Source organism: Frigoribacterium sp. PvP054 (genome assembly GCF_040547465.1).
Classification (GTDB): domain Bacteria; phylum Actinomycetota; class Actinomycetes; order Actinomycetales; family Microbacteriaceae; genus Frigoribacterium.
Genome location: NZ_JBEPPU010000002.1, coordinates 282,621 through 339,440, shown reverse-complemented (window position 1 = coordinate 339,440; position 56,820 = coordinate 282,621). Strand labels below are relative to the sequence as shown.

Below are 56,820 nucleotides of genomic sequence, written 5' to 3'. Positions count from 1 at the left end.
GCCGTTGGGGCGGACGACGACGAGCACGAGGAAGAGCACGATGCCGAGGGAGGCGACGATCGACAGGGTCAGGTTGATCGCGGTCTGGTTGGCGTAGTGCTTGCGGGTGTTCTCGGCCTTGCGGGCCGCGGTCTCTTCGAGTGTCTCGGGCCGCCCGAGTTCGGCGACGACCCGGGGTTCGCGGGGGCGTCGCGCCCCGCGGGGACCGCCGTCGGAGGGTTCGGAGGGGGTGGTCATTCGGCCGGCACCTGACGGCGTGCCGCCTCGAGCCGTTCGCGCGCGCCCATCAGCCACTCTTCACAGCGGCGGGCGAGGGCCTCGCCGCGTTCCCACAGCGCGAGCGATCGTTCGAGGGTCGACGCGCCCTGCTCGAGCTCGGACACGACGGAGACCAGCTCGTCGCGGGCCTGCTCGTAGCTGAGCGAGGCGACGTCGGGCGGGGTGCTGGTCGAGGTGCTGTCCACGGGTCGATCCTAACGAGGGGTGCTGACAGGGGTCGCGGCGGGGCTCGCGGCCGGGGGCGGGTCGGACGGGGCGGAGCCTGGGGAGGAGGCGCCGGTGCTGACGGCGCCCACCGCGCCTCCGTCGGTGGTCACGAGCAGGCGCGTCTCGGCCGGCGCCTCGTCGGGGGAGCGCAGCACGCTGCCGGACGGCAGCTGCACGATCGCGTAGCCCCGGCGCAACGTGCCCTGTGGCGACAGGGCGCGGAGCTGGGCCGTCAGCTCGGACACCCGCGTGTGCGCCCGTTCGACGGCTCGCCCGACGAGTTCTTCGCCACGCGCGACGGCCCGGACGACCTCGTCCGCCCGGACGTCGACCAGCGACTGGGGGGACGCGAGCACGGGGCGGCTGCGGATCTGTTCGAGTCGGTCGATCTCGGTCGCGACCAGCGACGTCAGGCGGACGCCGATGCGCGTGCGGGCCTGCTGGACCCGCGACAGTTCTTCGGTGACGTCGGGGACGACCCGTTTGGCGGCGTCGGTCGGCGTCGACGCGCGGAGGTCGGCGACGTCGTCGAGCAGGGGCCGGTCGGCCTCGTGCCCGATGGCACTGACCACCGGGGTGGTGCAGGCCGCGACGGCGCGGACGAGGCCCTCGTCGCTGAAGCCGAGCAGGTTCTGGAAGTCCCCGCCGCCCCGGGCGACGATGATGACGTCGACCTCGTCGTCGGCGTCGAGTCGCTGGATCGCCGCCGTGACCTCGCCCACCATGCGGTCGCCCTGCACCGCCGCGTGCACGACCCGGAACGAGACGGACGGCCACCGCAGCTGCGCGTTGCGCAGCACGTCTTTCTCGGCGTCGCTGTCCTTGCCGGTGACGAGGCCGATGCACCCGGGCAGGAACGGCAGGGCCCGTTTTCGGTCGGGCGAGAAGAGCCCCTCGGACGTCAGTTGCCGACGGAGCCGTTCGAGCCGCTCGAGCAGGTCGCCGAGGCCCACGTGGCGCATGTCGAACACCTGCATCGTGAGGCTGCCGCCCTTGACCCAGTAGTTGGGCTTGACGGCGGCGATGACCCGGTCGCCCTGCTTCAGGTCGGCCGGGACGCGCGACTTCACGCTCGACCAGATGGAGAACGAGACGGTGGCGTCCTGCTCGAGGTCGCGGAGCTTGCCGTAGACGTTGCCGCCCGAGACGTTCCACTGCGTGATCTCGCCCTCGACCCAGGCCGTGCCGAGCCGGTCGATCCAGTCGCGCACCTTGCTGGCGAGCAGTCCGACCGGCCACGGGGCCTCGGCGGTGGGCGGTGGGGGAACGATCGTCATGGGGCTCCGTTCGTGGTGGGCGTCGGCTCGACGGTCGGCTCGCCGGGCCGGCGTGGTCCCCGGCCCTCGCGGCGGCTCTCAGTACGCGACCAGTCCGTCGCACCTAGACTCGTCGGGTGAGCCACATCACCAACGGCGCCCTCGCCATCGACCTGCCGACACCGCGTGTTCCTGCGGTGCGGAACAGGCTAAAGGATACCCCCGTCACCGGACGCAAGCGGGTGCTGCTCGCGGCACCCCGCGGTTACTGCGCGGGCGTCGACCGCGCCGTGATCGCCGTCGAGAAGGCGCTCGAGCACTACGGCGCGCCCGTCTACGTGCGCAAGCAGATCGTGCACAACGTCCACGTCGTGGCGACGCTCGAGAGCCAGGGGGCGATCTTCGTCGACGAGGTCGACGAGGTCCCCGAGGGCTCGCACATCGTCTTCAGCGCGCACGGCGTCTCGCCGGCGGTCGTGAAGGGTGCGGCCGACCGCGAGCTGCAAGCCATCGACGCGACCTGCCCCCTCGTCACGAAGGTGCACCGCGAGGCCGTGCGCTTCGGCGCCCAGGGTCGTCACATCATCCTGATCGGCCACGCCGGGCACGAAGAGGTCGAGGGCACCATGGGTCACGCGCTCGACCGGACCACCCTCGTCCAGAACCCGGGTGAGGTCGACGACCTCGTGATCGACGACCCCGAGAACCTCGTCTGGCTGTCGCAGACGACCCTCAGCGTCGACGAGACGATGGAGACCGTGCGCCGCCTGCGCGAACGCTTCCCGAGCATCCAGAACCCGCCGAGCGACGACATCTGCTACGCGACGCAGAACCGCCAGGTGGCCATCAAGAAGGTCGCCCAGGGTGCCGACCTCGTGATCGTCGTCGGGTCGGCGAACAGCTCGAACAGCGTCCGCCTGGTCGAGGTCGCCCTCGAACACGGCGCCAAGGCCGCCTACCGGGTCGACTACACGAACGAGATCCGCCAGGAGTGGCTCGACGGCGTCGAGACGGTCGGCGTCACCTCGGGTGCCTCCGTGCCCGAGGTCCTCGTCGACGAGGTGCTGGCCGACCTGTCCGACGCCGGGTACGTCGACGTCGAAGAGGTCGTCACGGCTGAGGAAGACCTGATGTTCTCGCTGCCGAAAGAGCTGCGCAAGGACGCCACGGGCCAGGTCGACGCGCGTGGCCTCGGCGGCCGCACCCGATGAGCGACGACCGGCCCAGGCCTCGCTACGGCGAGTACGCGCCCGAGGGGTGGGTCAACCCCGTCGCCATGGACGACGCCGCCCAGGAGGCGCGGGTCGCCGAACAGGACGCGCGGCCCACGACCACGGCCGACGGGCGCTCCGGTGACGGCACCCTCACCGCGCCTCCCGCCCTCACCACCGGGCGCCGCGTCGACCGGGTGGCGACGTTCGCCCTCATCGGGCTCGGAGCCTTCGGAGCGATCCAGGCCGTCGCCCGGGCGCCTCGCTACGCCGAGGACCAGCTCGCGCAGTTCGCGCAGTTCGACGCCGACCTGTCGGGGTTCTCGTCGACGGGCGCCTTGCAGACCTTCGGCGTCGTGATGGCCGTCTTCGCCGTCGCGCTCTTCGCCTTCTCGACCTGGTGGACGCTCCGGCGCCTCCGGGCGGGTCGGCTCGGCTTCGTCGTGCCCCTCGTCGCGGGCGTGGTCTTCAGCCTCGTGCAGGGGTTCGGCGCCGCCGCGGTGTTGATGTCCGACCCGGCGTTCGCCGCGTCCATGCAGAAGATCACCGACAGCTTCTTCTCGTAGCAGGCTCCGGCAGGGGGCACGCCACGACGTACGAGACCCCCGGGCCGTCGCCCGGGGGTCTCGTCGTACCTGCAGGAGGCGCGGGTCAGCTGGCCGACTGACCGTACGACCCGAGCTGCTTCGTCGCCTCGACGACGCGCGCGGCCATGGCCGTCTCGGCGACCTTGCCCCAGGCGCGGGGGTCGTACTGCTTCTTGTTGCCGACCTCGCCGTCGACCTTGAGGAACCCGTCGTAGTTCTTCAGCACGGTGTCGGCGATGGACCGGCTGAAGGCGTACTGCGTGTCGGTGTCGAGGTTCATCTTGACCACGCCGTTCGAGACCGCCTCGGCGATCTCGGCGTCGGACGACCCCGAGCCGCCGTGGAAGACGAGTTCGAGGGGCTTCTCGGCGGTGCCGAACTTCTCGCGGATGCCCTGCTGGATCTCGCCGAGCAGTTCCGGGCGCAGCTTGACGTTGCCGGGCTTGTAGACGCCGTGCACGTTGCCGAAGGTCAGGGCGGCGATGTAGCGGCCGTGCTCGCCGAGTCCGAGAGCCTCGACGACGCGGGTGACGTCTCCGACCGTGGTGTACAGCGCGTCGTTGGTGCCCTCGTGCTGGACCCCGTCCTCTTCGCCTCCGACGACTCCGATCTCGACCTCGAGGATGGCGTTGATGGCCTTGGTGCGCTTCAGCATGTCCTGCGCGATCGAGATGTTCTCGTCGAGGGGGACGGCCGAGCCGTCCCACATGTGGGACTGGAACAAGGGGTTGCGACCGGCACGGACCTCTTCTTCGGAGGCGGCGATCAGCGGCAGGACGAACCCGTCGAGGGCGTCCTTCGGGCAGTGGTCGGTGTGGAGGGCGACCGTGACGGGGTAGTTCTTGGCGACCTCGGTCGCGAACTTGGCGAACGCGATGGCGCCGGCGGCTCGGTTCTTGACGGTGTGGCCCGCGAAGTAGTCGGCACCGCCGGTGGTCACCTGGATGATGCCGTCGCTGCCCGCTTCGGTGAGGCCCTGCAGGACGGAGTTGATCGTCTGCGACGACGACACGTTGACGGCGGGGTAGGCGAAGCCCTTGGTCTTCGCCTTGTCGAGCATCTCTGCGTACTGCTCGGGGGTTGCGACGGGCATGGCATCTCCTTCGATCACGACTGCGGTCTGCTCCGATCAGCCTAGTCAGGGCTCGACGGGCGCGTGCCGAGAGGACGGGGCCGTCCACGGACGGCCCCGTCCCCTCGTCAGTCGGTGCCGGGATCGCCCGGGTGCGGAGACCCGGGGGCAGGGACGACGGTGCCGTCGAGCCGGCGTCGCCGCCGCACCAGCACGATGCCGAGGGTGAGCGCGGCGAGGGCGGCAGCCACGGCGGCGGCCGGGGCCGCGCCGGTGAAGGCGAGACGCGGGCGACCGTCGGAGGTGCTCGCCGCAGGGTCGGTGCCCTGGTCACCGCCCGGCGTCGAGGCGTCGTCGACCGGCGGATCGACCGTCTCGACGGGCGGGTCGACGACCTCGGGGGCCGGCAAGGCGCCCGCGTCGACGTCGTCGAGGTCGGAGACGCCCACGAGAGCCCCTGCGGCGTCCGTGACGCGCGTCACCTCGACCTCGGCATCACCGCCGGCGTCGGCATCGGAGTCGCGCGTCGGGTCGTCGCCGACGTGCGGAGTCGTCCACCCGCCCGCCACGCTGCCGAAGTGGACGACGTAGTCGCCCGGTCGGAGCGAATCGAACCGGTACCTGCCGTCGGCGTCGGTGTCGGTCTCCGCCTCGACCGTCGCTCCACGATCGTCCGTGCCGGACAGGCGCACGGCGTGGTCGGACAGGCCGGCCTCGTCGTCCTGGCGCAGCCCGTCGGAGTTCGCGTCCTGCCAGACGATCCGCCCGATGCTCCCCCCGGCGGCCGTCGTCCGCGCGACGGGGGAGTGCGCGGTCCAGTCGATGTTCGCCGCCCGGAGGCCGAAGGAGGACGCCCAGACGTCGCCGGCCTGATCGCCGTCGCCTGCCGAGAGTGCGAGCTCGTGGCTCACCGTCGTACCGGACGAGACGGGTGAGGTGCGGTCGACGCGGACACCGGTCACCTCGCCGAGGTCGGCGGGGCAGCCTGCCGTGCCGAAGTCGGCCTGCGCGCACCACCGGGTCGAACCGCCCGGCTCGTTCGTGACGTCAACGGGGTCGTCGACGAGGGAAGCCGGGGCGACGTTCGTGTACCGGACCGTCTCGGAGGCGTCGGCCGCCGCGACCGGTTCGGTCAACACCGGTCGGGTCGCCGCCTCGGTGCCTCGGTCGTCGCCGTCGTGAGGCAGGGACGTCACGAGCGAGGTGTCGGCCAGCGACTCGGACCCGTTGTTGGTGTAGATCAATCGGAACACCGACTGGTCACCCACGACGCGCACGTCGTGGTCGACCTGTTCGTCGACGTCGAAACCGCTGCCGGCCAGGACGTGCACCGCGCGGTCGGTCACGCGCCTGTCGGGAGAGGACACGTCGCGCAGCGACTCGATGGTCGCCGAGTTCGTGGCGTCGGTGCCGGGTGACGCCGAGGTGAACCGGGCCGCGAACGTGATCGGGGCCAGTGCGTCGTTGACCTGGACGGGGTCGAGGACCCACGTCAGGCGCTGGTGCGTCGCACCGTCGACCTCGATCTCGTCGACCGCGGGCTCGGCCGAGGCAGAGCCCGCGACGTAGACGGCACCGAGAGGCAGGACGTCGCGGATCGTCAACTTCTCGGGGAGGTCGTCGTCCGACGCGTTGGTGAGGGTCGGGTAGAGGGCATAGGTCAGGGACCCGCCCGCCGTGACGTAGGCCGTCTCGTCGGGGGTGTCGGAGGCGTCGTGCCCCGGGTCGACGACGGCACTGGTGACGCGGGCCGCGTTGCTCGTCACGCTCAGGAAGTCGGACCAGGTTCCGTTCGCCGCGACCGGGTCGCCGGGAGAGTGGGTCCACGCGCTCGTCGCGTCTCGACGGATGCTCGTGAAGGTCCGGAGGCGCGTGTGGTTGGCGAGGCGGTCGACGGCGGTGAGATGGACGGTGAACGAGATGCTCGTGTTGCCCGGGTGATCGTAGTTCCAGCGGACCGCACCGACCGCCGAGGGCCCACCGGGGACGTCGCGAGGGTCGTCGTGCCACCCGAGATCGTCGTCACAGGTCGCGTCACGCGCGTCCTCGGGGTCGGAGGCGTCGAAAGCCGCGTACTGCGGGCGTCCCGTGTCGGCGACCCGGTTCGAGGACGCCCACGAACCCGGTGCGTTCTCTCGCAGGGTCTGGGTCGTGTTGTCGAACACGGCGCAGACGGTCGAGCCCGACCACGAGGTGGTGCCGCGGTTGGCGAGGCTCGTGCTGCTGACCAGCGTCTGGGCCGGCGTGACGTACGGGTCGTCGTACTTGCCGGACAGCGGGAACGACGTCTTGGTCTCGTCGTTCCAGCCCGCGTAGCGGGTCGCGCCGGTCACGCCGGCCGAGTAGAGGATGTTGCGATCCGCCGAATTGTCGTCCAGGGGTTCGGACGCCCCTGCGTAGTTGGCCTGCCCGCTGATCGACGTGGCGACGAGGTCACGATAGGTGTTGCGGGTCAGGAGGGACTCGCCGAACGGAGGGTTCGGAACCCACAGGCTGACGTAGGCCGAGACGACGTAGGGCGACACGCCGCCGGCGATCTGCCCGCCCGTGACGCTGCGACTCGGGATCGACGTCAGGCTCGTGTCGGCCCCCGAGATGGTGATGCTGACAGGCTCGCCCGGAGCCGTCTGCGAGCAGGTGATCGTTCCTGAGTCGACGACGTTGCGCTCGCCGCCCCCGACACCACCGGGCGCCCCCGGGATCTGGCCGGTGTTGACCCCGCACGCGTCGTCGGTGTCGGTGGGCAGCAGGACGGCAGGGCTCGGCTTGCCGCCGAACATGGCCGAGACGTCGTCGACCAGCGAGATGTCGCCGCTCAAGCCCTCGTAGCCGAGGAGTCCGTCACCCGCCACGAGGGACTGCCAGTCGATCTGCAACGGGTAGACGATGCGGAAGCCCGGCGTCGAGCCGTCCGGCCCGACGGTGGCGGCGAACGACGTGACCGTGCGGTTCATGGAGACGTTGAAGCGTGGCACGGCCGAGACCCGGACGTCGGGCACGGGGGCGGTGACGGGTGCCCGCTCGGGCGCGTGGAGCTCGACCGAGGGCTGCAGGGAGCTGCCGGCGTGGACGTCACGGTCGACGGTCGCGACGATGCTGAGGGTGCGGACGCCGGTCGAGAGGGGGGCCAGCAGACAACGAAGGGTGTCGCCCGACACGCTCGAGCCGGTGAGGCACTCGTCGGGCAGGGTCGACCAGGTCAACCCGTCGGGAGCCGAGGCGACGATCTCGCCGCCCGACGCGTCGCCGGTGGTCGTGCCGACGGTGATGCCGTAGACCACGGAGTCGTTCGTCCGGACGATGCCGTTCTGTGGACCGCTGTCGCCGCCGGGCGCGTCGTCCGGGGTGAACGGGCCGACGCCGTCGGAGGCCAGTCGCACCGACAGGCTGAGGGCGTCGGGCGCGGGGGCGTCGGGTGCGGCGTGGGCGGCGTCGACGGCCAGGGTGGAGAGGCTCGCGCCGAGTGCCAGGGCGACAGCCACGGGGCGGCGCAGACGTGTGGTTGGTTTCATGAGCACCTTTCTCCGTGCATATATGCACTGTGATCAATGAAACATATCGCATGACATCCGTCTGGACAACCCCGGGGACTAAGCTCGTGGACATGGCCGATTCGTCTTCTGGAACCCTGTACGCGCACCCCGACCGCAACCTCGGCATGGAGCTGGTGAGGGCCACCGAAGCCGCGGCCATCCGGTCGGCGCCCTTCATCGGCAAGGGCGACAAGAACGCCGCCGACAAGGCCGCGGTCGACGCCATGCGGAAGTTCCTCGGGACGGTCGCCTTCGACGGGGTCGTCGTGATCGGCGAGGGCGAGAAGGACGAAGCCCCGATGCTGTTCAACGGCGAACACGTCGGCAACGGTTTCGGCCCGGCCTGCGACATCGCCGTCGACCCCATCGACGGCACGAGCCTCACCGCGGCCGGCCGCATGAACGCGCTCTCGGTCATCGCGGTCAGCGACCGGGGCAGCATGTACGACCCCAGCGCCGTCTTCTACATGGACAAGATCGTCACGGGCCCCGAGGGCAAGGGGGTCGTCGACCTCGACCGTCCGATCGGCGAGAACATCACCGCCCTGGCGGCCGCCAAGGGCATCGCCGTCGAGGACATGCAGATCGCGGTGCTCGACCGCCCGCGTCACGCCGACCTGATCGCCGAGATCCGGGCCGTGGGCGCCTCGACCCGTCTCTTGCTCGACGGCGACGTCGCCGGCGGCATCAACGCGGCCCGCCCCGACTCGCGCATCGACATGTGCGTCGGCGTCGGCGGCACCCCCGAGGGCATCATCACCGCCTGCGCGGTCAAGGCCCTCGACGGCCTCATCCTCGCCCGTCTGGCACCCAAGGACGACGCCGAGCGCCAGAAGGCGGTCGACGCCGGCCACGACCTCGACCGCGTGCTCGACCAGGACGACCTCGTCACGGGTGACAACGCCTACTTCGTCGCCACCGGCGTCACCGACGGTGCTCTCGTCGCCGGCGTCACGCGCAAGCAGGGCATGATCCGCACCTCGAGCATCGTGTTGCGCTCGCACTCGGGCACCATCCGCCGGGTCGAAGCCGACCACCTCGTCTCGAAGTGGTACGGCGAACAGGCCTGATCCGCAGGTGACGACGAATGCCCGGCCCTGGCCGGGCATTCGTCGTCATGCGAGCTCGCCGAGGGTCTCGGCGCGTCAGCCGACCCGGCCCTCGCCGTCGGTCAACGCAGCGGTGAGTTCGGGCGCGGTGATGTCACGGGGGGTCTCGTCGACCGTCGTGGGACTCGACAGGACCTTGGAGTCGTCGAGCATGCTCAGGCGTCGGGCGGAGGGCAGGACCGTCCGCTCGAGTGAGCCGACGAACCGGTTGTAGTCGGTCACGCCGGCCCGGAGCGACCGGCCGAGCTTGTCGACATGGCCGGCCATGGTCGACAGGCGGCCGTACAACTCGCGGCTGAGGTCGAAGAGTTCTTTGGCCTCGGCGGTGACGACGTCCTGTTGCCAGCTGAAGGCGACGGTCTTCAACACCGACCACAGGGTCACGGGCGAGGCGAGGGCGACTCGTTTCTGGAAGGCGTAGTCCATCAGGGACGGGTCGGCCTCGAGCGCCGACGAGACGAGCGACTCGCTCGGGATGAACGCGATGACCAGCTCGGGGGACGAGTCGAGCCCTGCCCAGTACGTCTTGCCGGCCAGGGCGTCGACGTGCGCCCGAAGGGCCTTGACGTGCTGACGGACGAGCAGGTCGCGTCGAGCCCCTTCGTCGCCCGTGGCCGACGCGGGGATGGCGCTGGCCTCGAGGTAGGCGGAGAAGGGCACCTTGGCGTCGACCGCGATGTTCTTGCCGCCCGGCAGGTGGACGACCATGTCGGGCCGGCCCGAGCCGGCGTCGGACGAGATCGACGTCTGGACGTCGAAGTCGACCCGCTCGACCAGGCCGGCGGCCTGCACCACGTTGCGGAGCTGGGTCTCGCCCCAGACCCCTCGCGTGCTGTTCGACTTCAGGGCAGAGGCCAGCATCTCGGCCGTGCCCCGCAGGCGTTCTCCCGACTCGGCCGTGTGTCGCAACTGTTCGCTGATCGCCCCGTACTGGCGGGTGCGTTCTGCCTCGAGTTCGGCCACCTTCTGCTGGACCGCCTGGAGGCTCTCGGCGACGGGACTCAGGGCGACGAGCACCTGGCCGTCGCCCCGCGCACGTTCGGCCTCGGCGATGCGGACGTCGCGCAGCCGGTCTTGGAACTCGCGGAGGCGGTCTTCTTGCTGGGCGATCTGCCGGCGGTACTGGTCGTCCTGGCCGTCCAGGCGCTCGCGGGCCGCATCGGCCACGGCTCGGGCGGCGGCGAGCTCGGCGGTCAGGTGCGAGGACGCCTCGGTCGCACGCGAGCGGGCGAGCAGCCCGCCGACGACGGCTCCGACGACGAGGCCGAGCAGGAGGGCGAGGAACAGGGCCACGGGTGACGACATGGGGCGAGTGTGGCAGCGACCACCGACAGCCCCGGCCTCGACGAGCCGACGTCGTGCGTCAGCGTCAGCGTCAGCGTCAGCGTCAGCGTCAGCCGAGGGCCATGGGTCGGCGGTCGACCCGCGGCGAGTCGTGTGCGGTCGAGGCCCTCGCGGGCTGCAGCACCTTGACCTTGACCGACGCGATCGTCGCGAGTTCGGCGACGTCGGCCGCGCCGTGGAAGAGGGCCGCGTGGGCGACGATGGCCGCGCACGCCTCGGCGTCGGCGAGGGCGTCGTGGTGCGAGAAGGAGTCGAAGCCGGCGGCCGTCGCGGCGACGGGCAGCCGGTACGAGTCGAGCGAGTAGGTCTTGCGGGCCACCTGCAGGCTGCACAGGTACGACCACGGGGGAGGGGTGAGCCCCGTCGCCGCGCAGGCGGCCTTGATGACGCCCATGTCGAAGCCCGCGTTGTGCGCGACGAAGACGTCGTCGCCGGCGAAGTCGGCGAGCAGTTCGAACTGCTCGGCCCAGCCGAAGGCCCCGACGACGTCGCTCGCGACGATGCCGTGGATGCGGGTGTTCCACTCGGAGAACTCGTCGTGCCCGGCCGGGGGAGAGATCAACCAGCCGACCTTGTCGACGACGACGCCGTCGCGGACCTTGACGAGGCCGACGGAGCAGGCGCTGGCACTGCTCGAGTTCGCGGTCTCGAAGTCGATCGCGGTGAAGTCGATGGGCATTGACTCATGCTCTCACGCGCCTCCGACACCGCCTCCACAGGCCCGGCCGGGCACCCGTCCGTCCCCAGGCGACCCGGCCCCGACGGTGCGACTCGACAGGCCCGGTACGCTTGACTCTCGTGGCTCTCACTATCGCGATCGTCGGACTGCCCAACGTCGGCAAGTCCACCCTGTTCAACGCCCTGACCAAGAACCAGGTGCTGGCGGCGAACTATCCGTTCGCGACCATCGAACCCAACGTGGGCATCGTCAACCTGCCCGACCCGCGCCTCCAGGTCCTGGCGGGCCTGTTCGGCAGCGAGAAGACGCTGCCGGCGCCGGTGTCGTTCGTCGACATCGCCGGCATCGTCAAGGGCGCGAGCGAGGGCGAGGGGCTCGGCAACAAGTTCTTGGCGAACATCCGCGAGGCCGACGCCATCGCCGAGGTCGTCCGCGGCTTCGACGACCCCGACGTCGTGCACGTCGACGGCAAGGTCGACCCCGAGAGCGACATGGGCACGATCAACACCGAGCTCATCCTCGCCGACCTCGAGACCGTCGAGAAGGCGCTCGTCCGCTACGAGAAAGAGCTGCGTCTCAAGCGCGTCGAGCCGATCGTGCACGAGACGGCAGTGGCCGCCAAGGAGGCGCTCGAACGAGGCGAGGCGCTCTCGGCCACGAGCATCGACCTCGAGCCGATCCGCGAACTCGGGCTGCTCACCGCGAAGCCCTTCATCTACGTCTTCAACGTCGACGAGGCCGTGCTGACCGACGAGGCGCGCAAGGCCGAGCTGCAGGCGCTGGTCTCGCCGGCCGAGGCGATCTTCCTCGACGCGCAGGTCGAGTCCGAGCTGATCGGCCTCGACGACGACGACGCCGCCGAACTGCTCGCCTCGCTCGGGCAGGACGAGTCGGGCCTCGACCAGCTCGCCCGCATCGGCTTCGAGACGCTCGGCCTGCAGACCTACCTGACGGCCGGCCCGAAAGAGACCCGCGCCTGGACGATCGGCAAGGGCTGGAAGGCCCCGCAGGCCGCCGGGGTCATCCACACCGACTTCGAGAAGGGCTTCATCAAGGCCGAGGTCATCTCGTACGACGACCTGGTCGAGACCGGCTCCATCGCCGAGGCGCGCTCGGCCGGCAAGGCCCGCATCGAGGGCAAGGAGTACGTCATGCAAGACGGCGACGTGGTGGAGTTCCGCTTCAACAACTAGGCGTTCTTCGCGGCGTGGACGAAGGCTCTCAGGGCACCTGTGAACTTCTAGTCCGCGGTGCTTCACTGGGTCATGGCCGTCTCACCGATGTTCCCGCTGGGATCAGTGCTGTTCCCATTCGTGCCCATCCAGCTGCGCATCTTCGAGCCCCGGTACCTCACGTTGGTCGGCCGCTTGCTCGACGAGGATGAACCCGAGTTCGGCGTCGTCCTCATCGAGCGCGGATCAGAAGCCGGGGGTGGCGACCAGCGCGCCTCGGTCGGGACCATGGCGCGTCTCGTGAGCGCCGCCGCGGGCGCCGACGACCTGTTCATCGTCGGCCTGGGGACCCGGCGGTTCACGGTCGAACGTTGGGTCGACGAGGATCCGTTCCCGCGGGCCGAGCTTTCGATCCTGCCGGATCTCGAGTGGTCCGAGAAGCTCGCACCCCTTCGGGACCAGGCCGAAGCAGCTGTCCGCCGCTTGATCGTTCGCGCCGCGGGGCCCCAGTCGGATGACGACATCGAGCTGTCGGACGATCCAGTCGCGGCCGTCTGGCAACTGGCGGCGATCGCCCCGCTGGGTGATTACGACAGTTACACCCTGTTGAGGTCGACGACCTTGGAGGGTCTCCTGCGTCAACTGATCGATCTGGTCCTCGAGGCCGAGGAGCTCTGGTCCGCCGAGTGAGGCTTCTCACCACCGTTCACCACCTCTGGGTTCCGCGGCAACTCATGCTGGTCGGCCCAGGTGTCCATGCTTCGCAAGGACATTCAAAGGTCATGCTTCGGATGGTCGGAACTCGGTGGAGTTCCGCTTCGAGGACTGGTGGGGGCCGCTGGCTGACTTCTCGGGCTTCGTCATGAAACGACCGGGTGGCGCTCAGCCGATCCGATAGACCAGGCCGTTGCCCGCTTCCGCCTGGCGTGCCGTGAACTCTTGTGCCGTCGCAAGGTAGTGCCCGACGTAGTTCACGTCGCTCCTGAGTCTCTCGTCGGTGCGGCCGCCGGCGATGTAGAGAGCCAGGACGTCGGCCTTGTCGAATCGCGCTATCTGTCTCGCCACGACGTCGACCCGGTTCGGATCGAGCACCTGGTAGTGGCATTCGTACCCGTGCATCATGCCCCTCGGATGATGAACGTCTCCTCTCACGAGGTCGAGACCCATCTCGGCCGGTGACTGGTTCGGCATGACGAAGAGTCGCTGCAGATCACGCCACGACTTGTCGAGGTCGAGCCAGGAACGGGTCCACGACGGGTCGTCCCACGGTGCGTCGGGACCGTGTTCGTTCATGTACGCGAGAGGAGCGGCGCGAGCGAGTTCGAGATCCGCGGGTGCTACCGGACAGGCGCTGTATCTGATTCCCATGAAGACGATCCTCGCGACACGACACCGCGGTTCGTCCCGCGGAACCCGAGGCTGGGGAGAACGGCACCGACCCGCAACGTGGGGAGAACACTTCCGACGGTCACCACCGGCATCGCCCTCGTCCTCGCGATCTCGACGTCAGCAGTTCCGTGGCTCGGCGGCACCGCTCAGGCGCCGCCGCCGAGCCTCACGAGGAGTCCGGCCGCGAGGGCGGTTCGTTCGACCATGCCGTCGATCGAGATCCATTCGTGGCGTGCGTGGGCTCCGTCGCCGACGGCCCCCAGGCCGTCCAGGACGGGCAGCCCCAGGGCTGCGGCGAAGTTGCCGTCGCTGGCGCCTCCGACCGAGGTCTCGGCGACGGTGAACCCCTGCTCGGCGGCGACCTCCCGGGCGACGGCGAAGAGCGCGGCCGTACCGGGTCCGCGCGACATGACGGGCCGGTTCCAGCCCCCGTCGACCTTGATCCCCGCGGCCTCGCGGCGAGGTGTCAGAGCCGCGAAGGTGGCGTCCATCCGGCGCATCTCGTCGACGTCGGTGACGCGGACGTCGACCAGCGCCCTGGCGTGGCCCGCCGTCACGTTCGCCCGGGAGCCGCCCGACATGGTGCCGACGTTGACGCTCGTCCCGGCGGCCAGGTCCGCCGAGTCGTGCAGCGCGACGATCACCCGGGCCATCTCGTCGACGGCGCTCACGCCGTTCTCGGGATCGAGCCCGGCGTGCCCCTCGACGCCCTCGGTGGTGACCGTGAAGAGACCGACGCCCTTCCGCGCGGTCTTGAGCGCGCCTCCTGCGCTCGCCTCGAAGACGAGGACGGCGTCGCGGCCGGCGACCGACGCCTCGATGACGGGACGTGACGCGGGTGAGCCGATCTCTTCGTCGCCGTTGAGGACGAAGCGCACGGCCGGCAGGGGCAGACCTCGCTCGCGGGCGACGGCGAGGGCGTGCACCACCTGCACGAGGCCCGCCTTCATGTCGAAGGCACCCGGTCCGGTCAACCGGTCGCCGTCGACGGAGACCGGCCAGTCGGCCAGGGTGCCGAGGGGCCAGACCGTGTCGTAGTGGCAGAGCACGGCGACGGCTCCGGTCCCGCCGTTGACCGCGGCCCAGTCCAGCACCGCGACGTCGCCGTACGGGTCACCGTCGACGGTGGACGCGGTCTCGGGCGCGCCCAGGTGCGTGTCGAGGTAGCCGCGCACCCAGGCCAACCCCGCGGCGAGGGCCGAACGGTCGTCGGACGGCGTCTCGAGCTGCACGTAGGTGGTCAGGTCGTCGACCAGTGCACGGCGGCGAGCCTCGGCCGCCTCGACCAGGCGGTTCACGCGGCTGCCCGGCGGTCGAGCTCGACGAGGTGGTCCTCGCTCATGCCGATCCGCCCTGTCTCGAGTTCGACGATCGACTCGACCAGCCACCGGGTCAGGGGTGCGGGCAGGTCGTGACGCTCGGCTGCGGCGAGCACCGGGGCGTACTGGGTCGGCACCTCGGTGCGACGCCCGCGGACGGCGACGTCACGCCAGATGCCCGACCGCTTCTTCGTCTGACGACCGAGCCACGCGACGAGTCCGTCGGTGGCCGCGTGGGCGGCGTCGGCCGCGTCGGCGGCGTCGGCCCCGTCGGCGGCGTCGGCCCCGTCCGGCGTCGCAGGCAGGTAGGCGTTCGGCGTGAAGGCGTCGAAGCCCTCTAGGGCGACGCCTTCGGCGCGGGCGACCGTGAGCACCTCGCGGACCAGTGCGTGCATCCCCACCCGGTGTCGATGGATCAGGTCGCCCATGTCGTCGTCGGCCAGGGCGGACGCGACGAGCATCGCGCCGAAACCGAGCTTCGACCAGAGGAAGCCCTGGACGTTGTCGGAGACCACCGGGCGGCCCCAGTGCCGGAGGTCGTCGGCGAGCGTGCGCACGCGCTCGCTGCTGCCGCCGGCGTACTCGCCGAGGGCGATGTCGCCGAAGCCGCCGTCCTTGACGACGCCCGGGGCGACGACGTCGGCGAACAGGTCGACGAAGGCCGCGACGGTGCGTCCGTCGCCGACGTGACGGGCGATGGTGGCCTCGTTCAGGCCGTTCTGCATCGAGGCGACCCAGCCGTCGTCGGTCAACCGCCCCGCGATCCAGGCGGCGGCGTCCTCGGTCGCCTGCGCCTTGACGGCGAGCAGGACGCCTCCCAGCCGCTCGGGAGCCTCGTCGGGGGTCGAGATCGGCACTCTCGCGACGAGGTCGCCTGCCGGCTGCTCGATCCGCAGGCCCGCCTCGCGGACGGCCGCGACGTGCTCGGGGTCGGTGTCGACCAGGTGGACGTCGGCCCCGCCGAGGTGGAGGTGGGCGGCGAGGGTGCCGCCGATCGCTCCGGCGCCGACGACGGTGTAGGTCGGGATCATGGGGTGCTCCATTCGTCAGGTGGCGGGGCGGTCGACGTCGGTCGAGGCGCTCCAGTGGAGGGGCAGGTTCCAGGCTCCCGTGGACGAGCCGCCGTCCACGCGCAGCACCTCGCCCGTGATCCACCCGGCGTCGTCGCCGGCGATCCAGGCGACGGCGCGGGCGATGTCCGCCGGGCTGCCGCGACGGCCCAGGGGGTTGTCGCCGACCGCGTCCGCGTACTCGTCGGTGACCGGGTTGACGCTCGAGTCGACCGTCACGAAACCGGGCGCGACGGCGTTGACGCGGATGCCGTGGCGGCCGAGTTCGAGCGCGGAGGCGCGGGTCGCGGCCTCGAGGGCGGCCTTCGACGTCGAGTAGGGGGCCGCGCCCGGGCGGGCTCGGAGCGCGGCACCGGACGAGATGTTGACGACGCTCGCCCCTCGACCCGCCGCGACGGCGCGGCGGGCGAGGGCGACGGTGAGCAGCACGGGCGCCCTCGTGTTGACGTCGAGGACGAGGTCCCAGGTCGTGGCGTCGAGGTCGAGGAAGGGCGTCGCCGGGTAGACGCCGGCGCTCGACACCAGGACGTCGACGGGGGCGGTCGCCCAGGCGGCCGCCACGAGGGTCTCGTGCGCGTCGTCCCGCCGGAGGTCGATCGTCACCGTGTCGCAGCTGGCGGCGCCGGCCGACCGGGCGAGGGAGGCCGTCTGCTCGAGCGGGTCGGCGTGGAGGTCGGCGAGGGTGAGCGCGTCGCCGGCAAGGGCGAAGGTGAGCGCGACCTCCCGGCCGATGCCGGACCCGGCGCCCGTCACGAGCACGTGCCGCATCAGTCGAGCACCTTGCCCTTGGTCTCGGGCATCGTCAGGTAGACGACGAGGCCGACGGCGGCGGCCGCCGCGGCGTAGGCCCAGACCCACCCGCCGAGGCCGCTGGTGTTCATCCAGGTCGTGATGTACGGCGCGGTGCCGCCGAAGAGGGCGACCGCCAGGGCGTAGGGCAGGCCGATCCCGGTGGCGCGCACCTCGGGCGGGAACTGCTCGGCCATGATGACGGCGCAGTTCGCCGAGTAACCCACCAGCAGGACGATGCCGACGAGCTCGATGGCGAGCAGCGTCCAGAAGTTGCCGTTCAGCAGGGTGAAGGCCGGCCAGGCGAAGAGGAGGAACCCGCCGGCGAAGGCCGCCATGGTCGGCTTGCGGCCGATCGTGTCCGAGAGGATGCCGCCGAAGGGCAGCAGGCAGATGAAGACCACCATCGCGATGACGTTCGCCAGCAGGGCGAGGTTCAGCGGGATGCCCGTCGTCACCGCCGCGTAGGTGGGCATGAAGTTGACCCACAGGTAGTACAGCAACGTGCCGGCGATCGTGATGCCGAAGACCCGGAGGGTCGCCCGCGGGTGGTCCTTGACCATGCGGACGAACGCGTTGCGGCGGGCGGCAAGGTCGGAGCCCTCGACGCGGTCCTTGCCGGTGGCGAACGACGTCGTCTCCTCGACCGAGCGTCGGAGCCACAAGCCGACGAAGCCGAGCGAGGCGGCGAAGACGAAGGCCAGTCGCCAACCCCAGCTGTCCACGGCGTCGTCGGGCAGGGCCGTCGTGATGACGAACCCGAGCGCCGAGGCGATGAGGACGCCGGCGGCGACCGACACCTGCTGCCACGACCCGGCGAACGCCCGGCGACGAGGGGCGGCGGACTCGACCAGGAACGCCGACGCCGAACCGAACTCGCCACCGGCCGCGAACCCCTGGACGAGGCGGGCGAGCACGAGGATCACCGGTGCGAGGTAACCGACCTGCTGGAAGGTCGGCGAGATGCCGATCACCAGGGTCGCCACGGCCATGAGGGTGATGGTGAGCAGCAGGCCCTTCTTGCGTCCGTGCCGGTCGGCGTAGCTGCCCATGACGGCGGCGCCGACGGGCCGCATGACGAACCCGACGGCGAAGATCGCGAGGGTCGACAGCAGGGCTGCGACGTCGTCACCCGGCGGGAAGAAGTGGTGGGCGAAGATCGACGAGAACGTCGAGTACAACGCCCAGTCGACGAACTCGACGGCGTTGCCGATGCTCCCGGCGACGATGGCCTTGCGGCCCTTGGTGCTGAGCTTCGTGGCGTGGACGGTCTCAGGGGCGGTTGTGCTCATGTGCTGGCTCTCTCGAGGTGGACGTGAGTGGTGCGGGGGCAGGAGGCGCGGTGAGGGGCAGGAGGCGCGGTGAGGGGCAGGAGGTGCGGCGAGGGGAAGGAGGCGCGTCAGAGGAGGCGACGGACGTGCGCGGCGAGGTCGGCGTGGGTGCCGAACCAGACGTCGTCGACCGAGCGGATGTGGGCCAGCAGGTCGTCGAGGACCCGGAGCCGCGACCGGTGGCCGATGATGTGCGGGTGCAGCGTGAGCTGGAAGAGTCCGCCCTCGGCGCGGGCGGCGTCGAACTCGTCGATCCAGATCTGCAGCAGGTCCCGCGGCCGCATGTGGGGCCGGAGTCCGCCGAAGCGATCCATCATCAGGTAGGGCGCGTCGTCGCGGATCCACTCGACGGGGATCTCGACGACGCCGGTGCGCTCGCCGCGTTCGAGCAGCTCGTAGGGCTCGGTGTCGGCCATGAGGGACGAGTCGTAGGCGAAGCCGAGTTCGCGGACGACGGACAGGGTCGACCCCGAGAAGTCCCACGACGGCGTCCGGATGCCGACCGGGCGACGGCCCACCTGTCGCTCGAGCACGTCCAGTGCTCGCGCGGTGAGCTCGAGCTCGTCGTCGCGCCCGAGGGCGGTGTTGCGTTCGTGGATCCACCCGTGGACGGCCACCTCGTGACCCGCGGCCGCGTACGTGGGCGCCTCGTCGGGCCGGAGCAGGGCACAGACGGCCGGCATGAAGAAGGACGCCGGCACCTCGTGTCGGGCCAGGAGGTCGAGGATGCGGGGGACGGCGTGACGCGCACCGAACTCGCCCTGGGCCATCCGGCCGGGCGAGGTCTCGCCGTCGCGGAGGGCGGGCGTCTCGTGGTCGGAGTCGAACGAGATGGCGACCGCGACGGCGGCGCCGCCGGGCCAGCGTGCGGCCGGGTCGTCGTCGACCAGGGACCGGCCCGCTCGCACGAACTCGACGTGGCCCCGCCACTCGGCCTCGCTCCACTGCCACGGTTGCTGGTCGTCCATGGGGTTCCTCCCGGCGTCGTCCGCGACCTCGATGTCACCGACACGGGCCACTGTAGAAAGAAATACAAGCAGACTCAAGCCAAATGGTTGTTTCGATCGCATTTCAACCCTCGAACGGTTGTATGAATCAATCCATCGGGACGGGTCGGCGCCCCTCGGCGCGAACGCCCGTATCCTGATGCCGTGCCACGCCTCGTGCCTCCCGCCGGTCAGCCCCTCCTCGACGAGACCGACCTCGACATCGCCGCGGCGATGCACATCGCGCCTCGCGTCCCGACCGCCGCCCTCGCCGAGATCCTGGGGTTGCCCGTGAGCACGCTGAGTCGTCGCCTCGTCCGCCTGCAGGAGGAGCGCCTCCTGCGGGTGGTCGGCCGCTACGCCTGGGAGCTCATCACCTCGAGCAACCCGTACGAACTCTGGATCACCTCGGCGCCCGGGCGGTCGAGGGCGGTGCTGGCCGAGCTGCTGCGCATCCCGGACGTCCAGTTCGTCCTGCAGACCAGTGGTCCGGCCGACCTGTACGCCAACCTCTTCCCGCTCCGCGGCTCGGACCAGGAAGAACTGCTCGGAAGCGTCATCCCCTCGATCCCCGGCGTCCGGGCCGTCGACAGCCGCATGATCCTCGAGCCGGCGAAGGTCGGGCAGGCCTGGCGCTACCCGCGCCTCGACGACGAGCGCGTCGAACGCCTCGAGGGGCACGCGGCCGTGGCCGCCCACCCGCCGATCGACGACCTCGCTCAGCTCAGCGACCTCGAGTTCGAGACGATGCGGATGCTCGGGGCCAACGCTCGCGTCACGGCGGCGGAGGTGGGCCGGACGCTCGGGGTGTCGTCTTCGACCGCCGCGCGGGCCATCCGGCTGCTGCTGCAGAGCGGGGCCGTCTCACCGCGGGTCGAGATGCAGTCCGACCTGCTCGGCTACCCGCTGCACGCGATCGTGACCATCGACGTGCAGCCGCGCGACGTCTCGAACACGCTCGAACGCGTCGCCGTGCACCCCAGCGTCCGCCTCCTGTCGACCGTGACCGGCTCGGCCCCGATCAGCCTCTCCGGTGTGTTCCACGGCCCGGCCGACCTCGCCACGTTCATCCGGGACGACCTGGGCGCCCTGCCCTGGGTCCGGTCGATCCAGAGCGTGACCGGCCTGCGGCTGCAGCGACGGTACTGGATCGACCGCGACGGCCTGCGCCTCGGTGCCCAGGTGGCCGACGTGTTGCGGCGCTGAGCACCCGCCCGTCTAAGGTCAGGCATGAGCCAAACGGATTCTCCGCCCACCGGCACCACCCCCGGCACCCCCGCCCTGCTGCGCCTCGGGGTGCTCGCCACCTCGCGGAAGCCCGACGAGCGCCGCCTGCCGATCCACCCCGCGCACCTCGACCGCATCGACGCGGACCTGCGCGCGGAGATGACCCTCGAGCGTGGCTACGGCCTGCGGTTCGGCATCCCCGACGCCGACCTCGAGCCCCTGGTGGCGATGGCCGATCGTGAGCAGATCGTCGCCGAGAGCGACGTCGTCCTGCTGCCCAAGCCCCAGGCCGCCGACCTCGAGGGCTTGCGCGACGGTCAGACGCTATGGGGGTGGCCGCACTGCGTGCAGGACCGCGAGATCACCCAGCTCGCCATCGACAAGCACCTCACCCTCATCGCGTGGGAGGCCATGAACCACTGGCAGTCCGACGGTGGCTACGGACTGCACGTCTTCCACAAGAACAACGAGCTCGCCGGTTACTGCTCGGTGCTGCACGCCCTCCAGCTCTGCGGGTCGACGGGCGACTACGGCCGCCGACTCAGCGCCGTCGTCATCGGCTTCGGGGCCACGGCACGGGGTGCCGTCACGGCTCTCAACGCCCACGGCATCCACGACGTGCGCGTCCTGACGAACCGCAACATCGCCGCCGTCGGCTCGCCCATCCCGTCGGTCGACATCTTCCAGTTCGAGCACGACGCCGAGACGCCCGGCGCCAGCACGGTCAACACCCCCGACGGTCCGGTCGCCCTCGCGCCCTTCCTCGCCGCCGCCGACATCGTCGTCAACTGCACCCTGCAAGATCCGAACGCCCCGCTCACGTACCTGCGCGAGAGCGACCTCGGAGCGTTCCGGCCCGGCAGCCTCATCGTCGACGTCTCGGTCGACGAGGGCATGGGCTTCGACTGGGCCCGGGCCACGACCTTCGCCGACCCGTTGGTCACGGTCGGTGACACGACGAACTACTACGCCGTCGACCACAGCCCGTCCCTGCTCTGGAACTCGACCACGTGGGAGATCAGCGAGGCGCTCATGCCCTTCCTGCGCACCGTCATGGAGGGCCCGACCTCGTGGGCGGCGTCCGACACCATCCGCCGCGCCGTCGAGATCGCGGAGGGGCGGGTCGAGAACCCGGCGATCCTCGAGTTCCAGCACCGCGCCTCCTCGTACCCGCACGCACCGCTCGACTGACGAGCCGCCCGGTACGAGGCGCCGCCGAGTGGACTGCGCGCCGCCGCAGGCCGCGGCGTCCTGTCCACTCGGCGGTGTTCGTGGGGGCACAGGGACTCCATGACGATGAAGCCCGCCAACCGGGCCGCCCTGGACGCGCCGGGCGAGCCTCAGACGCCGACCGGCACCGCCGCCGGCGTGACCTTCACCAGCACCGCCTTCGACACCGGGGTGTTGCTGCCGATGGCCGCGCTGTCGAGCGGCACGAGCACGTTCGCCTCGGGGAAGTACGCCGCGGCGCAGCCCCGGGCCGTCGGGTAGGCGACGATCCGGTAGTCGCGCAGCACGCGCTCGACGTCGTCGGTCCAGACCGTCGACACGTCGACCTTCTGCCCGTCGACCAGCCCGAGGTCGTCGAGGTCGAGCGGGTTGACGAAGACGACGTGCCGACCCTTCTTGATGCCGCGGTACCGGTCGTTCAGGCTGTAGATCGTGGTGTTGTACTGGTCGTGCGAGCGCAGGGTCTGCAGCAGCAGCGTGCCCTCGGGTCGTTCGACGTGCTCGAGGTCGTTGACCGTGATCATCGCCTTGCCGACCTCGGTCGGGAACGTCCGCGAGTCACGCGGCCCGTTCGGCAGCACGAACCCCTCGCGGCTGCGCACCCGTTCGCTGTAGCGCTCGAAGCCGGGCACGACGCGGCTGATGTGGTCGCGCAGCGTGTCGTAGTCGTCCTCGAAGGCCTGCCAGTCGATCTCGAGGTCGGCCCGGTCGCCGAGCGTCGCCCGCGCGAGCCGGCTGACGATCGCGACCTCGCTGAGCAGGTCGGGCGCGACGGGCGGCACCTGGCCGTGGCTGCCGTGCACCGAGCACACCGTGTCCTCGACCGAGACGAACTGCGGTCCGGCCGCCTGCACGTCGATCTCGGTGCGGCCGAGGGTCGGCAGGATGAGCGCCTCGGCGCCGACGACGGCGTGCGACCGGTTGAGCTTCGTCGACACCTGGACGGTCATGTCGGTGCCGCGCATCGCGGCCTCGGCGAGCTGGGTGTCCGAGATGGCGGCGACGAGGTTGCCGCCCATGCCCATCCAGAACTTGATGCGGCCCTCTCGCATGGCCTTGATGCCCTTGAGGGCGTCGACGCCGTGCTCGCGCGGCGGGTCGAAGCGGAACTCCTTCTGCAGGGCGTCGAGGAACTCGTCCGAGACCTGCTCCCAGATGCCCATCGTGCGGTCGCCCTGCACGTTGCTGTGCCCGCGGATGGGCGACGCCCCGGCGCCGGGCTTGCCGATGTTGCCGCGCAGCAGCAGCAGGTTGATGATCTCCTTGATCGTGTCGACGGCCTTGCGGTGCTGGGTGATGCCCATCGCCCAGGTGATGATGACCCGGTCGGAGTGCAGGTAGCGGTCGGCGAGCTCGTCGATCTCGGCCCGGTCGAGCCCGGTCGCCAGCAGCACCTCGTCGTCGTCGACCTGCGCGATGTGCTCGCGGAAGGCGTCGAGGCCCACGGTGTGCTCGGCGAGGAACTCGTGGTCGAGCACCGTGCCGGGTGCGGCGTCCTCGGCCTCGAGCACGCGCTTGGCGACGGCCTGCAGCAGGGCCATGTCGCCGCCGAGCCGGATCTGCAGGAACTGGTCGGCGATGTCGGTGCCGCGACCCGCCACGCCGCGGGGCAGCTGCGGGTTCTTGTAGCGGCGCAGGCCGGCCTCGGGCAGCGGGTTGACCGCGACGATCTTGGCGCCCTTGAGCTTGGCGTCCTCGAGGGCGGTGAGCATGCGCGGGTGGTTCGTCCCGGGGTTCTGGCCCAGGATGACGATCAGGTCGGCCTGCTCGAAGTCGTCGTACGCGATGGTCGACTTGCCGATGCCGACGACCTCGGCCATGGCGAGGCTCGTCGACTCGTGGCACATGTTCGAGCAGTCGGGCAGGTTGTTCGTGCCGAACGCCCGGACGAAGAGCTGGTAGACGAAGGCGGCTTCGTTCGAGGTGCGGCCCGACGTGTAGAACGACGCCTCGTCGGGGCTGTCGAGCGACCTCAGCTTGTCGCCGACGATGCGGAAGGCTTCGTCCCACGACACCTCGCGGTAGTGGTCGCTGCCGGTCGGCTTGTGCACCGGCTTCGTGATGCGCCCCTGCATGCCGAGCCAGTACTCGGTCTTGTCGAGCAGGTCGGTGACGGAGTGCTCGGCCCAGAACGTGTCGGGCACGAGCACCGGGTTGGCCTCCCACGTGACCGCCTTGGCGCCGTTCTCGCAGAACTCGGCGACCTTGCGGTGGTGCGGGTCGGGCCAGGCGCAGCTCATGCAGTCGAAGCCGTCCTTCTGGTTCAGCGACGTCATGAGCTTGACGGTCCGCGCCAGCCCGAGCTGCTTGACCGCGGGCTCCATCGAGTGCAGCACGCCGGGCACGCCGGCCGCCCACTCGCGCGGGGGGCCGACCTCGATGTCGGCGTCGGTCACGTCGGAGACGGGGGGTTTCTCGGTCACGGTCTTGGTCCGATCGTCAGGGGCACGGGGGTCGACGCGCGCGTCGCGCCGTCGGGGGAGTCGGGGGACGAGGAGGCGCGGGTCGCGTCACCAGCACCGCCGGCGCGGGCCGCCGGCTCGGTGCCGTCGGGCTCGCCGAGCCGGTCGGGTCGCGAGTACACGACCATCGACCGCCCGCGGAGGAAGCCCACGATCGTCACGCCCAGTTCGTTCGCGAGGTCGACGGCGAGCGACGACGGTGCCGACACGGCCGCCAGCACGGGGATTCCCGCCATCGAGGCCTTCTGCGTCAGCTCGAACGAGGCGCGACCCGAGACCATCAGGACGGTCGAGGTCAACGGCAGCCGCGCCTCCTTGACGGCCCAGCCGACGACCTTGTCGACGGCGTTGTGCCGTCCGACGTCTTCGCGCAGCACGAGCAGCTCGCCGGTGCCGCCGTCGAAGAGGGCGGCGGCGTGCAGCCCGCCGGTCTTCTCGAAGACGTCCTGCCCCTCGCGGAGGCGGTCGGGGAAGGTCGCGAGCAGGGCCGGGTCGAGCACGAGCGGGTCGTGCAGCACCTCGTGCTGCGACTTCGTGCGCACGGCGTCGATCGAAGCCTTGCCGCACAGCCCGCACGAGCTCGTCGTGTAGAACGCCCGCTCGAGGCTGGGGTCGGGGGCGGGCACCCCCGGCGCGAGCGTGACGTCGAGCACGTTGTAGGTGTTCAGGCCCTCGGCCGTGGCCCCGGCGCAGTACCGCGCCGCGAAGAACTCGTCGCCCGTCGAGATGACGCCCTCGGAGACGAGGAAGCCCGCGGCGAGGTCGAAGTCGTGGCCGGGCGTGCGCATCGTGATGGCGAGCGACGAACCGCCGACGCGGATCTCGAGGGGTTCTTCGACCGCCAGGGTGTCCATCGTCTTGCGGACGCCCGCCCCCTCGTCGCCGACGGTGATGCGGGTCACCGGTCGCCGTGCCGTGATTCGTGCCATGGCTCAGGTCTACCCCCGATCGGCCTCCACCGAAAGTCGGCGCGCGTCCGGTGGACAGCGCCGCCCTGCACCCGGCCCTGGGGAGGAGTCGAGACCGAGCCCCGGCCGGTCGCCGGTCACCACGGCAGGGCGAGCGCCGGCACGACGTCCCCGGCCCGCGCACCGCCCTCGGGCACGACCAGGAGGCCCTCGGCGTCGGCCAGTCCGCGCAGCATCGCGGACGACTGACGCGCGGTGGGCACGGCGCCGTCCTCCGTCACGCGGTAGGCCTGCACGAGGACGCCCGGCCGCGGGTGGGCCACGTCGACCGCGAGGGTGACGACGCCGGGAGGCGCGGCTCGCCGACCCAGCAGCCCGTCGACGACGGCGGTCCCCACGACGACGAGCCCCACGTAGGCGGCCATCGGGTTGCCCGGCAGGCACAGGTACAGCGTCCCGCCCCGCCGCGCGACGATCAGGGGCTGGCCCGGGCGCATCGCGAGACCGTCGACGACCAGTTCGGCTCCGAGCCGGTCGAGGGCGGCGCGGACGTGGTCGGTGCGGCCGTGGGCGGTCCCCCCGGTCGTCACGACGAGGCGACGGTCCGGGCGGTCGAGGGCCGCGACCGTCGCGTCGAGCTGGTCGGGCACCCGCGTCGTCGACGTCTCCGCGACGCCGAGGGAGCCGAGGAGGCGCGGCACCGGCACCGAGAACACGTCGCGGACGGTGCCGGGCTCGGGCACGCCCTCGGCCACGACCTCGTCGCCGAGGACTGCCAGCGCGACCGTCGGCCGGACGACGACGGGCACGGCGTCGTGCCCCCCGAGGGCCAGCACGGCGAGGCGGGGCGGGGTGAGGAGCGTGCCCGCGGCGAGCAGGACGTCGCCGTGGTCGATCTCTTCTCCGGCACGACGGACGTGCGACGGGCGCCGCGGGTCGGGGTCCGCCGTCAGGACGCCGTCGGCCACGTGACCGGCCTCCGACCGCAGCACCCGCTCGGTCCCGGTCGGCACGACGGCCCCGGTGGTGACGGGGCGTGCGGTCCCCGGTGGCAACGGTTCGACGCCGTCGCCGACCCGGCCCGCGACGATCGACCGACCGAGGCGCCACGGTCCGTCGCCGGCGACCGCCCAACCGTCCATCGCCGAGACGTCGGAACCGGGCACCCGCGCGAGGCTCACGACCTCGCGGGCCAGGGTGCGTCCCGCCGCCTCGCCGAGAACGACCGTCTCGACGGACCGGGGCAGCGCCCGGGCGACGTCGGCCGCCTCGGTCCGGGCGACGCGCCAGTCGGCCCGCCGGACCGTCACGCCCGGTCGGCCGTGGCGAGCGCGGTGGCGGTCGCGACCGCGCGGTCGAGTTCGGCGCGCGAACCCCCGGCGAGCCCCGCGGCGTAGCCGACGAGGAAGGTCGTCAGCGGGGCGGCGGGCCGGGCGACGCCGTGCGCCGCGTCGCGGGCGAGGTCGAGCACCTCGGGGACGTCGACCACGAAGTCGTCGGGCAGCCCCAGGGCCCGGGCGAGTCGTTCGGCCCAGGCGTCGAGGTCGGCAGGTGTGTCGGTCATGCCAGTCACTCAACCAGTCGGGTGGGACTCGTGCCGGACGACACCCAGGCGGTCGGCGTCGTCCACGGTGTCGACGTCGGCGCAGAGCTCGTCGGGCACCGGCACCTCGAGCAGGTCGAGGCCGTCCAGCAGCCGCCGGAGCGACAGGCCGACGAGGGGCCCCTCGGCCCGCAGCGCTTCGAGTCGGGCCCGAAGGGACCCGGTCCGGTAGACGCCGAGCAGCGGTTGGCGACGCCCGCCCGAGTCGACGGCCAGCAGGCCGTCGCGGCGCTCGCCGTCGCCGTCGTGACGGCCACCGTCCTCGAGCAGCGCCCGGACGGCCTCGGGCGCCCGCGGCAGGTCGCAGGCGAGCACGAGGGTCCACGGGGCCGGTCGCGGGACGACGTCCAGGCCGGCCGCCAGCGCGGTGACGGGCCCGGACCAGGCGGGTCGCTCGCGGGTCAGCAGCGCCCCGGTCGGCGGCACCCGCCCCTCACGCAGGCCGACCACGACGAGGGCGCGGGCGCCGGCCGACGCCTCGACGGCCCGGTCGAGCAGCGTCGCGTCCCCGCTCGTGAACGCCGTCTTGTCGACCCCCTCGACCCGGGAGGCGCGACCCCCCGCCAGCAGGACGGCGTCGAAGGCGAGCGGAGTGTCTCTGCGCATGCCCACAGGCTAGGGCGCGCGCGACCGGACGGACGCAGGAGGCGCGGTGCCGGTCGGACCGGTACCGCGCCTCCTGTGGGCTCTCGCGGGGCGTCAGCCCGCGGCGACCTGCTGGTCGCGCTTCGGCAGCACCCAGCCCGGGCGCACGAAGTGGCAGGTGTAGCCGTAGGGGTCCTTCTCGAGGTAGTCCTGGTGCTCCTCTTCGGCCTGCCAGAAGTCGCCGGCGGGCGAGACCTCGGTGACGACCTTGCCGGGCCAGAGGCCCGACGCGTCGACGTCGGCGATGGTGTCGAGCGCCGTCGCCCGCTGCTCGTCGTTCGTGTAGAAGATCGCCGAGCGGTAGCTGTCGCCGACGTCGTTGCCCTGGCGGTCCTTCGTCGACGGGTCGTGGATCTGGAAGAAGAACTCGAGGATCTCGCGGTACGAGGTCAGGCCCGGGTCGAAGACGATCTCGACGGCCTCGGCGTGGCCTCGGTGGTTGCGGTACGTGGCGTTCGGCACGCTGCCGCCCGAGTAGCCGACGCGCGTCGAGACGATGCCCGGTCGACGGCGCAGCAGCTGCTGGGCGCCCCAGAAGCAGCCTCCGGCGAGGATGGCGGTCTCGGTCGTGCCGCTGGGGGCTGGGGTGGATTCGGGGGAGAAGAGCGTCATGTAGGCACCGTATCCTTCGGTTTCGAGTGAGGCGTGGGGGACGAAGCGGAGGGCCGCCGAGTTGATGCAGTAGCGCAGGCCGCCGGTGGCGGTGGGACCGTCGCCGAACACGTGGCCGAGGTGGCTGTCGCCCGCGGCGGACCGCACCTCGGTGCGCTTGAAGAACAGGCCCTCGCGCTTCTCGACGACGTGATCGGCGTCGATCGGGCGGGTGAAGCTCGGCCAGCCGGTCCGGCTGTCGAACTTGTCGACCGAGGCGAACAGGGGCTCGCCCGAGACGACGTCCACGTAGATGCCGACGTCCTTCGAGTCCCAGAACTCGTTGCGGAACGCCGGTTCGGTGCCGCCGCCCTGGGTGACTCGACGCTGGGTCGAGGTGAGACGGGCGACCGCCTCGGGGTCTTTCCGGTACTGGTTCGACATGATGCCTCCTGTTCGTCGGCGCCGGTGCGATCGGATGGGGTCGGGTGCCCGCGATCGCGTCGATGCCTCTCACGACAACAACCGGGCGGTGCCGGGTGTTCCGAAGGCCTGCGAGGATCGACGCATGAGCCTCATCCGACTGAACGACGTGACCGTCCGCTTCGACGGCACCCCGGTGGTGCGCGAGGCGTTCTTCCGCCTCGACGAGAAGGAGCGCGTGGGGTTGATCGGTCGCAACGGCAGCGGCAAGTCGACCCTGCTCAAGCTGATGCTCGACCAGGTGCAGCCCGACGTGGGCACGGTCACGCTCGAGCAGGGCGTGCGGGTGGGCTACTTCTCGCAGTTCTCCGAGCTCGACGGCACGCAGACGATCGTCGAGGTGCTGACCGGGCTCTTCGCCCACGAGCGGGCGATCGAGGCCGACCTGGCGCAGATCGACGCCGACATCGCGGTCGCGGCCGTGGACCCCGACGGCGGGGACGCCCTCGACCAGCTGATCCACCGGCAGTCCGAGCTGTTCGCCGAGATGGACCGGGTCGACGGCTGGGAGTACCCGCGCCGCATCGACACCGCCCTCAGCGTGCTGGGGTTCGGCGACGCGCACCGCAGCAGCCCGATCGACGACCTCAGCGGCGGCTGGCGCAACCGGGCGGCCCTCGCGAAGATCGTCCTCGAGGACCCCGACGTGCTGCTGCTCGACGAGCCCACGAACTTCCTCGACGTGGCGGGCGTCGAATGGCTCGAGGCGTGGTTCCGCGACTTCCACGGGGCCGCGGTCGTCGTGTCGCACGACCGCAGCTTCCTCGACGCGGTCGTCACGCGCATCGTCGAGGTCGAGAACTTCCACCTGCACGACTACCCGGGCGACTTCGCCGAGTACGTCGTGCAGAAGCAGTTCCGGCTGAAGAGCCTCGAGCAGCAGTTCGTGCACGAGTCCGAACTCCTCGCGTTCGAGGCCGAGGGCATCTCGGACCGCCGCGACGCCGCCAAGGCCGCCAAGCGGCAGGACGGTGGCGACCTGCTCAAGCAGCTCGCCAAGGTCAAGAAGTCGCGGGCCCCGCGCCCGGTCGACCAGATCATCACCGAGATCTACTCGGGCCTGCACGTCAAGGACGTCCTCTGCCGCGTCGACGGCCTCGGCAAGGCGCGCGACGACCGCACGCTCTTCGACGACCTGACCTTCGAGCTGCGCCGCGGTGACCGCCTCGTCGTCACCGGTGCGAACGGCAGCGGCAAGAGCACCCTGCTGCGGGTGCTGACCGGCGAGGAGCGCGCCGACGCGGGGCGGGCGGCCTGGGCCGGCGGCGTCAAGGTGGTCTCGTACGACCAGGTGCTGGCCGAGCTCGACGACGACGACACCGTGACGCACTCGGTCAATGCCCTGCCCGACAGCCTCGCGCTGACCGCGACCCGCAAGTCGGTCGGTCGGTTCCTCGCCATGTTCCAGTTCAGCGAGGCCGACCTCAAGAAGCGCATCGGCTCGCTCTCGGGCGGTCAGCGGGCCCGCGTGGCGATGGCGCAGTGCCTGCTCTCGGGGGCCTCGGTGCTGCTGCTCGACGAGCCGACCAACCACCTCGACGTGCCGAGCGCCCAGGTCATGGAGCGGGCGCTGCAGCACTTCCCCGGCGCCGTCGTCGTGGTCAGCCACGACCGGTTCTTCGCCGACAAGGTCGCCACCCGGCGGCTGGTGTTCGGGGCGGACGCCGAGCGGCCCGAACGCGTGGCGGTCACCGCCGCCTGAGCCGTCGGTCCGCCCGGCGTCGGACCCCGGTCGTCGGCCCCGGGTCGTCGGGCCGCGGTCGTCGCCCCGGGTCGTCGGGCCGCGGTCGTCGCCCCGGGTCGTCAGTCCGCGGTCGGCAGGCCTCGGTCGTCAGCCCTCGGTCGTCAACGGTGGGACCACCTCGGCCACGCCCGAGACGACCAGCCCGTCCGCGTCGTGGTCGAGGGCGGAGTACGCCGCGTCGAGGTCGGGCACGATGTGGCCGTAGACCGGCTTGCCGGTCGCGGCGAGGGTGGCCCAGGTCGTGGCGGGCGCCTGCCAGTCGAGGCCCAGCAGGCTCCAGCTCGACGAGGTGCGGCTCAGCAGCCCGGGGTCCTCCGCGAGCTCGCCGGCGTAGTAGTAGCCCCAGGTCTCGCACCCCCGGGCGGTCGCGAGGTCGCCCCACTCGGTCTGCGTGCAGTAGCCCTTGGCGACGAGGGTCTGCGTCAGGTCGGCCGTGCCGAGCTGCGTCCGGGCGATCTCGAACAGCTCGGGGTAGAAGTCGGCGCCGACGTACTTCGGGTCGACGAAGAGCGCGTGGTCGTGGCCGAACTCGAGGACGATCTCGTCGAAGCGGGCGTAGGGCTGGTCCGACTGGTCGGGGTCGCTCGTCCCCGCCGCCGAGATGCGGTAGCGCTGCACCTCGGCCCAGGTGTGCTCGGCGGCGACGAAGCCGGTCGTGCCCGAGGTGCGGTCGAGGGTCTCGTCGTGCAGGCCGAACCAGACGCCGTCCGAGGTGCGGGCGAGCGACATCTCGAGCGCGTCCACCCCTGCCGCGACCGACTGCCGGTACGCGAACAGCGACATCTCGGGCCAGTCGAGCGACCCGCCGCGGTGCGCGACGGTCGCCGTGCCCGCGGCCAGCAGGGCGTCGACGGGCCGAGGAGGCGCGGTCGGCGTGACCCGCGCCTCCTCGGTCACGCGGTCGGCCCGCAGGGCGACGCCCGCACCGAGCGTGCCGAGGACGGCGAGTCCGCCCGCGCCGAGCAGCGCGGTGCGGCGGGACACGCGGGGTCGCGGACGCGGGGCGGAGGGCATGGCTCAATCTTGGGGGTCGCCGGGCCCGGGGCGCGACGCCCGGGGCCCGGTTCACCCGGCGGTCGCCCGCGTCAGTCGGCTTCGTACTCGTCGAGGGCGGGCGAGGGGCGACCGTCGGGGTCCCACATCGCCTGGTTCTCCCACGCGTTGCCCGAGGCCGGGTCGTCGGGGTCCCAGCCGGCACCCTCGACCGCGGTCCACGCGGGCTCCCACGCGACGACGCCGATGCCGCGGCCGCCGGGGGCGGATGCCACCACGTCCTGGATCGCCCGGAAGTTCGCGGCCTGGCCCTCGGGCGTCGCAGGATAGCCGACGACCAGCTGCGACGGGGCGACGATCACGTTCTCCCAGGCGTGGTCGGGGTCGTCCTCGAGCGTCCACGGGTACGAGGTCTCGACGATCAGCACGTCGCGGCTCTCGGGGTGGGGTGCAGGAGGCGCGGTGCCGGTCTCGACACCGGCACCGCACCTCCTGCGATCGCCTCGCGTCGCGGCTCAGCCTCGCGGGCCGCTGACGACGCGCACCGCACCGGCGGGCACGGCGAGACGGCCGTCGACGGGGTCGCCGGTGATCAGTTCGGTGCCCCGCCCGGTGACGACGTCGGCCTCGGCGTCGCCGTGGTTGACGAAGAACGTGAAGTCGACGTCGTCGCCGTGACGGACGACGACCTCGAGCCCCGCGGGGTGCTCGACCGGCACGGCGACCCCCGCGTCGTCGAGCACGGCCCGGACGAGACCGTCCAGGTCGGCGCCGGAGGTGCGGGTGGAGACGTACCAGGCCGACCCGTCGCCTCGCTCGTTGCGGGTGACGGCGGGCCCGCCGGCGGCTGGACCGTCGACGTAGCGCGAGACCGCGTCGGCGCCCTCGAGCACGATGTCGTCCGACCAGCCCGTGCCCGTCGTGCCGTCGTCCAGGGTGACCACCTGGTCGGCGTACAGGGGCAGGAACTCGGGCACCGAGAGGCCGAGCGTCCGTCGCAGGGCACCGGGAGCGCCACCCTCGTGGACGGCGTCGTCCTCGTCGACGACCCCTGAGAAGTACGACGCCACGAAGGTGCCGCCGGCCCGGACGAACGCGTCGATCGCCTCCGATGTCGCCTCGTCGGCGAGGTAGAGCGACGGGGCGACGACGAGGTCGTACCCCGTGAGGTCGTCGTGCGGGTGCCGGAAGTCCACCGTGACGCCGAGCTGCCACAGGGCCGCGTACCAGGCCACGACGCGCTCGCGGTGGTCGAGTTCGACGGAGGGGCGCCACTCGAGGTCGTGCGCCCAGAACGACTCGACGTCCCAGAGGACGGCGACCCGCGCCTCCACCCGGCTGCCGCGGACGGCCGCGAGGCGACCCAGGTCGGCGCCGAAGTCGACGACCTCGCGCCAGGTGCGGGTCGCGACGCCGGCGTGCGGCAGCATCGCCGAGTGGAACTTCTCGGCGCCGTAACGTGATGCGCGGAACTGGAAGAACAGGATGGCGTCGGCGCCGCGGGCGAGGTGGCTGGCCGCGTTGCGGGCCAGTTCACCGGGCCGCTTGGCGATGTTGCGTGGCTGCCAGTTGACGGCTGAGGTCGAGTGTTCCATCAGCATCCACGGCGCACCGCCGGCGAGTGACCGGGTGAGGTCGGCGTCCATGGCGAGCAGCACGTGGTTGTCGTGGCGTTCGGCCACCAGGTAGTGGTCGTTCGCGACCACGTCGACCTCGCGGGCCCACTTCCAGTAGTCGATCGAGGGGCAGTTGGTCGCCATGAAGTTCGTGGTGACCGGGAGGTGCGGTGCATGGCGCTTGATCGCGTCGCGTTCGGCCGTGAAGCAGGCCAACAGGGCGTCCGAGGTGAACCGGGCGAAGTCCAGGCGCGACGTCTGGTTCACGACCGTGGCCGAGGTGCGTGGCACGTCGATCTCGTCCCACTCGCCGTAGGTCTGGCCCCAGAACCGGGTGCCCCACGCGGCGTTCAGCGCGTCGAGGCTGACGTACTTCTCCTCGAGCCAGGTGCGGAAGGCGAGCACCGAGTGGGGGCCGTAGTCCTCGCTGATCGGGGCGCCGTACTCGTTGTGGACGTGCCAGAGGACGACCGCGGGGTGGTTCGCGTACCGCTCGGCCAGCCGCTCGGTGATGGCCAGCGCGGCCCGACGGTAGTCGGGGCTGCTCGGGCTGACCATGCCGCGCGAGCCGCGGCCCAGCGTGACGCCGTCGCGGGTGACGGGGTGCGAGTCGGGGTAGGCCTTCCAGAACCACGCGGGAGGCACGGTCGTCGGGGTGGCGAGGTCGACGTCGATGCCGGCGTCGTGGAGCAGGCCGAGGACGTCGTCGAGGAAGCCGAAGTCGTACTCGCCCTCACGGGGCTCGAGCAGGGCCCACGAGAAGATGCCGACGCTGACCAGGTTGACGCCCGCCTGCTTCATCAGCGCGATGTCCTCGAGCCAGACCTCGCGCGGCCACTGTTCGGGGTTGTAGTCCCCGCCGTAGCGGAGGTCGGCGCGACCGGGCAGCCAGGTCGTGGTGGCCTGGGGCGTGGGCCGGGCGTCGAGCTCGAGTGACATGCGGTGATCTCCTTTGACTGTGTGCGCTCCCAGTTGTAACACACCGGTATCGACTGCCAAAAGCGTTCATGTCGGTGTTGACAAGCCAAAAGTGCTGTGCATAACTGTAACCGCTCACAGGCACAGCGACGTGGTTCTCCGAGGCCCGCGCTGTCCCCCCACCACAGCTCTTGCTTTCCTCAAGGAGGACGAATGCGCAGCTCATCCCGCCGTCTCGGTGTCGCCACGATCGCGACCGCCGCCCTACTGCTCACCGCCGGATGCTCCGGCGCCGGGGGAGGCTCGGCCGACGACGGCCCGGTCGAGCTCAGCTACTGGGCCTGGGCCCCGAACCTCGACAAGGTCGTCGACCTCTGGAACCAGGACAACCCCGACATCCAGGTCACCGTCAACAAGCAGGACGGCGGAGACCCGGCCATCACCAAGCTGCTCACGGCCATCAAGGCCGGCAGCGGTGCTCCCGACCTGATCCAGGCCGAGTACCAGAAGATCCCGACCCTCGTGTCGTCGGACGCGCTCGCCGACATCTCTGACCTGGGCGCCGCCGACCTCGAGGGCGACTTCTCGGAGGGCACCTGGTCGTCGGTGACCCTCGGCGGCGACGCCGTCTACGCCATCCCGCAGGACTCCGGCCCGATGATGGCCTACTACCGCACCGACATCCTCGACCAGTACGGCCTGAGCGTCCCGACCACGTGGGACGAGTACGCCGACGTGGCCACGAAGCTGCACGCCGCCGACCCGTCGAAGTACCTCGGCACCTTCTCGGCCAACGACGCCGGCTGGTTCGCCGGCCTCACGCAGCAGGCCGGGGCCTCCTGGTGGTCGATCGACGGCGACAGCTGGGGCGTCGACATCGCCGACGGCCCGACGGAGGAGGTCGCCTCGTACTGGGGCGGGCTCGTCGAGAGCGGTGCCATCGACAACAAGCCCATGTACACGCCCGAGTGGAACGCCGGGCTGAACGACGGCAGCCAGGTCGGCTGGATCAGCTCGGTGTGGGCGCCAGGCGTGCTGGGCGGCAACGCCCCCGACACCGCCGGCAAGTGGACCGCGGCCCTCCTGCCGCAGTGGGACGCCTCGAAGCCCGCGGACGGCAACTGGGGCGGCTCGACCACGGCCGTCACGACGCAGTCCGAGCACAAGGAGGCGGCGGTCGAGTTCGCCACCTGGCTGAACACCGACCCGACGGCCGTGGCCGCACTCGCCGACGTCGCAGGCGTCTACCCGGCGGCGACCGACGCCGCCGCGGACGCGCTGACGACCAGCCCCGACTTCTTCAGTCAGCAGGACGACTTCTACGACATCGCCGCGCAGGCGTCCGAGTCGGTGAACCCGTTCACCTACGGCCCCAACGTCAACGTCGCCTTCAGCGCGTACAACGACGAGTTCGCCAAGGCGGCCGACGCGAAGACGCGGACGGCCTTCGAGGACGCGGTCGAGGCCATGCAGGAGATCACCGTCGACGACCTGACGAAGAGCGGCTTCTCGGTCGAGTAGCGACACCGGGCGGGGCAGCCGGGGTCACCCCGGCCGCCCCGCCACCCCTCCGTCACACCCGTCTCGACCCAAGGACACGGCATGGCCGACACCCTCACCCCTCTCAGCCCTCGCACCGACGGCACCGGGCCGACCCGGTCGACGAGCGATCGCGAGGCACCCCGACCCGCGACCCGCCGGGGCAACGGCAGCTTCCGCACCCGAGTGCTGACCCCCTACGCCATGCTGGCCCCCGGCATCGTCCTCTTCGTGCTGTTCATGGCGGCGCCCATCGTCTACACGCTCTTCCTCAGCTTCCAGAAGAAACAGGTCGTCGGTCTCGGGCTCGGCTCGGGCGGCGAGAGCCAGGTGTTCGCCGGCTTCGAGAACTACGTCGGTTCGCTGACCGACCCCGAGTTCGCCGCCAGCGTCGGACGCGTCCTGCTCTACGGCGTCGTGCTCATCCCGTGCATGCTCGGCCTCGCGCTGCTCTTCGCGCTGCTGCTCGACTCGAAGCGCACCCGGGCCACGGCCTTCTCGCGCGTCTCGATCTTCATGCCCTACGCCGTGCCCGCCGTGATCAGCTCGTTGCTCTGGGGGTTCCTGTACCTGCCCGCCGTCAGCCCCTTCTACTACGTGTTCGACCGGCTCGGCTGGGACGTGGACGGGGTGCTCGGCTCGGGCACCGTGCTGTTCGCGATCGCCAACATCGCCCTCTGGGGCGGCGTCGGCTTCAACATGATCGTCATCTACACGTCGCTCAAGGCCGTGCCGACCGACGTCTACGAGGCCGCGCGCCTCGACGGTGCCAGCGAGGTGCAGATCGCCTTGCGCATCAAGATCCCCATGGTGGCACCCGCGCTCGTCATGACCGCCCTGTTCTCGATGGTGGCCACCCTGCAGGTGTTCGCCGAGCCGACGACCCTCCGCCCGCTCACGAACAGCCTGTCGACCAGCTGGTCGCCGCTCATGCTCGTCTACCGCGACGCCTTCACCCGCGACGACATCTACTCCGCGGCGGCGACCTCGGTCGTCATCGCGCTCGCCACCTTCATCGTCAGCTTCTTCTTCCTCCGGGTCGTCCAGAAGCGCGCGTTCGGCCAGGAGGACTGACCATGACCACGATCCACCTCGACGGCTCCCGTGACGCGGCGGCCCCGGTGCCCGACCCGACCCGCGCCTCCTCGGGTGGCCGACGCGCCTCGGGCGGGCTGCCGCGCGACCCGAGCACCCCGCGACTGCACGCCGAACGGCCGAGCATCGTCTCGACCGTGCTGCTGTTGATCGGCGCCGTCTACTGCCTGTTCCCGGTGCTCTGGGTCGTCACGGCCTCCACCAAGGACGGCGGCGAGCTCTTCTCGACCTTCACCCTGGCCCCGAGCGGGCACCTGCTCGACAACGTCGTCGCCCTGACGCAGTACCGCGACGGGCTGTTCTGGCGCTGGATGCTCAACACCGCGCTCTACGCCGGCATCGGCGCGATCGCGTCGACCTTCGTCTCGGCGCTCTCGGGCTACGTGCTCGCGAAGTTCGAGTTCCCGGGCAAGAAGGTCGTCTTCAACGTGCTGCTCATGGGCGTGCTCGTGCCCGGCGTCATCCTGGCGATCCCGCAGTACTTCCTGCTCGCGAACGTCGGCCTGACCAACACCTTCTGGGGCGTGCTGCTGCCGCAGATCATCAGCCCGTACGGCATCTACCTCGCCCGCATCTACGCCGCGGCCGCCGTGCCGACCGACGTCATCGAGGCCGCCCGCACCGAGGGGGCCCGAGAGATGGGCATCTTCGGCCGCATCGCCGTGCCCATGCTGCTGCCCGGGCTCGTGACCATCTTCCTGTTCCAGTTCGTCGCCATCTGGAACAACTTCATGCTGCCGTACATCATGCTCGGCGACGACTCGTTGTTCCCCCTCACGGTCGGCCTCAACGGTCTGCTCAACCAGGGTGCCTCGGCCCCGGCGTTGTACACGCTCGTCATCACCGGGGCGCTGCTGTCGGTCATCCCGCTGATCGCGATCTTCCTGGTGCTGCAACGGTTCTGGAAGGTCGACCTCGCGGCCGGTGCGGTCAAGTAGTGCCGGCTCGACGGTGGGCCGTCCCGGTGGGTCGGATCGCACCGTCGATCCGAGGGCCGCTGCCCCCTAGGCTGGCCGCGTGAGCAGCGCGACCGGCCGTGGCCGACCGACCATCGACGACGTCGCCACGGCGGCCGGCGTCTCGCGAGGCACGGTGTCGCGGGCGCTCAACGGCGGACGGTGGGTCAGCCCGGAGGCCAAGACCGCCGTGGACGCCGCCATCAAGGCGACCGGCTACCGGGTCAACCCGCACGCGCGCAGCCTCGCGACGAACCGCACCGGGTCGGTCGCCTTCCTGCTGACCGAGGACCACCAGCAACTCTTCGAAGACCCCAACTTCTCGATCCTGCTCCGCGGCACGGCTGCGGCACTCGCCGAACGGGACGTCTCGCTCGTGCTGATCATGGCCGGCTCGGCCGCCGAGCAGCAGCGGGCGCTCGCCTACATCGGGGCCGGTCACGTCGACGGCGTCCTGCTCGTCTCCGCGCACAGCGGGGGGCGGTTGTTGACCGACGTGGTCGACTCGGGCGTGCCCGCCATCGCCTGCGGCATCCCCCTCGGGCACGAGAAGAAGATGGGCTGGGTCGCCGCAGACGATCGCGAGGGCGCCCGCGAGATCGTCGCCTACCTCCGTGGCCTCGGCCGCCGACGCATCGCCACGATCGCCGGCCCCGCCGACACCCCCGGGGGCATCACGCGCCTCGAGGGCTACCGGGACGAACTGGGGGACGACGCCGACGACTCCCTCGTCCGGCACGGCGACTACGGGCGCGAGAGCGGGCGCGTCGCCATGGAGGCGCTCCTGGCAGAGCACGCGGACCTCGACGCCGTGTTCGCCGCCAACGACCGCATGGCCGCGGGGGCGATCGACGCCCTGACGGCCGCCGGGCGGCGTGTGCCCGCCGACGTGGCGGTCGCGGGGTTCGACGACTCGAGCGTCGCTGCCGAGACGACTCCGGCCCTCACGACCATGCGCCAGCCCTTCGACCGCATCAGCAGCGAGATGGTCCGCCTGCTGCTGCAGGTCATCGACGGCGAGAAGCCCGCGGCCATGACGCTCCCGACCGAGCTGGTGGTGCGCGCGTCCGCGTGACGCGACCCGCGCCTCCTGCGGTTCGCCGCCCCGGCGTCGGACCGGGCCGCGCGCGTAGGGTCGGCCGCATGACCGATCTCGACGGAGCCGTGGTGCTCGTGGCCGGTGCGTCCGGCGGACTGGGGCAGCGTCTCGCCGCGATGCTCGAAGACGAGGGGGCCGTGGTGGTCCGCGCCGCCCGGCGGCCCGAGTCGTTGTCGGGGCCCGGTGCGTACCTCGCCGACCTGCGGGAGCGGTCGGGAGGCGCGGCGCTGGTCCGTTCGGCGCTCGACGAGCACGGCCGGCTCGACGGCGTCGTGGTCGCCGCGGGCGTCGTCGCCTTCGGGGCGGCGAAGGACCTCGACGACGACACGCTCGACGAACTCGTCGAGACGAACGCGCTCGGGCCGATCCGGCTGCTGCGGGCCGCGCACCCCGCGCTCGCCGAGAGCGCCGCCGCCGGTCGCGAACCGTTCGTCGTCACCCTGAGCGGCGTGGTGTCCGAGGTGCCGACCGTCGGCATGGCGGCTTACTCGGCGTCCAAGGCCGCGCTCGCCGCCTTCGTCACGGCGGCCGGGCGGGAGTACCGGCGCGACGGCATCCGGGTGCTCGACGCGCGCCCCGGTCACACCGACACCGGTCTCGCCACCCGGGCGGTGGCGGGCGAGGCCCCGGCGTTCGGCGCGGCGCTCGACCCCGACGCGGTGGCCGAGCGCATCGTGCGGGCGATCGCCGACGGTGAGAAGGACCTGCCGAGTTCGGCGTTCACCGATTGAGGCCGGTGGGGCCGTCGGCCCTAGCTGAACTCGTCGCCGACGAGGCGCAGCAGATCGGCGAGCTGGGCCTGCTGGGCAGGTGACAGCGAGTGCAGCCGGGCGCTCTCGGCGTCGACCAGGCTGAGCATCGCGGCGTCGACCCGGGCGATGCCGTCGGCGGTCACCCTCACGAGGACGCCGCGACCGTCGCTCGGGTCGCCTCGGCGCTCGACCAACCCGCGTTCGACGAGTCGGTCGAGGCGGTTCGTCATGGTGCCGCTGGTGACCATGGTCGCCGTGACGAGGTGCTTCGGGCTGAGCTGGAACGGGTCGCCGGCCCGGCGCAGGGCCGACAGGACGTCGAACTCCCAGTTCTCGAGCTCGGCGTGGGCGAAGGCCTCGCTGCGGATGCGGTCGAGCCGTCGCGACAGGCGCCGCAGTCGCGAGAAGACGTCGAGGGGTGCGAAGTCGATGTCGGGGCGTTCGCGTGCCCAGGCGTCGATGATCAGGTCGACTTCGTCGTTCGTGGCCACGGTGCTGCGTTCCAATCGGTCGGGTCGTACCTGTCATCTTCGTCCACCCGCCGGAGAATCGGCCACACGGGCCCGTGGTCGGCAGCACGGGCGGGTTCGCCCTCGACGGTCCACCGCGACGGCCCGCTCTGCAGGATCCTGCCCGCCTGGCCTCCGGCGCGGTCGCCTCGGCGGTCGCGCTCGGCTACTGGTACGTCACGAGGTCGGGCGTGGGCGAGACGTCGGCCATGGTCTGCTCGGGGCTGAGCATCGGGGCGTCCTCGTCGTAGAAGTTCTTCCAGCCCCAGGCCACCCCCGCCGGTGCCCCGTCGTGCAGGGTGCGCCAGGTGGCCTGCTTGTCGGGCTGCGAGCCCTGGCCGTCGACGTGGACCAGCGTCTCGAGTTCGGGGTGCGACGTGTCGATCGACGACCGATCGCGCAGCATGTCGAGCCGGAACTGGTGCAGCACGAACATCTTCGGCGGCAGGCCCCTCGACGCCACGAGGTCGGCCAGCCAGCTCGAGACGGCGTTCACCTCGCTCGCCTCGACCCCGCCGATCTGCCGCAGGGGCACCTGGTCGGCCTCGAGACGCCACTCGGGGTCGAGGGCCAGGCCCACGTTCGGCCGCGACAGCAGCGACTCGTAGCGCTTCGCCTGGCTGAGGAAGTCCGCCCGCCCCGGCTGCAGGTCGATCACGACGTACTGGCCGGCCGCGGCGGCCGCGTCGACGTAGGGCAAGATGCTCTCGGGTGAGAGCTCGTTCGAGTAGTCGCCGTCGGCCCCGGCCGCACCGGCGGCCACGGTGGCGATGATCTCGAGCAGCGGGACGACGGGACGGTCGCTCACCGCGTCGTAGCTCGCCGCGACGGCGGCGGCCCGCTGCACGGTGGCGGCGACGTCCTGCTCGCCGAGCACGCCGAGCGCTCCCGTGCCGGGGGCGCCGTAGAGCGCCACGAACCGTCGGTCGGGGAAGAACCGCTGACCACCGCCCGGCAGCTGTGCGCCCGAGCGGGCCGCCGCGACCGACCAGTCGGGGTCGGGGACCGTCGAGAACGAGGCGCCGACCAACAGGGTGGCGGTCGTCGACGAGGCGTGCAGCGCGTCGATCACCTCGCCGGACGTCTGCAGATCGACGACCCCGTCGGGCAGGGCCTCGACCTCGGCACCGGCGGCCCGTGCCGTGGCCGTCGCCGCGGCGTCGTCGCCACCGGCCACGACGGCGAGGACGTCGTGGCGTGCGGTGCCCGCCTCGGGGACGTCGACCGAGGAGGCGCTGGTCACGACCTCGACACCCGTCGCGTCGAGCGCCCCCACGTCACCGACGCCCAGCACGGTCTCGACGCCGAGTCGGTCGAGCTCGGCCCCGAGCCCCGTCGACGACTCAGGCGCCAGCCCCGTCGACGACTCGGTCGCGAGCCCCGACGAGGAGGGGATCGGTGACGCCGATGCGCCGTTCGACCCCGCCGCGGGCGCCAGCAGCATCGGCACCCGCAGTCGTCGCGCCTCGTCGGCGGCCACCGCCTGGGCCTCGGGATCGCCGTCCGGGGCGACGACCGCGACGGGGCTCGAGGTGAACAGCGCCCGGCTCGCCTCGACGGCCCTCTCGGGTGCCCCGGCCGCGCCGACGACGGTGACCCGCGCCTCCTGCCCCCGGGTGACGACGGCCGTCCGGTCGACGACCGCGGTCGACGTGCAGCCGGCGGTCGCCACGAGCGCGGCAGCCGCGAACGCGGCGGCGACCGTGACGCGGACGAGACGAGGTGGGCCCGGGACGAGGCGGGGTCGAACGGGTCGGGTCGGAGCGGGGCCGGGTCGGAGGAGCACCGATCAACGGTAACCGCGACCACCGACCGCGGCGCACCGGGGGATCAGCTCAGGACGTCCTTCGTCGTGAAGCGGCCGAGCGCCAGGGCGCCGAACACGGCGACGTAGCCCGCCTGCAGCAGGGCGTTGGCGGCGAACGAGTCCCACGAGATCGGATCGCGCATCAGGTCGGCGAAGCCCAGCCAATGGTGGGTGAAGAGCCACGGGTCGAAGGCGTCCAGCTGAGGCAGCGCGTCGACGATCTGGGCGACGGTCGAGAGCACGATGGTCGCTGCCATGGCCCCGACGGGCACGCTCGTCAGCGTCGAGGCGAACAGGCCGATCGCACTGAGGCCCAGCAACGAGAGCGTGACGTAGAGCGCCATCAGCAGCAGCCTCAGGGCGTAGTCCCCGAGGCCGATCGTCTGGCCCGAGAGCAACGTCACCGGCCCGATCGGGAACAGCGCGGCCCCGGCGATGGCCCCGAACACGACCACCACGAGGGTCGCCGCGAGACAGAACGCGGCCGCGGCCACGTACTTGACGAGCAGGAGGCGCACCCGGCCCACCGGGGTCACCAGCAGGTACCGCAGGGTGCCGAGGCTCGCCTCGCCGGCGATCGTGTCGCCGGCGACGACGCCCACGGTCAGGGGGAGGAAGAGCGGGATCGCCACCGTGAGCGCGGTGAGCGAGACGAAGAGGCCGTTCTGGGTGATGTCGCCCAGGAAGGCCGGCCCGCGACCGCTGCCGCCGTCGGCCGTCGTGACGCGGACGGCGACGGCCAGCAGCACGGGGATGAGTGCCAGGGCACCGAGCAGGGCGATCGTCCGCACGCGACGGAAGAGCACCGCGAGCTCGCTGCCGAGCAGGGCGAGTCCGAGTCCGCCGCGGGGGCCGTCGACCGGCTCGTCGGCGGTGCGGTCCGCGTCGGGATGCGCGCCCACGGGCTCAGCCGGCGACATCGAAGCCCTCGCCGGTCAGGTCCACGAAGCGGTCCTCGAGGCTCGCACCCGCCACCTCGAAGCCCCGCACCCGCACGTCGGCGGCGACGAGGGCGGCGACGATCGACTCGGGTGACAGGCCTTCGACGGCCAGGTCGGCCTCGACGCGGACCGAGCCGCCCGCGGTGGCGGGCGCCGCGTCCGAGCGGGCCGGCGCCTCCGGGGTGAGCCCGAGGCGGATCAGCACGTCGCGGGCGACGTCGGGGTCGGGGGTGAGCAGTCGGACGCGGTGTGCGCCGAGGGCTCGCAGGTCGTCGAGCGTGCCCTGGGTGAGCAGCCGCCCGGCGCTCATGACGCCGATGTGCGTGCACATCTGCTCGACCTCGCTCAGCAGGTGGCTCGAGACGAGGACCGTCGTGCCCTCGTCGGCCAGCGAGCGGATCAGGCCGCGGACCTCGCGGGTGCCCTGCGGATCGAGGCCGTTGCTCGGCTCGTCGAGCACCAGCAGGTCGCGGGGCATGAGCAGGGCGGTGGCGATGCCCAGGCGCTGTTTCATGCCGAGCGAGTACGCGTGCGCCTTCTTCGAGGCGGCGTGCCCGAGGCCGACGCGGTCGAGCGCCGCGTCGACGCGGGCCCGGCGGGTGGCCGCCGGTGCCCGACGGTCGCCCGAGTCGAGGCGGTGCAGGTTGGCCCGACCCGAGAGGAAGGGGTAGAAGGCCGGACCCTCGACCAGGGCGCCCACCCGGGGCAGGACCCGTCGGAGGTCGTCGGGCATCGAGCCGCCCAGCACGCGGATCTCGCCGCTCGTCGCCGAGGTCAGCCCGAGCAGCATGCGGATCGTGCTCGTCTTGCCCGATCCGTTCGGGCCGAGGAACCCGTAGACGCTGCCGTGCGGCACGGCGAGGTCGACGCCGTCGACGGCCTGCTGGTGGCCGAAGCGCTTGGTCAGGCCGCTCGTCTCGACGGCGAACGCGCCGCGCGGCCCGGCGTCGTCGCGCGACGACCGGACCGCGGTGGTGTCGTGGCTCACCGGCCGGGGGTCACTGGCCGGCCGCGGCGGCCTGGAGGGCCTCGGCGTCGACGGCTCCGGCGAACACCCGGCCGTCGTCGGTGAGCAGCACCGAGACGAGCGAGGTCTCGAGCACGCGCCCGCCGTCGACCTTCGTGGTCAGCTGGTCGAGCAGGCCGCTCGTGTCGGACGACGAGGCACGGTCGGTCGATCCGGGTGCCGGGGTCACAGCGACGACGGTGCTCCAGCCCGAGCCGACGACGGTCTTCTCGGCGTGGGTCCCCTCGACCTTCGCCCGGCCGGAGGCGCGGCCGGGCGCCGTCGCCTCGGTCACGGTCGCGTCGGCCGGGGGAGTGAAGGCGAAGACGCTCGCCGCCGGGGCGTCGAAGTCGATCGAGGTGAACCCGGCCGAGAGGGCCGGGTCGGCTTGACCCTTGGCGTCGACGACCACCTTGAGCGGGACGCCGGTCGCGGCGTCGACGGTGAGCGTCGCCCGGGCGACGAGGGTCGACGAATCCTTCGGCGTGAGGACGACCTGGTACGCGTCGCGTCCGGCGACGTTCACGTCGGACTCGGCCGTGACGGTGGTCGTCGGCTCGACGTTCGCCAGGACGAGGTCGGCGAGCTCGGCGGGCGTCTGCGGCACGGCGGTGCCGTCCGGCAGGACGGAGGGGCGTTGGGCACGGCTCTCGTCGGGCAGGGTGGCGTGGGTGGCCTCCTTCGTCTTCGAGTCGTAGGTCCACACGCTCGAACCGTCGCGGATCACGTTGCGCTCGGCCAGGTCGTCGATGACCTGCACCCGCTGCTTGGACATGCCGTCGGCGTAGACCTCGGCCGTGTGGCTGCCGGTCAGCAGCTCGAGGGCACCCGCGACGTCGGACGACGCCGAGCCGCCGGAGGCCTGGGCCGAGACGTCGGGCAGCCCCAGGTCGGAGGTCTGCTCGACGGTGCCCGAGTACGACGCACCCGAACTCGAGGCGGCCAGCGCCAGCACCTGCCGGGGCGACTTGTCGGGCAGGTCGACGTCGGCGGTGGCCGAGACGGCGGGGACCACGATGCTCGCGGCGATGACGGCCACGGGCACGGCGGCGGCGGTGGCCCAGCGGGTGGACTTCTTCATGACGATCGCGACCTCTCACGCCGGGCCCCGAGCGGGTCGACGACAGGGCAGGAGACTACGCGCGAACCCTGGAGAACGCTGTCACCCGGGCGGTCGGTCGCTCGACGTCGACAGAGCCCGGCCGCGACCCGTCCGGTCGGGCTCGGCGGACACGGGCGTCAGAGCTCGACGACCTCGAACTCGAGCAGGTCGGCACCGGTCGCGACGGGGCCGCGCGGGGCGTCCGCCGCACCGGCCGGGCGGGCGTGCGCGGCCTTCACCCCCTCGGCCGACCAGGCCCGGAAGTCCTCTTCGCTGCGCCAGGTGGTGACGACGAAGTAGCGGTCCTCGCCGGCGACGGGGCGAAGCAGCTGGAAGCCCTCGAACCCCTCGGCCCCGTCGACCGAGTGCTTGCGCGCGGCGAAGCGCTTCTCGAGCTCGGGGCCGGACCCCTGGGGGACGTGGATGGCGTTGATCTTGACGACGGACACGGCGGGGCCTTTCGATTGGTGGTCGGTGGTCGGGGTGCGGCCTCGACGGGACGGGGCCCGGGAGGCGCGGTGCGGGTCGTCGGGACGCCCTCGCGTCAGGCGGTCTTCATGACGTTCGCCGTGAAGCCCCGGACGCGCTCGGTCAGCCCGACCGAGCGCCGCTCGATCTGCTCGGGCGGGTTGAGGTGCGGCGGCGCGACGCGGATGAGCAGCGAGCAGGCGAGGTCCTCGCAGATGTAGGTGCCGAGGGTGTTGCCGTTCAACCCGGCCTCGCCGGCCTTCGGAGCGGTGAAGAGGCGCACCTGGGTGGCCGGCTGCGGCGAGTGGCAGAGCGAGCACATGGCCGCGATGCCGGGGCGGAGCGAACTGCTCGACGACCGCACGACGAGGCCGACCGGCCGGTCGTCCATCCAGTGCACGATGTACCCGCGGTGGTGGGCCTGCGGGTCGCGCCAGCCCAGGAACTCGCGGTCCTCCCAGAGCATCTCGTGCAGCCCGGGGATCGGCAGCCGCTCGAGGTCGCCCGGCAGGGCGTTGACGAACGACTCGCGGATGTCGGTCTCGGTCAGCGGCTTCATGTTCTCCCTCGTGCCGTCGGGTCTCGTCAGCCTACGCGTCGGTCTAGCGTGGACGCGTGACGATCCCCGGGGCCGAGCGCGAACGACTCGTCACGCGTCGCCTGCGGGCCGCGGGCTGCGTCTTCGCCGAGGACGAGGCGCGGGTGCTGCTCGGCGAGGCCCCCGACGACGAGGCGCTCGAGTCGATGGTGGCCGACCGCGTCGCGGGTCGGCCGCTCGAGCAGGTCGTGGGCTGGGCGGCGTTCGCCGGACTGCGGATCGTCGTCGAGCCGGGCGTCTTCGTGCCCCGCCGCCGCACCGAGCTGGTCCTCCACCAGGCCTCCGCGGCGCTCGCGGCCGCCGACCCGACCGGCCGTCCCGCGGCCCCCGGCGGCCCCGTGCTCGAACTCTGCTGCGGTGCCGCCGCCGTGGCCACCGCCCTCGCCGTCGAGCACCCGGGTCTCGAGCTGTGGGCCACCGACCTCGACCCGGCGGCCGTGCACTGCGCGCGGCGCAACCTCGCCGACCAGGGCACGGTCGTCGAGGGCGACCTCTTCGGCGGCCTGCCCGCGTCGCTGCGCGGCCGCCTGCGCGTCGTCGCCGCGAACGCCCCGTACGTGCCGACCGACGCGATCGCGTCCCTGCCCCCCGAGGCGCGCCTCCACGAGCCGTCGCTCGCCCTCGACGGCGGCGCCGACGGGCTCGACCTGCACCGGCGCATCGCCGCCGAGGTCGGTGCGTGGCTGGCGCCGGGCGGCACGCTCGTCCTCGAGACGAGCGTGGGTCAGGCGGACGACACCCGGGAGGCGCTGGTCACCGCGGGCCTCCGGGCCCGGGTCGTCCGCGACGACGAGGTCGACGGCACGGTCGTCGTCGCCGTCGCGTCGTCGGTCAGAGGTCGGCCGGGGTGACCGAGTCGACGACGGGGGACTCGGGGGTGCCCGAGATGCGGCACGTCCACTCGGTGGCGGGACGACCGTCCGAGAGGTGACCCATGGTGACGGTGGCGACCGCGCCCGTGGCGCTGTCCTGGACGTCGTCGGCCTCGTAGGCCCAGACGTCGTCGAGGAAGGGAAGGTCGGGGTTCTGGTCGCCGATCGCCGTGACGCACGCGTGCCACGCGGGGGGCGCCTCCTGGGCCTCGGCCGTGGCGGGGGCGGGCGGCTCGGTCTCGGGCAGGGCGGTGGCGTCGGGCAGGGCCGTCGCGATGTCGGACGCCGTGGCCGAGGGCTCCGCCTGCCGCGTGGCCGACGGGCCGGGACTCGAGCTCGAGGCGGGCGTGGCGCCGGCGCAGCCCGTGACGAGCAGGGCGACGGCGAGGCCGACGACGGTGAGGGCCGCGGGCACGCCCGCTCGACGGGACGGTCGGGGGGTGCGGGGCACGGGGGCTCCTCGGGACGGTGCTGCGCGACGGGGTGCTGCACAGGGTAGCGAGCGGCACGGCCGCGCACCACGCCGACACGGAGGCGACACGGAGGTTGGCCCGGCACCCTGGAGCGATGACCGCAACGGACAACCGCGAAAAGACCGCACTCGAGCAGGCCATCAGCAAGGGGCAGGCGGGTGAGGGCGACATGAACAGCGTGCTCGCCGAGTTCGTCAACGCCCAGGTCGTCGTCGCGACGGCCACCGACGCGCAGGAGTCGTTGAACGACCTGCAGCCCGTGCTCTTCGACCGCGAGGGCGTGCCCATGCTCGCGGCCTTCACCCACGTCGACATGATCGGCGAGCAGGTCAAGGGCGTCGCGCGGTACTCGGCCACGCTGCCGGCCGCCGAGCTCGTGCAGGCGATCCCGGCCGAGACCGGCCTCGTCGTGAACCCGGGCAACCACGAGGGCTTCGAGATGCTGCCCGAGGGCGTCAGCCAGCTCGCCGACGACGTGCGCAAGCTCGTCGCCGCCCACGAGGCCGCCGGCTCGCCCGAGCCCGGAGAGCCGTCGCGCGCCGTCTAGGCCCCCTCCGTCGCACCCGCACCACCCGACGCCCCGACCGCCGCCCGGTCGGGGCGTCCGTCGTCCGGGCCGTCGTGCCGCGGCCGATGCCCTTCCGATCCGACGGGATCTCGAAACCTGCGTGTCACACGACGGCGCTAGGCTGACGCCACAACCGAACATCGGGCCACGAACACGTCGCGGGAGAGCTCCGGTGCGCAGAGACTGCGCCGACCGGGCACCGAAGGAGCAAGCTCCCCGCCAATCTCTCAGGTACGCGTACCGCGACGGACTGGCCACTCTGAAAAGCAGGAGGTGCGAGGCGGTCCACAGACCCCTCGCCGGTCCTCGCCCACGGTGAAAGCCGGCTCCGGCCGGTGAAGCTCTCAGGCCCATGACAGAGGGGGAGTCCGCACCGGCGACCACCGGTGCGCACTGCCCCGTCGTGCCCCACCCGCACGACACCGTTCCCGGCCGAGACACCTGGCGGCCGGTCCGTCCCTCCAGGAGCACGATGTCCGACGCAGCCTCGAACCTGCCCGCCGCCCCCGGGCCCGACGACGACGACCTCACGGATGTCGACGCGGCCGCCACGCCCGAAGGCGACGTCGTCCTGTCCGACGACGGCACCGAGGGCATCGCCACGGGGCCCGGCGACGCCGACGACCCGACCGGCTCCGACGAGCCGGACGAGCCGGACGAGCGCTTCAGCCCGTTGCACGAGGTGCACGTCGCCGCAGGGGCCGTCTTCACCGACTTCGCCGGTTGGCAGATGCCGGTCCGCTACGACTCGGACCTCGCCGAGCACCACGCCGTCCGCACGGCCGCGGGCCTCTTCGACCTCTCGCACATGGCCGAGATCGCGGTCGTCGGGCCCGACGCCGGGGCGTTCCTCGACCACGCGCTCGCCGGCACGCTGTCGACCATCGCGGTCGGGCGGGCCAAGTACTCGCTGCTGCTCGCCGCCGAGGGGGGCATCGTCGACGACCTCGTCGTGTACCGCCTCGACGACCACGACTTCCTCGTGGTGGCCAACGCGGGCAATCGCGAGGCGGCCTTCGCGGCCCTGGCGACCCGCGCCTCCGGGTTCGACGTCACGGTCGACGACGAGAGCGACGACACCGCGTTGATCGCCGTGCAGGGCCCCGAGAGCGAGGGCGTGCTCGACGAACTGGTCACGGCCGACCGGCTGCAACCCGACGCGCCGCTGTCGACGCTGCGCTACTACCGCGTGCTGCAGGGCACCTTCGACGACGCTCCCGTGCTCATCGCCCGCACCGGCTACACGGGCGAGGACGGCTTCGAGCTCTACGTCGACCCCGAGACCGCCCCCGTGCTCTGGGCCGCGATCGCCGAGGCCGGCGGCCCCCGGGGGCTCGTGCCCGCGGGCCTGGCGAGTCGCGACACGTTGCGCCTCGAGGCCGGCATGCCCCTCTACGGCCACGAGCTCGGCCTCGACGTGCGCCCCGACCAGGCGGGTCTCGGTCGCGTCGTCGACACCTCGAAGGACTTCGTCGGGCGTCAGGGCGTCGAACCGGCCGCGGGGGCGCGCGTCCTCGTCGGCCTCACGCTGACCGGCCGCCGGGCCGCGCGGGCCGGCTACCCGGTGGTCACCGACGACGGCACCGTCGTCGGCGAGGTCACGAGCGGCGCCCTGTCGCCGACCCTCGGCCACCCGGTCGCGATGGCCTACGTCGACCCCGACGTGGTCGACCGCGGCCCCGCGCTCGCCGTCGACGTCCGGGGCACCGCGGTCGCCGCGACCGTCGTCCCGCTGCCCTTCTACAAGCGCTCCTAGGCACACCACCCCCGAAAGGACCGGCCATGACCGATCTCACCGTACTGAAGTACACCGCCGAGCACGAGTGGCTCCTCATCGACGGCGACACCGCGACCGTGGGCATCACCGACTACGCGGCCGACAAGCTCGGCGACGTCGTGTACGTCGACCTGCCCGCCGAGGGCACCGAGGTCGAGACCGGCACGGTCGTCGGCGAGATCGAGTCGACGAAGTCGGTCGGCGAACTCTTCGCCCCGGCCCTGGGCACGGTGCTCGAGGCCAACCAGGCCGTGGTCGACAGTCCCGATCTGGTCAACAGCGACCCGTTCGGCGAGGGCTGGCTCATCAAGATCACCCTGTCGTCGACCGACGGCCAGGGCCTGCTCTCGCGCGACGAGTACGTCGCGCTGACCGCCGAATGAGCACCGGGCAGCCCGGCGGGTCGGTCTGCGGCGGCTGGTCCGACCAGGTGGCCACCGGCTTCGTCGACCGCCACGTCGGCACCACCCCCGACGACCAGGCGACCATGCTCGCCGCGGTCGGCCACGACAGCGTCGAGTCGCTCGTCGCGGCCGCCGTGCCCGACGCCATCCACGCCACGCCCCTCGAGCACAGCGTGCTGCCCGAGCCGATCGGCGAAGAAGAGGCGCTCGCCGAGTTGCGTGCCCTCGCGGGGCGCAACCGCGTGTCGCGCAGCCTCCTCGGCCTCGGGTACTACGACACGGTCACGCCCGCCGTCATCCAGCGCAACGTGCTCGAGAACCCGAGCTGGTACACCGCCTACACGCCGTACCAGCCCGAGATCTCGCAGGGCCGGCTCGAGGCCCTGATCAACTTCCAGACCATGGTGGCCGAGCTCACCGGCCTGACGACGGCCAACGCCTCGATGCTCGACGAGGGCACCGCCGTCGTCGAGGGCATGCTGCTGGCGCGCCGGGCGTCGAAGGCGAAGACCGACGTCTTCGTCGTCGACAGCGACACCTTCCCGCAGACCAAGGCCCTGCTGGCCGGCCGCGCCGAGGCCGTCGGCATCGAGCTCGTCGAGCTCGACCTGTCGGTGCTCGACCCTGCCGAGCTGCCCGCGTCGTTCGGCGTCTTCGTGCAGTACCCGTCGGCCTCGGGCTCCGTCTGGAGCCCCCGGGCCGTCGTCGAGGCCGCCCACACCCACGGCGGCTTGGCCGTCGTCGCCGCCGACCTGCTGGCGCTGACGCTCGTCGAGGCACCCGGCGAGTTCGGGGCCGACGTCGCCGTCGGCACCAGCCAGCGCTTCGGCGTGCCGATGGGCTTCGGAGGTCCGCACGCGGGCTACATGGCCGTGCGCACGGGCCTCGAACGCCAGCTGCCCGGCCGGCTGGTCGGCGTCTCGCAGGACGCCGTGGGCCAGCCCGCCTACCGGCTCAGCCTGCAGACCCGCGAGCAGCACATCCGCCGCGAGAAGGCCACGTCGAACATCTGCACCGCCCAGGTGCTGCTCGCCGTCATGGCGTCGATGTACGCGGTCTACCACGGCCCCTGGGGCCTGCGGCACATCGCGACGCGCGTGCACGGTCACGCCTCCGACCTCGCGGCGGCGATCGGCGCCAGCGAGCTCGAGCTCGAGAACGACTCGTTCTTCGACACGCTGCAGGTGTTCGTCCCCGGTCGCGCGGCCGAGATCGTCACCGCGGCCCACGACCGCGGCTACCTGGTGCACGCCGTCGACGGCGACTGCATCCGGCTCTCGTTCGACGAGACCACGACGCGGGACGACGTGCGCGTCGTCGCCGAGGTCCTCGGCGTCGACCTGCTCGAGGGCGAGGCCGGGTCGGGCCTCCAGGAGGCGCTGCTGCGGACGAGCGACTACCTCACGCACCCGGTCTTCCGCACCCACCGCAGCGAGACCAGCATGATGCGCTACCTCAAGCACCTCGCCGACAAGGACTACGCGCTCGACCGCGGCATGATCCCGCTCGGCAGCTGCACGATGAAGCTCAACGCGGCGACCGAGATGGCCGCCGTCACCTGGCCCGAGTTCGCCGGCGTGCACCCGTTCGCCCCGGCCGACGACGTCGCGGGGTACCTCGACCTGATCGGTCAGCTCGAGGGCTGGCTGGCCGAGGTGACCGGGTACGACACCGTCTCGCTGCAGCCGAACGCGGGCAGCCAGGGCGAGCTCGCCGGCCTGCTGGCGATCCGCGGCTACCACCTCGCGAACGGCGACGCCGACCGCACGGTGTGCCTGATCCCGCAGAGCGCGCACGGCACGAACGCGGCCAGCGCCGTGCTCGCCGGCATGCGCGTCGTCGTGGTCGCCTGCGACGAGGGCGGCAACGTCGACCTCGACGACCTGCGCGCGAAGGTCGAGCAGCACGCGGCCCAGCTCGCGGCGCTCATGATCACCTACCCGTCGACCCACGGCGTCTACGAGCACGACATCGTCGCGCTCACCGACGCGGTGCACGCCGCGGGCGGCCAGGTCTACGTCGACGGGGCGAACCTCAACGCCCTGCTCGGGGTGGCGCGCTTCGGCGACTTCGGCGGCGACGTGTCGCACCTCAACCTGCACAAGACCTTCTGCATCCCCCACGGTGGTGGTGGTCCGGGCGTCGGACCGGTGGCGGCCAAGGCGCACCTCGCGCCCTTCCTGCCCGGTCACCCGATGGCGCAGCAGGCCGACCGCCGCACGGGTGCCGTCGCCTCGGCCGACGGCGATCGCCTCGCCCACGCCGGTGTGCCGGTCTCGAGTGCCCCGTACGGGTCGCCGAGCATCCTGCCGATCAGCTGGGCCTACGTCCGCATGATGGGCACCGAGGGCCTCACCCGCGCGACCGGCGCGGCCGTCCTGTCGGCGAACTACGTCGCCGCGCGCCTGCGCGAGCACTTCCCGGTGCTCTACGCCGGTGAGAACGGCCTCGTGGCGCACGAGTGCATCCTCGACCTGCGTCCGCTGCGCGACGCGACCGGCGTGACCGTCGACGACGTGGCCAAGCGCCTCATCGACTACGGCTTCCACGCCCCGACGATGTCGTTCCCGGTCGCCGGCACCCTCATGGTCGAGCCGACCGAGAGCGAAGACCTGGGCGAGATCGACCGCTTCGTCGACGCGATGATCGCGATCAAGGGCGAGGCCGACCAGGTCGCGGCCGGCCGTCACACGGCCGAGTCGAGCCCGTTGCGGGGTGCGCCGCACACGGCCGAGTCGGTCGTGGTCGGCGAGTGGACGGCCGAGTACGGCCGCGAGGAGGCCGTGTACCCGGTGCGCTCGCTCGTCCGCGGCAAGTACTGGCCGCCGGTGCGTCGCATCGACCAGGCGTACGGCGACCGCAACCTGTTCTGCAACTGCCCGCCGGCCGAGGCGTTCGCCTAGGTCGCGTCCGGCGCCGACCGCGCCTCGGACGGGAAACCGCCAGCACCCGATCCCGTCGAGTGCTGGCGGTTCCCTCTTGGTCCCTCGGACGTCGGCCGCCGAGTGTCGCGGAGGGCGTTCACGTAGCGGCGACCGTCCCGATCGACGCCCGGGGGACAGCTCACGCTGTTCGGCTAGCGCGGATCGCGACGACCCGTGGGTACATCAGACTCGCCCCCCGAACGGGTGTCAAGACCCAGTTTCGTCGGGCCGGCCCGCGTGCGCTCGACGCCGCGGGGTCAGGACGGCAGGCCGAAGAGGGCCGGGAACGCCGTCGCGGCCCACGGGTAGCCGACGAAGACGGCGGCGTCCATCACGAAGTGCGCGATCACCAGGGGCAGCACCCGGCCGAACCGGACGTAGAGCCAGCCGAAGGCGACCCCCATCACGACGTTGCCGACGAAGGCCCCGAAGCCCTGGTACAGGTGGTAGCTGCCGCGCAGCAGGGCGGCGGTGACGATGATCGACCAGGTCCGCCAGCCGAGGTCGCGCAGGCGCGCGAACAGGTAGGCGACGACGATCACCTCTTCGGTGACGCCGGCCCGCAGCGCCGACAGCAGCAGCACGGGCACGGTCCACCAGTGCTCGCCGAGGTTCGTCGGGACCACCGTGACGGTCAGGTCGAGCGCCTTGCCGACGAGGTAAAGCCCGATGCCCGGGATTCCGATGGCCAGCGCGAGGCCGACGCCCCCCAGGGTGTCGCGCCCGGCGCGCGAGAAGTCGACGCCCAGGCGGCCCAGGTGCGGGCGCTCCCGTCGCCACAGCAGGAAGGCCACGAGCAGCACCGGCACGAGGTCGACCGCGATGCCGAGCACCTGGTAGGCGAGGTCGAAGAACTCGCGGCTGCTCAACGGCGAGTTGAGGGTGGCCGTCTGCTGCGAGAGCGCGGTCTGCTGCGTGAGCCGGTTGACGATCGACAGGACCGAGTACACGGCCGAGGCGCCGAGCGAGAGCCCGAGGACGATCGCGATCTCGACCCGGAGGCGCGCGCGGGTCATCGGGGCCGGGTACGGTGCGAGGACCACGGGTGGTGTCGCGTCGGAGGCAGGGGCGTCGGGGCGGCTCACGGGGGTGATCGTACGCGGCGGACGCGAGCGGGCCGACCCGCGCCTCCCGGGTGGCGGAGAACAATACCTGCCAGGTGGCGGATTTCCCGCAGCCGATTCCTGCGAACTTCAGGTCTTCCGCGCAACGAACTGCATGCCGACGCAATGATCCCGCGAGTTGGTTTCCGTCGTGTAACCGTTGTCGCGGTGGTTTGGTGATGCCGGAACGGGGTGCTTAGGCTCACTGCATCCAACGCGGCACGGCCCCTGGGCACAGTGCTGCGTCCTTTCCCGCATCAGGAGGAACATTGAAGAAGACGCGCATGGGCCTGTCGGCCGTCGCCGTCGTGGGGACGGCAGCACTCGTCCTCACCGGTTGCGCCAGCGGCAGCGGGGACGACTCGTCGTCCGGTGACGCTTCCGCGGTGATCACGACGAACGGCAACGAGCCGCAGAACCCGTTGATCCCCTCGAACACCACCGAGGTCGGCGGTGGCAAGATCATCGACTCGATCTTCGCCGGTCTGATCAGCTACGACGCCAAGGGTGCGTCGGTCAACGACGTCGCCGACAGCATCACCTCGGACGACAACCAGAACTGGGACGTCAAGATCCGCGAGGGCCTGAAGTTCACCGACGGCACCGACGTGACCGCCGAGTCGTTCACCAAGGCCTGGAACTGGGCTGCGCAGCTCAGCAACGCCCAGGGTGGCAGCTACTTCTTCGACGACATCCAGGGCTTCAGCTACGACGCCGACAGCGACCTCGCCCTCGAGGTCGTCAGCCCGACCGAGTTCACCGTCCAGCTGACGGCCCCCGAGGCCGACTGGCCGCTGCGCCTCGGCTACTCGGCGTTCTCCCCGCTGCCCGAGGCGTTCTACGCCGACACGGCGGCCTTCGGCGAGAACCCGATCGGCAACGGCCCGTACAAGCTCGACGGCGGAGGCGCCTGGACCCACAACCAGGACATCAAGCTCGTCACCAACTCGGACTACGACGGCCCCCGCACGCCCAAGAACGGTGGTCTGACCATCAAGTTCTACACGACGCAGGACGCCGCCTACGCGGACGCCCAGTCGGGCAACCTCGACATCCTCGACGCCGTCCCCGACAGCGCGTTCGAGACGTACAAGGACGACTTCCCGGACCGCAACGTCAACCAGGCGGCCGCGATCTTCCAGTCGTTCACGATCCCCCAGTACCTCGAGCACTTCGACGGCACGACCGACGAGGGCAAGCTCCGTCGTCAGGCCATCTCGATGGCCGTCAACCGCGACGAGATCACCAAGGTGATCTTCCAGGGCACCCGCACCCCCGCCAAGGACTTCACCTCGCCCGTCATCGACGGCTACTCCGAAGACCTCGAGGGTTCGGACGTCCTGACGTACAACGAGAGCGAGGCCAAGAAGCTCTGGGCCGAGGCCGACGCCATCTCGCCCTACGGTGACACGACGTTCAGCATCGCCTACAACGCCGACGGTGGCCACCAGGCCTGGGTCGACGCCGCGGCGAACAGCATCTCGAGCACGCTCGGCATCAAGGCCGAGGGCAAGTCGTACCCCGACTTCAAGGGTCTGCTCGACGAAGAGTCGAACGACGCCATGACCGGTGCGTTCCGTTCGGGTTGGCAGGCGGACTACCCGTCGCTGTACAACTTCCTCGCCCCGCTCTACCAGACCGGTGCCGGTTCGAACTACGGCCGCTACAGCAGCGACCAGTTCGACACCCTCGTCAAGGAAGGCAGCCAGGCCGGTTCGGTCGAGGACGCCAACGCGAAGTTCCAGGACGCCCAGGAAGTCCTCTTCGAGGACCTCCCCGCGATCCCGCTGTGGTACTCGAACGTGACCGGCGTCTGGGCCGACACGGTGGACAACGTCGAGTTCGGCTGGAACTCGGTGCCCCTCTACTACGAGGTCACGAAGAACTAGCTGCACCCGCGCCGAGGCACTAGCCTCGATCAGCGCTCGAGAGGGGGCTCGGAGCAGACACGATCTGGTCCGGGCCCCCTCGACGGGCGTCCGCCACTTCCCGACACGATTGCGAATCGCGATGCTCCCGCTCCACACCGAGGAGGACTGATGCTCTGGTACACCGGTCGACGACTCCTCCAACTGATCCCCGTGTTCTTCGGGGCCACCTTCTTGATCTACTTCATGGTCTTCGCCGTCCCGGGCGACCCCGTGGCGGCGCTCTTCGGCGACAAGCAGCCGAGTCCTCAGGTCCTCGAGCAGATCCGAGCGCAGTACAACCTCGACAAGCCGTTCATCGTGCAGTACCTGCTCTACATCGGCGGTCTCTTCACGGGTGACCTGGGCACCACCTTCTCCGGTCGCCCCGTCATCGACGAGCTCGTCCGGGCCTTCCCCATCACGTTCCGACTCGCCATGCTCGCCCTCGTCTTCGAGGCCGTCGCCGGCATCGTCGTCGGTCTCGTGGCCGGCCTCCGCAAGGGCAAGCTCTTCGACACCAGCGCCCTCGTGGTGAGCCTCCTGCTCATCTCGGTGCCCATCTTCGTCGTCGGCTTCGTGCTGCAGTACGTCTTCGCGATCAACCTCGGCATCTTCCGCACCACGGTCAGCTCGCAGGCTCCCTGGAGCGAACTCGTCCTGCCGGCGATCGTGCTGGCCAGCGTCTCGTTCGCCTACATCGTGCGCCTCACGCGCGCGTCGGTCTCCGAGAACATGAGCGCCGACTTCGTCCGCACCGCCACCGCCAAGGGCCTCACCCGCAACCGCGTCGTGACGGTGCACATCCTGCGCAACTCCCTCGTCCCGGTCGTCACCTACCTCGGTGTCGACATCGGCTCGCTGATGGTCGGTGCGATCGTCACCGAGGGCATCTTCAACATCCAGGGAGTGGGTGGCACGGTGTACCGCGCCATCCAGCTCGGCGAGGGCCCGACGGTCGTGTCGTTCGTGGCCGTCATGGTGATCATCTTCATGCTCGCCAACCTGCTCGTCGACCTGCTCTACGCCGTTCTCGACCCGAGGATCCGCTATGCCAAGTAACGACAACCCCCGTCTGTCGAGCGGACACTTCGTCGCCGACCTCGACGAGACGCCCATCAAGGCCGTCGACGCCGTCGACGAGTCCGAGAAGCCTCGTTCCAGCTG

General features: G+C 71.6%; 52 protein-coding genes and 2 riboswitches (2 of these 54 running past the window's edge). Of the genes, 21 read left to right on the top strand and 31 right to left on the bottom strand.

The genetic code is table 11. From position 1 onward, the window contains the following. The 3 genes in view from ABID81_RS04380 to xseA are tightly spaced (at most 9 nt apart) and all read right to left on the bottom strand, a layout consistent with a single transcriptional unit that may run on beyond the window. Positions 1-237, bottom strand: the start of a protein-coding gene (locus ABID81_RS04380) for a DUF4245 domain-containing protein (protein ID WP_354593594.1). It extends 456 nt beyond the left edge of the window; 237 of the gene's 693 nt are visible here — the first part of the coding sequence; it begins with the start codon at positions 235-237; its stop codon lies beyond the left edge, outside the window. After that, positions 234-464: an exodeoxyribonuclease VII small subunit gene (locus tag ABID81_RS04375; protein WP_354593593.1), complete on the bottom strand. Its 231-nt coding sequence runs from the start codon at positions 462-464 to the stop codon at positions 234-236. The genes ABID81_RS04380 and ABID81_RS04375 overlap by 4 nt, the downstream gene beginning before the upstream one ends. A 9-nt stretch (positions 465-473) precedes the next feature. Continuing rightward, the gene (gene xseA / locus ABID81_RS04370) at positions 474-1,763 is read right to left on the bottom strand and encodes an exodeoxyribonuclease VII large subunit (RefSeq protein ID WP_354593592.1); all 1,290 of its coding nucleotides are present in this window, start codon (positions 1,761-1,763) and stop codon (positions 474-476) included. Between the two features lie 116 nt (positions 1,764-1,879). Here xseA and ABID81_RS04365 point away from each other — a divergent pair, with 116 nt between their 5' ends. Next, the gene (locus ABID81_RS04365; protein ID WP_354593591.1) at positions 1,880-2,953 is read left to right on the top strand and encodes a 4-hydroxy-3-methylbut-2-enyl diphosphate reductase; all 1,074 of its coding nucleotides are present in this window, start codon (positions 1,880-1,882) and stop codon (positions 2,951-2,953) included. Next, the gene (locus tag ABID81_RS04360) at positions 2,950-3,519 is read left to right on the top strand and encodes a DUF6264 family protein (protein ID WP_354593590.1); all 570 of its coding nucleotides are present in this window, start codon (positions 2,950-2,952) and stop codon (positions 3,517-3,519) included. Before ABID81_RS04365 ends, ABID81_RS04360 begins: the two co-directional genes overlap by 4 nt. A gap of 85 nt (positions 3,520-3,604) precedes the next feature. Here ABID81_RS04360 and fbaA read toward each other — a convergent pair whose 3' ends face one another. Both fbaA and ABID81_RS04350 read right to left on the bottom strand, forming a co-directional pair. Further along, positions 3,605-4,633 (bottom strand): class II fructose-bisphosphate aldolase, encoded by a 1,029-nt coding sequence (gene fbaA / locus ABID81_RS04355; protein ID WP_354593589.1) that lies wholly within the window; start codon positions 4,631-4,633, stop codon positions 3,605-3,607. A 107-nt stretch (positions 4,634-4,740) separates the two neighbouring features. Further along, the gene (locus tag ABID81_RS04350; RefSeq protein ID WP_354593588.1) at positions 4,741-8,124 is read right to left on the bottom strand and encodes an SdrD B-like domain-containing protein; all 3,384 of its coding nucleotides are present in this window, start codon (positions 8,122-8,124) and stop codon (positions 4,741-4,743) included. Between the two features lie 92 nt (positions 8,125-8,216). On the opposite strand from ABID81_RS04350, the gene glpX reads away from it, so the two are divergent. Then, positions 8,217-9,215: a class II fructose-bisphosphatase gene (gene glpX / locus ABID81_RS04345; protein WP_354593587.1), complete on the top strand. Its 999-nt coding sequence runs from the start codon at positions 8,217-8,219 to the stop codon at positions 9,213-9,215. 75 nt (positions 9,216-9,290) lie between these two features. On the opposite strand, the gene ABID81_RS04340 is transcribed toward glpX, so the two are convergent. Together ABID81_RS04340 and ABID81_RS04335 are read right to left on the bottom strand one after the other, a co-directional pair. Then, positions 9,291-10,559 (bottom strand): DNA recombination protein RmuC, encoded by a 1,269-nt coding sequence (locus tag ABID81_RS04340; RefSeq protein WP_354593586.1) that lies wholly within the window; start codon positions 10,557-10,559, stop codon positions 9,291-9,293. Between the two features lie 88 nt (positions 10,560-10,647). Continuing rightward, on the bottom strand, positions 10,648-11,277 hold the full coding sequence (locus ABID81_RS04335) for an exonuclease domain-containing protein (protein ID WP_354593585.1): 630 nt from the start codon (positions 11,275-11,277) through the stop codon (positions 10,648-10,650). 119 nt (positions 11,278-11,396) lie between these two features. Here ABID81_RS04335 and ychF point away from each other — a divergent pair, with 119 nt between their 5' ends. Together ychF and ABID81_RS04325 are read left to right on the top strand one after the other, a co-directional pair. Then, entirely contained in the window at positions 11,397-12,470 is a 1,074-nt protein-coding gene (gene ychF, locus ABID81_RS04330; RefSeq protein WP_194595297.1) for a redox-regulated ATPase YchF, read from the top strand. 72 nt (positions 12,471-12,542) lie between these two features. Next, complete coding sequence (locus ABID81_RS04325) at positions 12,543-13,139, top strand: LON peptidase substrate-binding domain-containing protein (RefSeq protein WP_354593584.1); 597 nt, start codon at positions 12,543-12,545, stop codon at positions 13,137-13,139. 192 nt (positions 13,140-13,331) lie between these two features. On the opposite strand, the gene ABID81_RS04320 is transcribed toward ABID81_RS04325, so the two are convergent. The 6 genes from ABID81_RS04320 to ABID81_RS04295 all read right to left on the bottom strand — a co-directional run bounded on the left by ABID81_RS04320 (position 13,332) and on the right by ABID81_RS04295 (position 19,417). Continuing rightward, positions 13,332-13,742 carry a hypothetical protein gene (locus tag ABID81_RS04320; protein WP_354593583.1) on the bottom strand — a complete coding sequence of 137 codons (411 nt, stop codon included), beginning with the start codon at positions 13,740-13,742 and terminating at the stop codon, positions 13,332-13,334. Between the two features lie 242 nt (positions 13,743-13,984). Next, entirely contained in the window at positions 13,985-15,136 is a 1,152-nt protein-coding gene (locus ABID81_RS04315; protein ID WP_354593582.1) for a M20 family metallopeptidase, read from the bottom strand. Continuing rightward, a complete protein-coding gene (locus ABID81_RS04310; protein ID WP_354593581.1) occupies positions 15,133-16,188 on the bottom strand; it encodes a ketopantoate reductase family protein in 1,056 nt (351 codons plus the stop codon). Before ABID81_RS04310 ends, ABID81_RS04315 begins: the two co-directional genes overlap by 4 nt. 15 nt (positions 16,189-16,203) lie before the next feature. Then, a complete protein-coding gene (locus ABID81_RS04305; protein WP_354593580.1) occupies positions 16,204-16,995 on the bottom strand; it encodes an SDR family NAD(P)-dependent oxidoreductase in 792 nt (263 codons plus the stop codon). After that, on the bottom strand, positions 16,995-18,308 hold the full coding sequence (locus ABID81_RS04300; RefSeq protein WP_354593579.1) for an MFS transporter: 1,314 nt from the start codon (positions 18,306-18,308) through the stop codon (positions 16,995-16,997). The genes ABID81_RS04305 and ABID81_RS04300 overlap by 1 nt, the downstream gene beginning before the upstream one ends. A 107-nt stretch (positions 18,309-18,415) precedes the next feature. Further along, positions 18,416-19,417 (bottom strand): polysaccharide deacetylase family protein, encoded by a 1,002-nt coding sequence (locus tag ABID81_RS04295; protein WP_354593578.1) that lies wholly within the window; start codon positions 19,415-19,417, stop codon positions 18,416-18,418. Between the two features lie 81 nt (positions 19,418-19,498). On the opposite strand from ABID81_RS04295, the gene ABID81_RS04290 reads away from it, so the two are divergent. After that, positions 19,499-20,539, top strand: coding sequence for an Lrp/AsnC family transcriptional regulator (locus ABID81_RS04290; protein ID WP_354593577.1), 1,041 nt, complete (start codon positions 19,499-19,501; stop codon positions 20,537-20,539). A 24-nt stretch (positions 20,540-20,563) separates the two neighbouring features. Next, positions 20,564-21,751: a N(5)-(carboxyethyl)ornithine synthase gene (locus ABID81_RS04285; RefSeq protein WP_354593576.1), complete on the top strand. Its 1,188-nt coding sequence runs from the start codon at positions 20,564-20,566 to the stop codon at positions 21,749-21,751. Positions 21,752-21,900: 149 nt separating this feature from the next. On the opposite strand, the gene ABID81_RS04280 is transcribed toward ABID81_RS04285, so the two are convergent. From ABID81_RS04280 to ABID81_RS04255, 6 genes are all read right to left on the bottom strand, one after another. Next, positions 21,901-24,213, bottom strand: a complete 2,313-nt coding sequence (locus ABID81_RS04280) for an FdhF/YdeP family oxidoreductase (protein ID WP_354593575.1) — start codon at positions 24,211-24,213, stop codon at positions 21,901-21,903. Beyond that, positions 24,210-25,181 carry a formate dehydrogenase accessory sulfurtransferase FdhD gene (gene fdhD / locus ABID81_RS04275; RefSeq protein ID WP_354593574.1) on the bottom strand — a complete coding sequence of 324 codons (972 nt, stop codon included), beginning with the start codon at positions 25,179-25,181 and terminating at the stop codon, positions 24,210-24,212. The genes ABID81_RS04280 and fdhD overlap by 4 nt, the downstream gene beginning before the upstream one ends. A 116-nt stretch (positions 25,182-25,297) precedes the next feature. Further along, positions 25,298-26,470 (bottom strand): molybdopterin molybdotransferase MoeA, encoded by a 1,173-nt coding sequence (locus ABID81_RS04270; protein ID WP_354593573.1) that lies wholly within the window; start codon positions 26,468-26,470, stop codon positions 25,298-25,300. After that, complete coding sequence (locus tag ABID81_RS04265) at positions 26,467-26,724, bottom strand: DUF6457 domain-containing protein (RefSeq protein WP_354593572.1); 258 nt, start codon at positions 26,722-26,724, stop codon at positions 26,467-26,469. The genes ABID81_RS04270 and ABID81_RS04265 overlap by 4 nt, the downstream gene beginning before the upstream one ends. A gap of 9 nt (positions 26,725-26,733) precedes the next feature. After that, complete coding sequence (gene mobA / locus ABID81_RS04260) at positions 26,734-27,369, bottom strand: molybdenum cofactor guanylyltransferase (RefSeq protein ID WP_354593571.1); 636 nt, start codon at positions 27,367-27,369, stop codon at positions 26,734-26,736. 93 nt (positions 27,370-27,462) lie between these two features. Continuing rightward, positions 27,463-28,443, bottom strand: a complete 981-nt coding sequence (locus tag ABID81_RS04255; protein ID WP_354593570.1) for a bifunctional methionine sulfoxide reductase B/A protein — start codon at positions 28,441-28,443, stop codon at positions 27,463-27,465. A gap of 124 nt (positions 28,444-28,567) precedes the next feature. Here ABID81_RS04255 and ABID81_RS04250 point away from each other — a divergent pair, with 124 nt between their 5' ends. Continuing rightward, a complete protein-coding gene (locus tag ABID81_RS04250) occupies positions 28,568-30,184 on the top strand; it encodes an ABC-F family ATP-binding cassette domain-containing protein (RefSeq protein WP_354593569.1) in 1,617 nt (538 codons plus the stop codon). Positions 30,185-30,313: 129 nt separating this feature from the next. Here ABID81_RS04250 and ABID81_RS04245 read toward each other — a convergent pair whose 3' ends face one another. The 3 genes from ABID81_RS04245 to ABID81_RS04235 all read right to left on the bottom strand — a co-directional run bounded on the left by ABID81_RS04245 (position 30,314) and on the right by ABID81_RS04235 (position 33,774). After that, the gene (locus ABID81_RS04245) at positions 30,314-31,240 is read right to left on the bottom strand and encodes a glycerophosphodiester phosphodiesterase (RefSeq protein WP_354593568.1); all 927 of its coding nucleotides are present in this window, start codon (positions 31,238-31,240) and stop codon (positions 30,314-30,316) included. A 71-nt stretch (positions 31,241-31,311) separates the two neighbouring features. Next, complete coding sequence (locus ABID81_RS04240; protein ID WP_354593567.1) at positions 31,312-31,647, bottom strand: glycosyl hydrolase 53 family protein; 336 nt, start codon at positions 31,645-31,647, stop codon at positions 31,312-31,314. 87 nt (positions 31,648-31,734) lie between these two features. Continuing rightward, on the bottom strand, positions 31,735-33,774 hold the full coding sequence (locus tag ABID81_RS04235; RefSeq protein WP_354593566.1) for a beta-galactosidase: 2,040 nt from the start codon (positions 33,772-33,774) through the stop codon (positions 31,735-31,737). 192 nt (positions 33,775-33,966) lie between these two features. Here ABID81_RS04235 and ABID81_RS04230 point away from each other — a divergent pair, with 192 nt between their 5' ends. The 5 genes from ABID81_RS04230 (at position 33,967) to ABID81_RS04210 (ending at position 39,173) form a co-directional block, all read left to right on the top strand. Next, a complete protein-coding gene (locus ABID81_RS04230) occupies positions 33,967-35,274 on the top strand; it encodes an ABC transporter substrate-binding protein (RefSeq protein WP_354593565.1) in 1,308 nt (435 codons plus the stop codon). A gap of 81 nt (positions 35,275-35,355) precedes the next feature. Then, the gene (locus ABID81_RS04225) at positions 35,356-36,366 is read left to right on the top strand and encodes a carbohydrate ABC transporter permease (protein WP_488628059.1); all 1,011 of its coding nucleotides are present in this window, start codon (positions 35,356-35,358) and stop codon (positions 36,364-36,366) included. Between the two features lie 2 nt (positions 36,367-36,368). Further along, positions 36,369-37,325 (top strand): carbohydrate ABC transporter permease, encoded by a 957-nt coding sequence (locus ABID81_RS04220; RefSeq protein ID WP_354593564.1) that lies wholly within the window; start codon positions 36,369-36,371, stop codon positions 37,323-37,325. A gap of 79 nt (positions 37,326-37,404) precedes the next feature. Next, on the top strand, positions 37,405-38,418 hold the full coding sequence (locus ABID81_RS04215; protein WP_354593563.1) for a LacI family DNA-binding transcriptional regulator: 1,014 nt from the start codon (positions 37,405-37,407) through the stop codon (positions 38,416-38,418). Between the two features lie 68 nt (positions 38,419-38,486). Next, the gene (locus ABID81_RS04210; RefSeq protein ID WP_354593562.1) at positions 38,487-39,173 is read left to right on the top strand and encodes an SDR family NAD(P)-dependent oxidoreductase; all 687 of its coding nucleotides are present in this window, start codon (positions 38,487-38,489) and stop codon (positions 39,171-39,173) included. A gap of 20 nt (positions 39,174-39,193) precedes the next feature. On the opposite strand, the gene ABID81_RS04205 is transcribed toward ABID81_RS04210, so the two are convergent. The 7 genes from ABID81_RS04205 to ABID81_RS04175 form a co-directional block, all read right to left on the bottom strand. Beyond that, positions 39,194-39,685: a MarR family winged helix-turn-helix transcriptional regulator gene (locus tag ABID81_RS04205; protein WP_354593561.1), complete on the bottom strand. Its 492-nt coding sequence runs from the start codon at positions 39,683-39,685 to the stop codon at positions 39,194-39,196. Positions 39,686-39,869: 184 nt separating this feature from the next. Beyond that, entirely contained in the window at positions 39,870-41,489 is a 1,620-nt protein-coding gene (locus ABID81_RS04200) for a hypothetical protein (RefSeq protein ID WP_354593560.1), read from the bottom strand. Positions 41,490-41,533: 44 nt separating this feature from the next. Next, positions 41,534-42,430, bottom strand: coding sequence for an ABC transporter permease (locus ABID81_RS04195; RefSeq protein WP_354593559.1), 897 nt, complete (start codon positions 42,428-42,430; stop codon positions 41,534-41,536). After that, the gene (locus ABID81_RS04190) at positions 42,417-43,439 is read right to left on the bottom strand and encodes an ABC transporter ATP-binding protein (protein WP_502915174.1); all 1,023 of its coding nucleotides are present in this window, start codon (positions 43,437-43,439) and stop codon (positions 42,417-42,419) included. The genes ABID81_RS04195 and ABID81_RS04190 overlap by 14 nt, the downstream gene beginning before the upstream one ends. A 10-nt stretch (positions 43,440-43,449) precedes the next feature. Beyond that, positions 43,450-44,538, bottom strand: a complete 1,089-nt coding sequence (locus tag ABID81_RS04185; RefSeq protein WP_354593558.1) for a LolA family protein — start codon at positions 44,536-44,538, stop codon at positions 43,450-43,452. A 158-nt stretch (positions 44,539-44,696) separates the two neighbouring features. Further along, on the bottom strand, positions 44,697-45,008 hold the full coding sequence (locus ABID81_RS04180) for an antibiotic biosynthesis monooxygenase family protein (protein ID WP_354593557.1): 312 nt from the start codon (positions 45,006-45,008) through the stop codon (positions 44,697-44,699). 95 nt (positions 45,009-45,103) lie between these two features. After that, a complete protein-coding gene (locus tag ABID81_RS04175) occupies positions 45,104-45,586 on the bottom strand; it encodes an FBP domain-containing protein (RefSeq protein ID WP_354593556.1) in 483 nt (160 codons plus the stop codon). 56 nt (positions 45,587-45,642) lie between these two features. On the opposite strand from ABID81_RS04175, the gene ABID81_RS04170 reads away from it, so the two are divergent. Continuing rightward, positions 45,643-46,476 (top strand): putative protein N(5)-glutamine methyltransferase, encoded by an 834-nt coding sequence (locus tag ABID81_RS04170; protein ID WP_354593555.1) that lies wholly within the window; start codon positions 45,643-45,645, stop codon positions 46,474-46,476. On the opposite strand, the gene ABID81_RS04165 is transcribed toward ABID81_RS04170, so the two are convergent. Further along, the gene (locus ABID81_RS04165; protein ID WP_354593554.1) at positions 46,457-46,948 is read right to left on the bottom strand and encodes a hypothetical protein; all 492 of its coding nucleotides are present in this window, start codon (positions 46,946-46,948) and stop codon (positions 46,457-46,459) included. The two genes, ABID81_RS04170 and ABID81_RS04165, sit on opposite strands and share 20 nt — an antisense overlap. A 116-nt stretch (positions 46,949-47,064) precedes the next feature. Between ABID81_RS04165 and ABID81_RS04160 the strand changes: the two genes are divergently transcribed. The 4 genes from ABID81_RS04160 (at position 47,065) to gcvP (ending at position 52,622) form a co-directional block, all read left to right on the top strand. Further along, positions 47,065-47,517, top strand: a complete 453-nt coding sequence (locus ABID81_RS04160; protein ID WP_354593553.1) for an SseB family protein — start codon at positions 47,065-47,067, stop codon at positions 47,515-47,517. Positions 47,518-47,687: 170 nt separating this feature from the next. Next, a riboswitch (glycine riboswitch) is annotated at positions 47,688-47,791 on the top strand. Between the two features lies 1 nt (position 47,792). After that, a riboswitch (glycine riboswitch) is annotated at positions 47,793-47,904 on the top strand. A gap of 106 nt (positions 47,905-48,010) precedes the next feature. Beyond that, complete coding sequence (gcvT, locus tag ABID81_RS04155; RefSeq protein WP_354593552.1) at positions 48,011-49,294, top strand: glycine cleavage system aminomethyltransferase GcvT; 1,284 nt, start codon at positions 48,011-48,013, stop codon at positions 49,292-49,294. 26 nt (positions 49,295-49,320) lie between these two features. Continuing rightward, entirely contained in the window at positions 49,321-49,698 is a 378-nt protein-coding gene (gene gcvH, locus ABID81_RS04150; protein ID WP_354593551.1) for a glycine cleavage system protein GcvH, read from the top strand. Positions 49,699-49,802: 104 nt separating this feature from the next. Next, entirely contained in the window at positions 49,803-52,622 is a 2,820-nt protein-coding gene (gene gcvP / locus ABID81_RS04145; protein ID WP_502915180.1) for an aminomethyl-transferring glycine dehydrogenase, read from the top strand. Positions 52,623-52,900: 278 nt separating this feature from the next. Here the strand turns inward: gcvP and ABID81_RS04140 are convergent, their stop codons facing one another. Beyond that, positions 52,901-53,659: a CPBP family intramembrane glutamic endopeptidase gene (locus ABID81_RS04140; protein ID WP_354593820.1), complete on the bottom strand. Its 759-nt coding sequence runs from the start codon at positions 53,657-53,659 to the stop codon at positions 52,901-52,903. A 356-nt stretch (positions 53,660-54,015) separates the two neighbouring features. Between ABID81_RS04140 and ABID81_RS04135 the strand changes: the two genes are divergently transcribed. The 3 genes from ABID81_RS04135 to ABID81_RS04125 form a co-directional block, all read left to right on the top strand. Continuing rightward, positions 54,016-55,635: a peptide ABC transporter substrate-binding protein gene (locus ABID81_RS04135; protein ID WP_354593549.1), complete on the top strand. Its 1,620-nt coding sequence runs from the start codon at positions 54,016-54,018 to the stop codon at positions 55,633-55,635. Positions 55,636-55,785: 150 nt separating this feature from the next. Continuing rightward, positions 55,786-56,715: an ABC transporter permease gene (locus ABID81_RS04130; RefSeq protein ID WP_354593548.1), complete on the top strand. Its 930-nt coding sequence runs from the start codon at positions 55,786-55,788 to the stop codon at positions 56,713-56,715. After that, on the top strand, positions 56,705-56,820 hold the beginning of the coding sequence (locus tag ABID81_RS04125; protein WP_056262202.1) for an ABC transporter permease. 838 nt of this gene lie beyond the right edge of the window; only the first 116 of its 954 coding nucleotides appear in the window; its start codon is at positions 56,705-56,707; its stop codon lies off the right edge, out of view. Before ABID81_RS04130 ends, ABID81_RS04125 begins: the two co-directional genes overlap by 11 nt.

Bases quoted from the DNA above. Each gene is read 5' to 3' on its own strand.
- xseA (WP_354593592.1), bottom strand. From the start codon at position 1,763: ATGACGATCGTTCCCCCACCGCCCACCGCCGAGGCCCCGTGGCCGGTC.
- ABID81_RS04360 (WP_354593590.1), top strand. From the start codon at position 2,950: ATGAGCGACGACCGGCCCAGGCCTCGCTACGGCGAGTACGCGCCCGAG.
- fbaA (WP_354593589.1), bottom strand. From the start codon at position 4,633: ATGCCCGTCGCAACCCCCGAGCAGTACGCAGAGATGCTCGACAAGGCG.
- ABID81_RS04350 (WP_354593588.1), bottom strand. From the start codon at position 8,124: ATGAAACCAACCACACGTCTGCGCCGCCCCGTGGCTGTCGCCCTGGCA.
- glpX (WP_354593587.1), top strand. From the start codon at position 8,217: ATGGCCGATTCGTCTTCTGGAACCCTGTACGCGCACCCCGACCGCAAC.
- ABID81_RS04340 (WP_354593586.1), bottom strand. From the start codon at position 10,559: ATGTCGTCACCCGTGGCCCTGTTCCTCGCCCTCCTGCTCGGCCTCGTC.
- ABID81_RS04335 (WP_354593585.1), bottom strand. From the start codon at position 11,277: ATGCCCATCGACTTCACCGCGATCGACTTCGAGACCGCGAACTCGAGC.
- ABID81_RS04325 (WP_354593584.1), top strand. From the start codon at position 12,543: ATGGCCGTCTCACCGATGTTCCCGCTGGGATCAGTGCTGTTCCCATTC.
- ABID81_RS04320 (WP_354593583.1), bottom strand. From the start codon at position 13,742: ATGAACGAACACGGTCCCGACGCACCGTGGGACGACCCGTCGTGGACC.
- ABID81_RS04310 (WP_354593581.1), bottom strand. From the start codon at position 16,188: ATGATCCCGACCTACACCGTCGTCGGCGCCGGAGCGATCGGCGGCACC.
- ABID81_RS04305 (WP_354593580.1), bottom strand. From the start codon at position 16,995: ATGCGGCACGTGCTCGTGACGGGCGCCGGGTCCGGCATCGGCCGGGAG.
- ABID81_RS04300 (WP_354593579.1), bottom strand. From the start codon at position 18,308: ATGAGCACAACCGCCCCTGAGACCGTCCACGCCACGAAGCTCAGCACC.
- ABID81_RS04295 (WP_354593578.1), bottom strand. From the start codon at position 19,417: ATGCGATCGAAACAACCATTTGGCTTGAGTCTGCTTGTATTTCTTTCT.
- ABID81_RS04285 (WP_354593576.1), top strand. From the start codon at position 20,564: ATGAGCCAAACGGATTCTCCGCCCACCGGCACCACCCCCGGCACCCCC.
- fdhD (WP_354593574.1), bottom strand. From the start codon at position 25,181: ATGGCACGAATCACGGCACGGCGACCGGTGACCCGCATCACCGTCGGC.
- ABID81_RS04265 (WP_354593572.1), bottom strand. From the start codon at position 26,724: ATGACCGACACACCTGCCGACCTCGACGCCTGGGCCGAACGACTCGCC.
- mobA (WP_354593571.1), bottom strand. From the start codon at position 27,369: ATGCGCAGAGACACTCCGCTCGCCTTCGACGCCGTCCTGCTGGCGGGG.
- ABID81_RS04255 (WP_354593570.1), bottom strand. From the start codon at position 28,443: ATGTCGAACCAGTACCGGAAAGACCCCGAGGCGGTCGCCCGTCTCACC.
- ABID81_RS04250 (WP_354593569.1), top strand. From the start codon at position 28,568: ATGAGCCTCATCCGACTGAACGACGTGACCGTCCGCTTCGACGGCACC.
- ABID81_RS04245 (WP_354593568.1), bottom strand. From the start codon at position 31,240: ATGCCCTCCGCCCCGCGTCCGCGACCCCGCGTGTCCCGCCGCACCGCG.
- ABID81_RS04235 (WP_354593566.1), bottom strand. From the start codon at position 33,774: ATGTCACTCGAGCTCGACGCCCGGCCCACGCCCCAGGCCACCACGACC.
- ABID81_RS04230 (WP_354593565.1), top strand. From the start codon at position 33,967: ATGCGCAGCTCATCCCGCCGTCTCGGTGTCGCCACGATCGCGACCGCC.
- ABID81_RS04225 (WP_488628059.1), top strand. From the start codon at position 35,356: ATGGCCGACACCCTCACCCCTCTCAGCCCTCGCACCGACGGCACCGGG.
- ABID81_RS04220 (WP_354593564.1), top strand. From the start codon at position 36,369: ATGACCACGATCCACCTCGACGGCTCCCGTGACGCGGCGGCCCCGGTG.
- ABID81_RS04210 (WP_354593562.1), top strand. From the start codon at position 38,487: ATGACCGATCTCGACGGAGCCGTGGTGCTCGTGGCCGGTGCGTCCGGC.
- ABID81_RS04195 (WP_354593559.1), bottom strand. From the start codon at position 42,430: ATGTCGCCGGCTGAGCCCGTGGGCGCGCATCCCGACGCGGACCGCACC.
- ABID81_RS04185 (WP_354593558.1), bottom strand. From the start codon at position 44,538: ATGAAGAAGTCCACCCGCTGGGCCACCGCCGCCGCCGTGCCCGTGGCC.
- ABID81_RS04175 (WP_354593556.1), bottom strand. From the start codon at position 45,586: ATGAAGCCGCTGACCGAGACCGACATCCGCGAGTCGTTCGTCAACGCC.
- ABID81_RS04160 (WP_354593553.1), top strand. From the start codon at position 47,065: ATGACCGCAACGGACAACCGCGAAAAGACCGCACTCGAGCAGGCCATC.
- gcvT (WP_354593552.1), top strand. From the start codon at position 48,011: ATGTCCGACGCAGCCTCGAACCTGCCCGCCGCCCCCGGGCCCGACGAC.
- gcvH (WP_354593551.1), top strand. From the start codon at position 49,321: ATGACCGATCTCACCGTACTGAAGTACACCGCCGAGCACGAGTGGCTC.
- gcvP (WP_502915180.1), top strand. From the start codon at position 49,803: ATGCTCGCCGCGGTCGGCCACGACAGCGTCGAGTCGCTCGTCGCGGCC.
- ABID81_RS04140 (WP_354593820.1), bottom strand. From the start codon at position 53,659: ATGACCCGCGCGCGCCTCCGGGTCGAGATCGCGATCGTCCTCGGGCTC.
- ABID81_RS04130 (WP_354593548.1), top strand. From the start codon at position 55,786: ATGCTCTGGTACACCGGTCGACGACTCCTCCAACTGATCCCCGTGTTC.